This window comes from Streptomonospora sediminis (assembly GCF_054778995.1).
In genome coordinates, this window is record NZ_BAAGYZ010000095.1 from 1 (window position 1) to 56,002 (window position 56,002).

Here is a 56,002-nt window from a genome sequence, read left to right on the forward strand (position 1 = left end):
CCGCGCAGCGCCCGGCGCGGCCGGGACGGCCGCAGCGGCCCCTCCGCCACGTCGGCGCCGCAGGCCCGGCATGCGAGTGCGACCGCACCGGCCGCGCACACCAGCAGGTACAGCGCCGCGGCGGCGGTCGGCGCCGCACCCGGTGCCGCCTGCGGCACCAGGCCGGCGCGGATCAGGTCGGCTCCGCCGGTGGTCGGTACCGCATAGAGCACCGGGGCGAGCGGCGAGTGGTCGAACGCTCCGGAGACGTGCGCCACCGGCGCCAGCACCAGCGGCCCGACCAGCGGCGCCCGGACGAACAGCGCGGCCAGCCCCGCTGCGCCCGCGCTCGCCGCCAGCGCCAGACCCACCAGCAGCACCGACAGCAGCGCAACCCCCAGCAGAACCGGAACCAGCACCTGGGCCGGCGCCGCTGCCGGAGCGGCAACCGCCGCGGCGCCCGGCTCGGCGGCCGGGGCGGTTGCCGCAGCAGCGGCGCCGGCCAACCGCTCCCGGGAGGCCGCGAGCGCCATTGGGGCCGCGACCGCCGCCGCCAGGGCGGTGAGCACGGCCACCCGCGCGCCGATGTACTCGTGCGGGCGCTGCGGCGTGACTGCGAGGGCCGCCCGGCCGCCCTGGCCGCGCTCGTAAAGGACGAGCACCGCCGCGAACAGCACACCGAACCCGGCCGTGTCGACGACCAGCAGCACCACGGCCGCCGACGGCGCCCACGGGCCGGGGACCGCGGCCAGCACCGCGCTCCACAGCACCGCCAGTACCGCAGCGGCCGCCGGCACCCCGTGGCGCAGCTCGACCCGCCACTCCAACGCCAGCCCGGCCCTCCAGCGGGCCGCCACCGCCCGGCCGCTCACAACCGCTCCCGTGTCACGGCGGCGAACACGTCCTCCAACGACGCTTCGCGGGTGTGCACCGTCTCGACGGCGCCTTCGCCCAGCAGGGCGGACAGCCGCGGGTCGGCGGCCAATGCGTCGAGCGGGATATCGTGTGCGGCGAGCCGGCCGCCGGCGCGGTACTCCACCCGGACCCCGGGGCGCCCGTAGCGCAGCTTGAACGCGCGCGGCGAGTCGATCGCGGCGATGCGCCCGCCGACGACGAACGCGACCCGGTCGCACACCTGGTCGGCGGTTGCCATGTCGTGCGTGGTCAAAAACACCCCGGTGCCTTCGCGCGCCCGGTCGCGGATCAGCTCGCGCAGCGCGGCGGCGTGCACGGGGTCCTGGCCGCTGGTGGGCTCGTCCAAAAACAGCAGGTCCGGCCGGTTGAGCATGGCGCGGGCGAAGTTGAGCCGCATGCGCATGCCTTTGGAGAGCCCGTCGACGCGCTGGTCGGCGGCGCGGCCCAGGTCGACCAGCTCCAGCAGTTCGTCCACGGGCCGGGCCGGGCGCCGGTAGAGGCCGGCGAAGGCGGCGAGGTTCTCGGCGGCGGTGAGTTTGCTGAAGGCGGCCGGCAGTTCGAAACCGACGCCGATGCGCTCGTGGTAGTCGGCGCCCCAGTCCTGCAGCGGGCGGCCGAAGACCGCGGCGCGGCCGGTGTAGCGCCGCAGCAGGCGGGTGAGGACGCGCTGCACGCTGGATTTGCCGGCACCGCTGGGTCCGAGGAACCCGAACACCTCGCCCGGGGCGACGGCGAAGGTCATGCCCGCCACCGCGTCCTCGGTGCTGCCGCGGTATCGGACGCGCAGGTCGGACACGTCGATCAGGGGGTCGGTGGGCGGGGGTTCGCGCACGGCGTGCGGCGGCTCGCGGCGCATCAGCCCAGCTCCGTCCGCAGGTGGGTGAACGCCTCGTCGATGAGGGCGGGCAGGTCGCCGCGGCCGTCATCGCGCGCCCAGGTGATGATCGCGGTGGTCAGCACCGCCAGCGACGCCGCCGCTGCGACGCGGACCCGCATCGGTACCTCGGCCGGATCGCCGGTTGCCGACAGCGCGCGTTCCAGCAGGGCCTGGGTGTCCTGCATGTCCTCCCACATCCTGGCGCGCAGCGCGGGGGCGCTGAGGATGAGCCGCACCCGGGCGAGCAGCGCGTCGCGGCCTTCGGCGTACACCGCGGCCAGGCCCTCGGCGACCGCGTTTTGCACCCGCTCCACCAGCCCTTCCTCCGGCGGGCGCCGCCGCACGGCCGCTTCGATCAGGGGGTCGTACTCGTCGCCGAGCACAACGTCCTCCTTGGTCGGGAAGTAGCGGAAGAACGTGGTGTGCGAGACCCCCGCCGCCGCGGCGATCTCCGCCACGGTGGTGGCGTCGTAGCCCTGCTCCGAAAACAGCCGCAGCGCCGCCTCCTGGATACCGCCGCGAGTGCGCGCCTTCTTGCGCTCCCGCCAGTCCTCCGGCATGCCGCCTCCAAAATGTTAGTCGATAACATGTTAGCGAGTAACATATTGCGGCGCCAGAGGGGCGGCGGGGCGGGAACGGCGGGCCTGCGGGCCTCCCGGTGCCGGGCGAGCGGGCGGCCCCCTACCCGGCACCGCAGCGGCTACGACGCCAGGCGGCGCATCAGGCGGGTGCCCAGGAAGAGGGCGATCACGGCGACCGCGACGGCCACCCCGGCGCCGATCAGGACCGAGGGGTCGCCGAAGTCGCCGGCGAACAGCGCCCGCTCGGCGTCGACGACGTGGCTCAGCGGGTTGATGCGCGAGAGGACGTACAGCCAGGTCGGCGCCAGGTCCATGGGCAGCAGGATGCCGGACAGCAGGATCAGCGGCATGGTCGTCGTCTGCAGGATCGCCGGGAAGATGAACTCCTGCTTCACCGACATCGCCAGCATGTACGACAGCGTGCCCAGGCCGATGCCCATGATGAGCAGTAGCAGCAGCCCGACGACCGCGCCCAGCGGCGATACCCGCAGGCCGAACGGGATGACGATCAGCAGGATCACGGTCGCCTGGCAGCCCAGCACGGTGATGTCGCGCAGCACGCGCCCCAAGAGCAGGGCAACACGGTTGACGGGGGCGGCCAGCAGCCGTTCATAGGCGCCGCTGCGCAGCTCCGGCAGCAGGCCGAAACCCGCGAACAAGGTGCCGAACAACGCGAGCATCGCCAGCACGCCGGGGAGGAACCACTGCAGGGAGTTTTCGCCCATTGCGCCGGGCATCCCCGACAGCAGCGGAGCGAACAGCGCGAGGTAGAGCACCGGCTGCAGCATGCTGAACCCCATCCCCGTGATGGGGCTGTGCAGGGTCGGGCGCAGCTGCCGGAGCCAGATCAGCCAGGTGTCGCGCAGGAAGGACATCGTCGGCGTTTCCTTTCCGGCCTTCAGGCCGTTCGAGCGGTTCGGGGGGACGCTCACTCGGCGCTCTCGCGCAGGCTGCGCCCGGTCAGGGTGAGGAAGACGTCGTCCAGCGAGGGGCGGTGCACCTGCACGGTGAGCAACTCCAGGCCGCGGGCATCGACGGCGCGCAGTACCTCGGGCAGCACGGCGTCGCCGCGGTCGACACGCATCCGTACGGTGCTCGCCGCAATGTCCACCGAGTGCGCCGATGGCACCGACTCGACGGCGGCCGCCGCGGCGCGGGCGTCCTCCTCCGAACCGGTCTCCAGGCTCACCAGGTCGCCGGAAACCTTGCCCTTGAGCTCATCGGGGGTGCCGTCGGCGATGACCAGCCCGTGGTCGATGACGACCACGCGTTCGGCGACGCTGTCGGCCTCGTCCAGGTAGTGGGTGGTGAGCAGGATGGTGGTGCCGTACTTTTCGCGCAGCCGGGTGATGTGCGCCCAGAGGTTGGCGCGGCTGTGCGGGTCGAGCCCGGTCGAGGGCTCGTCCAGAAACAGCAGCGATGGCTGGTGGATCAGGCCCATGGCGATGTCCAGCCGCCGCTGCTGCCCGCCGGAGAGCTGGGTGGACTCGCGCTTGTCCAGTCCTTCCAGCTCCAGGTCGGCCATCAGCTCGGCCGCGCGCGAGCGCGCCTCGGCCTTGCCCAGCCCGTAGAGCCGGCCCTGGCCGACCAGTTCCTCGGTGACGTACTGGCCGGCGCCCAAGGCGTGGCCTTGGCCGACGTAGCCGATGCGTTCGCGCACGCCGTGCGGGTCGGCGATCACGTCGCGCCCGGCGACGGTGGCGCTGCCCGAGGTGGGCAGCAGCAGGGTTGTCAGCATGCGCAGGCTGGTGGATTTGCCCGCACCGTTGGGGCCCAGGAACGCGACCAGTTCCCCGGACTCGACGTCGAGGTCCAGGCCGCGCACAGCCTCAACGGTGCCGCCCTTGGCTTTGAAGCTCCGTGTCAGTTCACGGGTATGGATCACAGCTCCCCCAGATTGTCCGTCCAACAGTGGTAGTCAAGTTTGAGCACTCGACAAGCATGGAACACCGCAGCCCGGTAGTCAAAATTGATTAGCTGGTCGGCCGAACACTCCGCCCGGCGAACCGGACACCCGGCCGACGCTACCCGCGGTGATCGGTCGGCGCGACATCGGCGGGCTCGCCGAAAACCCGGTCCTGCTCGCCGGCCATGGTGTAGGCACCGCCCTCCAGCCGCCCGATCAGCTCGCGGGTGAAGTCGGCCGCCGCCTCACCGGCCACGATCCACGAGCGGAACAGCTCCCACACGTGCGGTGGCTTGTCAGCGGCGGCACCGTCGTCGGCGAGCATCGTCTGCAGGCTCTGCAGGTCGCCTTCGAGCCGCGCCAGCCGGAACCGCAGCAGGCTGGTCACCCGGTCGCGCGGCTGGGCCGTCATGAACGTGATCCCGGCACCGAAGAACTCGGGCTTGACCGAGGAGTCCGAAAGCGCCTTGGACAGTATCCGGGTGAACTCGTCCTCACCGGCCGTGGTCAGCTCGAAGAGCGTGCGCTCCGGCCCCTCGCCGCTCTCCTCGACACCGGCGCTGCGCAGCATCCCGGCCTTCAGCAATTGCCGCAGGGCGTGGTAGATAGACCCGGGCTTGACGTTGGCCCATTGTTCGGCGCCCCACATCAGCAGTTCGCGCCGCACCTGGTAACCGTGTGCCCGCCCGGAGGCGCGCACCGCGCCCAGCACCAGCAACCGCGTGGCCGACATCGTCCTCCGCCTCCGACGTGCTCCTTCGATCCCCGAGAGTAAGCCCCTTCGCCTCCGCACGGGACCGGCCGGGGCCGCTTGCCGCGAAAGCACAAAAACAACCGCGACCACCCGCCACGTTGCGTGACGATAGCGCACCTACTGTGACATCGTGCGGGTATCCGACCTGCGGCAATGGGGAGACGACATGCGGTATCCGGTGACGGTCGGCCTTGTGGCGGGCGTGCTGGCCATAACCAGCGCCCCGGCGGCAACCGCCGCCTCGATCGAGATCGCTCCGGCCACGGCCGCCCCCGGCGACTCCATCACCCTGCGTTCATCCTGCGAAGGCCCTGCCGAGCGGCTGGAGTTCACCTCGAAGGCGTTCTCCGGCACTCCGTCGGCCGAACTGTCCAACACCTCGGGAAGCGTTCCGGTCGTGGTGGCGCCGGGGACTCCCCCGGGCGACTACGAGGTCAGGGGCGAATGCGTCGGCGGCGGCTCCGGCGAGACGGTCGCGGGCGAACTGACCGTGGTCAGCGGCCCGCTCACCCCAACACCGCTGGGTGCGCCGCAGGCGGGCGGCGGCGCCGATCCGGGCTTGCGCCCGTCGCTGCTGCTCGCCGTCGCCGGTGCCGGAGTCCTGGCGGTTCTGGGCGGCGCAGCGGCAGCGCGCCACCGGCTCGCCCGTGCGCGGTGACACCGCCGCACGCCGGCCTGCCGCCGCCCTGGCGGCGGCGGTACTGCTGGCAGCGGGGCTGGGCGGCGGCGCGGCCCCGCCACCGGACGCACCCGCGCTCGGGGCGTTACGCAACGCCGTACCCGAGCGGGCACTGAACGTGCAGGCGCCGGACGGCGGCGGCGCTGCGGCGGGACCGGCACCGGAACCGGCTCCAGCGCCGGAACCGCAGGCGGAGCCGCAACCGCGCCCCGAGCACCTCGCAATCGATGCGATCGGTCTGTCGGCGCCCGTGGTCCCGATGGGGCTGGACGACGACGGCACCCTGGACGAGCCGCCGCTGGAGCAGACCGGCGTGGCCGCCTGGTACCGGCTCGGCGCGGCGCCCGGCGAGACCGGACCCGCCGTGATCATCGGGCACCGCGACTCCCGCACCGGCCCGTCCGTCTTCGTCCGGCTGCACGAACTGTCCGAGGGCGACACCGTGCGCATCGGCCGCGCCGACGGTTCGACCGCCCTCTTCCGCATCCGCCGCAGCGAGCGTGTCGACAAGGACCGCTTCCCCGCTGCGCGGGTCTACGGCCCGGTGGACCACGCCGCGCTCCGGCTGATCACCTGCGCCGGCCGTTTCGACCGCGCCACCGGCCACTACGAGCAGAACCTGATCGTCTACGGGCGCGAGATTCCCGTTTGAGGCCCGGGCGGGCGGCGGGGACGGGCGCGGTCAGGAGAGCCGGTACTCGCGCGTGTCAACCAAGGCGCAGCGCCCGCCGACCTCGACCGTGCCTGCGGGGCCGGGGCGCACATCGATGCGCGACCCCGTTCCCTGGCGGATGGTCAGCTCGCGGCCGAGCAGCTGGCCCAGCCGCAGCGCCGCGGCGCCGGTGGCCTCGTCCTCGGCGATGCCCATCCCATCCGGGAACACTCGGACGCGCACCCGGCCGGCCGCTTCGTCCTCCCACGCCCATACGTGCAGGTCGACGCCTTTTTCGCCGCCCTCCAGGGCATCGACGGCCGCCGGTGACTCCAGGTGGCGGGTGTCGAAGACCGGCGCGAGCTCGGGATCGGCGCGGATCCACACGCGCTCGCCGTCCGCCCACGTGGGGATCGGGCCGGCCGGCGGGTTGAGGGTGTCCAGGGCGTTGCCCTCGGCCGCCAGCAGCCACGACGTGCCGACGAGGGGGTGCCCGGCCAGCGGCAGCTCCACTGCGGGCGTGTGGATGTGCAGGCGCCCGGTGGCGGGGTCCTCGACAAAGACGGTCTCGGCGAACCCGAGGTCGGCGGCGATGCGCTGCCTGTCGCCGCCGGGCAGTCCGGGCGCGCCCAGGAACACGCCGAGTTCGTTGCCGCCGGTATCGCCGTCACCGAGGAACACGGTGGCCACGTGCAGTGTGGTGCTTGCGCTCATGGCAGCCACTCTGCCACGGCGCGGATGGGTCGACCAGCGCGGCTTCGCACCTGCGGGCGCTCTGGGCTCCGCGCCCGCGCCGACCCGGTCCCGGCCGAGCAACTCCCGGCGGACCTGGCGATACCGGAGACTCCGGACGGTAGGATTTCCGGTACCGGGGGTCATCGGCCGGACCCCGGCAGGATCCGCTCTTGACGCCGTCTTGATGTGCGAGCGCTCACAGGAAGGCCGCCGGGCCCCGGTCGCCGGTCCGCGATCCCTGCTGCAGCGGCCTTCCGTGTGCCGCGCCCGGCGCGGTCGGCAGCCGGTGCCCGATCCGTCCCGTTAAGCATCTATTAACAAGTCCTTGCGGACCCCGCTGACCCGCGTATTCTCGAGAATTGTGCTAACGCTGTTCCCGCCCCGCAGACGGCCACTGGACCGCCGGAAAGAAGGTTCCGTGCCTCGAGTGACCGGAGTCGCGCACATCACCCTTTCGGTGCGCGACCGCGACGCCAGTATCGAGTTCTACCGTTCCGTCCTCGGGTTCAAGGAGTTCAAGACCCGCGACGGAAAGCAGTGGCTGCACACGGAGTGTCGCCATCCGTGCGGCGTTGTGCTGGGCTTCATCCAGCACAAGGACCAGTTCAAGGCCACCTTCGACCACCGGCACACCGGTATGGACCACGTGGCCTTCCAGGTCGGCAGCCTCGGCGAACTCGGCTACTGGGAGGACCGGCTCACCGACCTCGACATCGACCACTCCCCCGTCGTGCACTCCGACACCGGTTCCATGCTGTCGTTCAGCGATCCCGACGGCATCCAGCTTGAGCTCTTCTGCCCGGCCGAACTGGGCGACGACGACTGACGACAACCGCCGCCATCCCCTGACCCCGCCTCAGGTGCGGGCATAACCCCGTGCCCGGATCCGGGCACGGGCGGACCCGGCGCCCGGCCGAGTACACCGCCGGCCCCGCAGCAGGTGCGTCCGGCGCACGGACCCGCGGAGCCGCCCGCCGTTGTCGGCGCACCGGCTCACTCCGGCGACACCAGCTCCAACCGCACCTCTTGGGCCCGGATCTCGTCGGCCGCCGACTGGGGCAGCCGGCTGTCCGTGATGATCAGGTCGAACTCGTCCAGGCGCGCCACCCGGAACGTACCGAACTTGCCGTATTTGGTGCTGTCAACGGTGAGCACGCTCTTGGACGCCACGCGCAGCAGCTGCTGCTTGGCCACCACTTTTCCCTCCGAGGGCGTGGTCGATCCCCGCTCGACGTCCCAGGAGCTGCTGGCGATGAAGGCGATGTCGACGTTGACCTTGCTCAGGAAGTCCGCCGTGAACTGGCCGACCGAGGAATGGTCGGCGTGGGAGACCACACCGCCGGTGTGGATCAGCTCGATGTTGGGGTACTCCATGAGGTGGCCGATCACGTTGAAGTCGTTGGTGACCACCGTCAGGCCCACCTTCTCGGTGAGCATCGGCACCATCTGCAGCGATGTGGTGCCGGCGTCGAGGAAGATCGTGAAGTTCTCCCGTACCAACTGGGCCGCCGCACGGGTGATGGCGCGCTTGGCCGGCACCTCCAGTTGGGCCTTGGCCAGGTAGGACGGCTCGCTCTTGAGCCGGGCGGCCAGCCGCACGCCGCCGGTGACCGAGAGCACCTTGCCGTCGTTCTCCAGCGCCTGGATGTCGCGACGCACCGTCATATGCGAAACGGACAGCATCGAGGTGAGCTCGTTGATGCTCAGCACGTGCCGCTCCTGCAGGAGCTTGAGGATGTGCTCGCGGCGCTGGTCGGGGATCATCATTCGCCTTCGGACTCGTAGCTGGTTCTGCGTCGGCCACTCTGGCTGACGCGGGCTTACCACAGAAGTCTCCCAGTCCGCCAGGGCGTGGCGCCGACCACCCCGGAGTGTCGCGCGGCACGCCCGGGCGCGGCGGGCACGCTGCCGGGTCCGGGCGCCCCGATCGCACTGGCGGCGCAGCGGATTGCAGTGGATTCGCCGAGTCGGCCCCCGGCGGCGCGCCCCGTTTGGCACTGTGGTCTACATACGCGGCGGCTGTCGATCGCCGCCATCCACGGGGCCTGGAGACTGATCCATGACGCTGGCGATCGCCCTGAGAGGCGACACCTCCCGTTTCCGCGAGAACACACTGCCCGCGATCCGCTCCGCCATCGCGGCGGGGGCCGACGGCCTCGCGGTGGACCTGCGCACCACCGCCGACGGCCACGTCGTCGCAGTGCGCGACCGCAGTCCGGAGCCCGACCGGGGGCTGGAACGCGCCGCGGCGGCCACCGGCCTGGCCGAGCTCGCCGCGCTGGACACCGACGTCGAGCAGCGCGTTCCCACTCTGATGGAGGTGCTGGCCGAAGCCGGCAGGGCGCCGGAACCGCGCGCGCTGATGTTCGAGGTCGACAGCGTCGAGACCGCGCTGGCGGCCGAGGCGGTGGTCGGCGAGAACGGCATGGGCGAGCACGTCTCCTACACCGGGACGGTCGAGACCCTGCGCGCGCTGCGCACCCACCGGCCGAACGTGCCGATCGTGCTGTCCTGGGACCGGCCGGCGCTGCCCGCACCCGATGTGTGGCAGGCGTTGCGGCCCGGTGTCTACAGCACCGACCACCGCGGGCTGACCCGCGAACTGGTGCTGGAGGTCCAGCGCCACGGATACCGCGTCGCCGCGTGGACGGTCGACGACTTCTCCGAAATGGTGCGTATTGCGGGAATGGGGGTGGATGCGATCATCTCTGCCAACATCGGGGAACTGGTGAAGGTTGCCGGCCGCCGCGATCCCACCACCGAATCCGGTCCGCAGGCGGCCGTGAACCGCATCCCGGGGAACGGCGGCGAGGCGCAGTGACTTAGAAATGAATTCAGTTCATCTATCGGATTCGGAAAACCGGAACCCATTTCCACCGAATCCGCCGGTCGGCCTGCCCAATTTTCCCTGAAAGGGCATGAGGGCGGCGCTATCCTCGAATGGGTCGGTGGCCAATTCATCGACACGCGCCCCCTCGACTACGCCCCGCCCCGGGGCCGGCCCCCTGCAGAGATGATCATGACGGCGGACCTTTCCCATCAGGACGCGCACACCCTCGACTGCACGTTGAACACCGCCGCGGGCCTGTTCGCCCGCCGCGGGCTGCACGGTTTGGACATGGCCGAAGTCGCGCGCGAGGTCGCCGCCAGATCGGGCCTCGACCCTGTCGCGTTCCGCAGAGCGTTTCCCACCCGGTTGGACCTCGCCTACGCAGTCGCGCTCAACCGCGCGCGCACCCTCGTACGCAAGCAGCTCGCCGACCGCGATCCGGGCACGCCCCCGCAGCGCATGGAACGCATCGTGCGGCGCCACATCCGGCACTGCCGCCACCACCGCGCCGCCGAGGAACTCCGCCGCACCGTGCTGCCCACCCTGCGCGCGGTCCACCCCGGCCGCCACCGCGAACTCGCCGGCCTGCGCCAGACCTACCACGACCATCTGTGCACGGTCATCGCCGAGGGCAGCACCGACGGCAGTTTCCGGGTGTCCCGGCCCGCCGCAGCGGCGTCAGCGGTACTGGAGACCCTGGAGGCGGTGGTGAACTGGTACGACCCGGAGGAAGACCTCTCGGAGGCCGAACTCGGCGGCGTCTACGCCGACATGATCGTCCATCACCAGTTGGGCAGTCCGCGCGACTGAGCCGGCCCCTCCGCAGCCGGCGCGAGCAGCGGGCCCGCCGCCTCAGCTCCGGCGGCCGCCCGCGGCCGGGCGCGAGGGCACCGGCAGCACGACGGGCTTGCCGGTGAGCGACCCCGCGATATAGCGGTCGACACCGGGAATCCGCGCCAGGCGCAGCGCGATGCGCCGCGCCCACAGCACCCACGCTGTGTCGGGCAGGAAGATGCGCGCGCCGCGGCGCCCGACGCGCTGCTTCTCCGTGGCCACCGGCCGCCATTCGCGCTCGTAGCTGCGCAGCGCCGCGTCGACGGAATCGGCGGCGGCCAGGTGCTCGGCGAGCACATGGGCTCCCGCCACCGACAGCGAGGCGCCCATCCCCGCCAGCAGCGAGACCGCCTGGCAGGAGTCGCCGAGCAGTGTGACACGGCCGCGGCTCCACTCGGACATGCGGATCTGGGCGACCTGGTCGTAGTAGATCTCGGACGAGGGCGGGCAGGCGTCCAACGCGCGCGGGACCACCCAGCCCAGCGAACCGTAGTTCTCGCGCAGTGCGGCCCGTTCGTCGGCGGGGCGGGCGGGGTCGGGGGTGCGGTGCACGGCGAAGGCGGCCACCCGGTCATCGCTCAGCGCGTAGAAGCCCATCAGCCGCCCGATGCTTTCGGTCAGGCAGAAACCGGCGCCGAGCTCGGAGTGCAGGCCTGCGTCGGTGAAGATGTAGGCGGCGGTGTGGAATCCCAGGTAGTGGATGAAACGGTCCTCAGCGCCGAAGACCATCGACCGCACACTGGAGTGGATGCCATCGGCGCCCACGAGCAGGTCGGCCTCCAGATCGGTGCCGTCGGTCAGGCTCAACCCGACCCCGTCCGATCGGTTGTCGATCGCGCTGATGCTGGTGGAGTAGCGCAGGTCAACGCGCTCGGAAAGGTGCTCGCGCAGCCCTTGCTCCAGGTCGGGCCGCATGATGCTGAGCAAGCGGCCGTCGACCGAGCGGGCGAACTGCTCGTAGTCCAGACCGGCACGGCGCCGGCCCTTGGCATCGATGTAGCGGGCCTCGTCGACCGGGTGGCTCAGCTCGCGCAGCCGCGGCAGCACGCCCATGGCCTGCGCCGCGTCGTAGCCCGGCCCGAAAAAGTCGATCATGTAGCCCTGCGGCCGGGGCCCGGGCGCCTTTTCCAGCACCACGACCTCGAACCCGAGGCTGTCCAGGCGCTGGGCGAGGGCGAGCCCCGCGATTCCGGCGCCGCAGATGGCGATCCTCATCACTGCCTCACCTGTGCTTTCCACATTGTGCGCGTTTTCCCGGATTTCCGTACTTTCCGGGCTTACGGGGTTAAAGAGCTTCTTTTCCGCGGTCCGGACCGTCCGGGCTGACAGGACTATCCGGTCTTACGGGGGGCGTCCGGGTTTTCGGGACTTTTCCCGCCTACCGCGTTTGCTGCGCCGTCCGGAGTACGCGCTTCGTCGCGGTCGCGGCCGTCGGCGGTGGCAGCGGCCGGCACGAGAATGCGGCCGAGCACCGGCGCCACTTCAGGGCCGCTCAGTCCGGGGCTCAGTGCCCGGTGCAGCAGCACCCCGTCGATGGCGGCGGCCAGCACCGCCGCGGTGCGGTCGGGGTCGGCCATCCCGTGGCGCTGCAGCCATCCGGCCGCCTGCGTGCGGAAGTCCTCCAGGACAACGGAGATCTCGCGGCGCAGCGAGTCGTCGCGCGTGGCGGCGAGGTAGGCCTCGACGAACAGCAGTGACGTCGAGTCCAGGCCCGTGTGGGCCTCCAGTTCGCCGAACATCGTCGCCAGCGCCTGTTGGGGGTCGCCCACCTCTTCGAGCAGTTCGGGCACCTTGGCGAGGTAGTCGCGCATGGCGGTGGCGGCGGCTTCGACGAGCAGTGCCTGCAGCGACGAGAAGTGGTAGTGCACCAGCCCGGGGGCGACTTCGGCCCGTTCGGCCAGCATGCGGGTGCTGACCGCGGTCCAGCCGTGCTCGGCGATGAGCTCGCAGGCGGCGCCGAGCAGCCTGCGGCGTACCTCGCGGCCGCGCTGGGCTGTGGTGGGTCGGGGCATGGTGCGGTGCCTTCCTCTGGCGGGGCGGCGGGGTCCGGAGATACGGGGAACCCCGGGCGCAGTTATTGGTCGGACGCCTTGGACGAACCACTTGGTCGATCGCATTGGGCGCATGACCAATTTAGCGCGCACACCGGTCCCCCGCAAGGGCGGCGGTGTGCCCCGGGCCGGCGCGGGCGACGCACCGGCCCTGCAGAAATGCCCAAATATCAACGCTGAGGTGGGTTTTTCTGCATGATCGTCGCCGGAAACCCGGGCGGCACGGGCCATCACGCCATCAAGCGGAGAGGCGGTAGCCCATCCCGCGGACGGTCTCGATGCGCTCGGCACCGACCTTCTTGCGCAGGGCGCGGATATAGACGTCGACGACGTTGGATCCGGGGTCGTAGTCGTAACCCCACACGTGCGAGAGGATCTGCTGGCGCGACAGCACCTGGTCGCGGTGGCGCAGCAGCAGCTCCAGCAGGGCGAACTCGCGGGCGGTGAGGTCGACCGTCCGGCCGCCGGTGGCGGCCCGGCGGGTGCGCAGGTCCAGGGTGAGCCCGCCGGCGCTGAGCGAGGTGGATTCGGGGCCGCGCTCGGTACGGATGCGCAGCCGGATCCGCGCGAGCAGCTCCTCGAAGCGGAACGGCTTGGTCATGTAGTCGTCGGCGCCGTTCTCCAGCCCGGTGACGGTGTCGTCGACCCCGTCGCGCGCGGTCAAGAAGATGACCGGCAGGTGCGACCCGCCGGCGCGCACCCGCTGCAGCACGGTGAACCCGTCCAGGTCGGGCAGGCCGATGTCGAGCACCATGAGGTCGAAACCACCCGCGAGGGCATAGCCCGCCGCTTCCGCTCCGGTGCCCACCACAGTGACGGTGTACCCGTTGGCGGTGAGCCCCTTGCGGACGAAGGCGGCGATGCGCTCCTCGTCTTCGGCGATCAGGATCCGGCTCACGTGCGCTCTCCCTCCCTTCACCGGCGCGCGGCGCCGGCCCGGCGCACGGCCGCCGCGCTGCGGTGTCCCATGGCACCGAGGGTGCCCGATGCGGTCAACCGCGGCATGAAAACCGGATGAGAATCCGTTCATCTGCGCCGGTGGCCCGGCACGCGGGGGGCGCGGCGGGGCGGGCCGCAGGGGGGAGAAAAAAGGGCGCCGCCGCCGTTGCCGGCAGCGGCGCCCTATCCGGAAGGGCGAGGGTATCGGTGGTGCCCCTCAGGGCGCGTCGGGAATGGAGAACGCCGCCCAGACCACCTTTCCCTGCCCGTCGAGGATGTTCCAGCCCCAGTTGGAGCTGTAAGAGTCGATGAGGCGCAGTCCGCGCCCGCCTTCGCCGAAGCCGTCGGTCTCGTTCATCTGCGGCGAGACCCGGCTGGGGTCGAAGACCATGCAGGTGAGTTCGCCGTCGCTGCGCACCAGGCCGAACTGGATCGACCACTCCGAGATCATTCCGGAGGCAACGGGCGCGGCGTGCCGGCAGGCGTTGGTGACCAGTTCCGAGACGACCAGCCGGAGATCGCAGGAGAGGTCGGTCAGGCTCCAGTCGTCGAGCACGCCGCCGGCGAAGTCGCGCGCCTGTTTGACCGAGGCGGGGTGGAAGCCCAGGCCGCACACCGCGGTGAAGGGGCGGATGAAGTGCTCCCCCACCGGTAGCGGCGCCAGAGACAGCCCTTGCCAGCCTCCCGGGACGTCGCCCACACGCGCCGAGGGGACTCGGCCGCTGCTGGACTCCAGGAACAGGCCACCGGCTCTGAAGTGGGCAGAGTGCGCAGTCATCGCGCTCCTTGCGCTGTCGGGCTACTCGCACCGTACGGGTTCACTTGCACCCTTTCGCTCGTCACTTACAGACGTAAGCACGAATGCATGTGCAAAACGCAGTCTAGTGAGAAGAGCGCCGCGTGTCCTCCTCAGCGCCGTTCGTTATGAAAACTTAAGCGAACCGGCCGATCACCCATCCGTCCCACCCAAGGCACCCACCACATCATCGCAGCTCACCGTTCCAGGTCACGCCGAGCGTCCAGGAAAACCCGCCCCGCAGGGGCAAACCATCACCGAACAACGTTCGGAAACAGGGACCAAGGTCCCAATACCCACCAAACTTCGCAAGTTGTCACGTTCTGCACTCTTTGTCAGTTATCTCCGCAGTTAACATGGTTTACTGACGCAAGCACCTCTGCAAGCACATATGCACGTGCATCAGGTAGTCTCCCCGCGAGCCGTAAATGATCTTGGTGCCGCGGCCGGACCCGAAAGAGAGAGCACAGATGCAGCAGCCCTACAACGGCATCCCTGCCAGCAGCATCAGGGACGCCGTGTGGCGCAAGTCCGAGCTCAGCAATCCCAGTGGCAACTGCGTGGAAGTGGCCCGCCTGCCCGACGGCGCGATCGCAATGCGCAACTCGCGCCACCCGCACGGTCCCGCGCTGATCTACACCCCGGCCGAGATGAAGGCCTTCGTGCACGGGGCCAAGCGCGGCGAGTTCGACAACCTGACCGACTGACACGCCCGGAGCAAGGCGGCCCGGCGCGGGAGGCCTACAGCGCGACCCATCCCATAACGGGATGGCCGGCGCTACACGATCCGCCCCCGCCCCACATTGACCCCCGCCCTCCCCCTCCGGGGACGGCCGGGCCGACCTGACACCCGTGGACCGCGGCAGTGCGCGACGGCACCCAGCCCCCTGCTGCAGGAGTCCGCACGGCACCGGCGGCTCCACCGGCTCCGCTCACTCTTGTATGACTTCCGCGCGCACGCGCGCAGGATGCGCCCCGCACCGATACGTTCACAGCGCGATCAGCGACCGCCGCGCAAAACTCGGCGGAAATCCGTGGTTGTGTTCGGCATTGCCCACGAAATTCAATCGCCGCTTCTACATACTCCGCATGCGCGTACCCGACCGCGCCCCCGCGGTCTGCACCGGGGCCATTCCGGACCATGATCCACATGCGTCCTCAGCTGGTCACAGCGCGTATACCAACCGGTCGGCCGACCGCACATCCGGTCCTGTGCACCGCCCACGGCAATTGCCGTTACCGCCGGTATTCTGATTCACTGACCCGGTCAGCTCTTGGAGGGGCAAAATGGAGATAGCGCGGCCGGAAGAGGACGGTCCTCCGGCGAACGTACTCGCCCAGTCACGGGGCGGTCCCACAGTGTTGCGCATTCTACTCGGCACCCAGCTGCGGCGGCTGCGCACGGAAAAGGGCATCACACGGGAGGACGCCGGCTACGAGATCCGCGCCTCGCATGCCAAGATCAGCCGGCTGGAGCTCGGCCAGGTCAGTTTCAAGGAACGCGACGTCGCCGACCTGCTCACGCTCTACGGTGTCGAGGACACCGAGGAGCGCGGCACGCTGCTCTCCCTCGCCCGCCAGGCCAACAACCCCGGTTGGTGGCACAAGTACAGCGACGTGCTGCCGAACTGGTTCGAGGTCTACATCGGCCTGGAAGAGGCCGCCTCGATCATCCGCACTTATGAGCTCCAGTTCGTGCCCGGGCTGCTGCAGTCCGAAGAGTACGCGCGGGCGGTGATCATGCTCGGCCACGGCAATGCCCCTGTTGACGAGATCGACCGCCGGCTGAACCTGCGGCTCACCCGGCAGCAACGCATAACCGGCCCGAATGCGCCGCGGCTGTGGGCCGTCGTCGACGAAGCCGCGCTGCGCCGGCCGCTGGGCGGCACCCACGCCATGCGGGGCCAGTTGGAGCACCTCATCGAAATGGCCACGCTGCCCAACGTCACGCTGCAGATCGTGCCGTTCTCCCGGGGCGGGCACGCCGCTGCGGGCGGCCCCTTCAGCATCCTCCGGTTCACCGGTGCCGATCTTCCCGACGTGGTCTACCTGGAGCAGCTGACCAGCTCGGTCTACTTCGACAAGCCCGAAGAGACCGACCACTACATGGCCGTGATGGACCGGCTGTGCCTTGAGGCCGCACCGGCCTCGGAAACCCCTCGCTACCTCCGGCGCATCCTCGACGACCTCGGCTGAGCCGGCTGCGTTCCGCCTGCTGCGGCGGGGCGGGTGACCCGGTCACCTGCCCCGCCGCAGCAGTGTCTGCGCGCGGGCGCGCGCCCGCGCGCGTAGGCGGCTCCAAGGCCGGCCCCGCGACTCCGCCATCCCGCGCCTGCGCTGGGCCTCCGGCGAGCATCGCTCCAGGCGCGGCGCCGCGGCCGGTCACCAGCGCTTTTTCTGCTCCGGCGGGATTGACTTCCAGTTAGTCCGGAGTCCAAACTAATCCCAGCGCGGTCCAGCGGTGCACCCGGTCCGAACCCGGCGCGGACCCCGTACTCTGATCCCCCGATCACCGCAGTTTCGACGCGCTTGGAGGTCCGACGATGCTGGTCGCAGGTGTGGATTCGTCCACCCAGGGCACCAAGATCGTGGTACGCCGTGCGGACACCGGCGCGCTGGTGCGGCGCGCGCAGGCTCCCCACCCCGACGGAACCGAGATCGACCCGCAGATCTGGTGGCAGGCCCTGCTCGACGCCTGCGGCGGCGGCCTCCTCGACGATGTCGCCGCGATCGGCGTCGGCGCCCAGCAGCACGGCATGGTCACCGTCGACGGCGCCGGCAAGGTCGTACGCCCGGCGCTGCTGTGGAACGACACCCGCTCGGCCGGCGCCGCCCAGGACCTCATCGCCGAACTCGGCGGCCCCGCCGAGTGGGCCAAGGCGGTGGGCAGCGTCCCCGTTGCGAGCCTGACCGTCACCAAGCTGAGGTGGCTGGCCGAGCACGAACCCGCCAACGCCGCCCGCGCCGAGCAGGTCATGCTCCCCCACGACTGGCTCACCTGGCGGCTGCGCGGCGGCACCGACCCCGTCACCGACCGCGGCGACGCCTCGGGCACCGGCTACTTCGCCACCGGCGAGGGCACCTACCGCCCCGACCTGCTGCGCAGGGCCTTCGGCCGCGACCTGGGTGTGCCGCGGGTGGCCCGGCCCGCGGAGAACGCGGGCGCCGTGCAGGTACCCGGCCTGCCGGCGATCGGCGCCGTGGCCGCGGGAACCGGCGACAACATGGCCGCCGCCCTGGGCTTGGAGGCCCAGCCGGGCGACGTGGTGGTGTCCCTGGGCACCTCGGGCACCGCGTTCGCCGTGGCCGAGAACCCGGTCTCCGACGCGTCGGGCCTGGTCACCGGATTCGCTGATGCGACCGGCCGGTTCCTGCCGCTGGTCGCCACGCTCAACGCCGCCCGCGTCCTCGACGCCGGGGCGCGGATGCTCGGCACGGACCTGGAGGAGTTCGGCCGCCTCGCGCTGTCGGCCGAGCCCGGCGCCGAAGGCCTGACCCTGCTGCCTTACCTCGACGGCGAGCGCACCCCCAACCTGCCCGAGGCCGCCGGGCGGCTCGACGGCATGACCCGCGCCAACCTGCACCCCGCGGCCATCGCCCGCGCGTTCGTCGAGGGCATGCTCTGCGGCCTGGCCGACGCCGTGGACGCGCTGACCGCGCAGGGGGTACCGGTGCACCGGGTACTGCTGATCGGCGGCGCCGCGCGCTCGGCGGCGGTGCGGGCGGTCGCCCCCCAGGTGCTGGGCCGGCCGGTGGTCGTGCCCGAACCCGGCGAGTACGTCGCCGACGGCGCCGCGCGCCAGGCCGCCTGGGTGCTGGCCGGCACCGCCGAACCGCCGCAGTGGGCCGGCCCGGGCGATGCCGAGGTCTACGAAGCCGACCCCGCTCCCCTGGTCCGCGAACGCTATGCCCAGGCGCGCAGCGCCCTTGTCTGACGAACCCGCCACGGGGACCGGAGCGGTCCCCCGTCGATAGTTGAGCGAGGACCCACGATGAACGATTACCAGCCCGTCCCCGAGGACAAGTTCGCCTTCGGCCTGTGGACGGTGGGTTGGCGCGGCGTCAACACCTTCGGTGAGCCGGTGCGCCCGGTGCTGGACCCCGTCGAGGCCGTCCGCCGCCTTGCCGACCTGGGCGCCTACGGCGTCACCTTCCACGACGACGACCTCATCCCGCCCGGCAGCGACGCCGCCACCCGCGCCCAGGTGATCAAGCGCTTCCGCGGTGCGCTGGACGACACCGGCCTGGCGGTGCCGACGCTCACCACCAACCTGTTCAGCGACCCGGTCTTCCGCGACGGCGGGTTCACCTCCAACAGCCGCGACGTGCGGCGCTACGCCATCCGCAAGGTCATCCGCAACATCGACCTGGCCGCGGAGATGGGCGCGCAGACCTATGTGTGCTGGGGCGGCCAGGACGGCGCCGAGACCGAGGCCGGCAAGGACGACCGCGCGGCGCTGGAGCGCCTGCGCGAGACGTTCAACATCCTCTGCGAGTACGTGTCCGAGCAGGGCTACGGGCTGCGGTTCGCGCTGGAGCCCAAGCCCAACGAGCCGCGCGGCGACGTGCTGCTGCCCACCGTGGGGCACGCGCTGGCGTTCATCAACGAGCTGGACCGCCCGGAGATGGTGGGGGTCAACCCCGAGGTCGGCCACGAGCAGATGGCCGGGCTCAACTTCGTGCACGGCATCGCCCAGGCGCTGTGGCACGACAAGCTCTACCACATCGACCTCAACGGCCAGCGCGGTGTGAAGTACGACCAGGACCTGCGCTTCGGCGCCGGCGACCTGAAGGAGGCCTTCTTCCTGGTCGACCTGCTGGAGAACGGCGGCTACACCGGGCCGCGGCACTTCGACTTCAAGCCGCCGCGGACCGAGGACATGGACGGTGTGTGGGCCTCGGCCGCGGGCTGCATGCGCAACTACCTGATCCTGCGCGAGCGGGCGAAGTCCTTCCGCGCCGACCCCGAGGTGGCCGCGGCGCTGGAGGCCTCGCGTGTGGCCGAGCTGGCGGTGCCCACCCTCGGCGAGGGCGAGTCGGTCGCCGACCTGCTCACCGAAGAGCTGGACCTGGCCGCGGCCGGCGAGCGCGGCTACGCCTTCGAGCACCTGGACCAGCTGGCGCTGGACCACCTGATGGGCGTGCGCTAACCGGCACGGTTCACCGGCGGCGCCGGCCGGAGGGGCTACCGCTCCCCCGGGCCGGCGCCGCCGCTGTGTTTCAGGCCGGGACCGCTGACCGGCCGATACCGCGGCGCAGGCGGGTGAACGGGCGGGGGCGGTTCATGGCCGCGGCCGCGACCGCCGCGCCGCCGCGCTCGTAGACCGCGGCGAACGAGCGCTCGCCGAACGAACCCTCGACGATGCGCACGGTGTCGCCCGGCCGGGTCCGGCCCGCGAACTGCAGCCGCACCCCGTACTGGTCGGACCAGAAGTAGGGGGTGCGGCGGTACTCCTGGACGGTGCCGCCCGCCAGCAGGTTGGCGACCGCCACCGGGGGCTGGTCGGTGGCCGCGGTCCAGTGCTCGGCGCGGGTGCCCCCGCCGCCGGGGCCGCGCAGCCGCGCAACGTCGCCGACCGCGGCCACGCCCCCGGCCGCGGTGAGCAGACCCGGGCCGCAGACGATCCCGTCGTCGAGTTCGAGGCCGGATCCAGCCAGCCATCCGGTGTTGGGCCGGGCGCCGATGCCCATGACCACCACGTCGGCGGGCACCAGCGTGCCGTCGGCGAGTTCGACCCCGTCGACCCGGCCCTCGCCGCGGAGCCCGCTGACCGGCGTGCCGCACAGCAGCCGCACCCCGTTGTCGGCGTGCAGAGCCGCGCAGGTGCCCGCCACCTCGGCGCCCAGCACCGGCTCCAGCGGAACACCCACGGCCTCGATGACCGTGGTGTCCAGGCCCAGCGCCGAGCACGAGGACGCGATCTCGGCCCCGATGAACGAACCGCCGATGACCGCCACGCGCGGCGATCCGGTGGTGAGCCGGCCGCGCAGCGCGGTGGCGTCGGCGAGGGTCCGCAGCACGTGCACACCCTCCAGGCCGGCCGTTCGGGGCAACCGGTTGGGCACCGAGCCGGTGGCGGCGACCACGGCGTCGGCGGTGACCTCGGTGCCGTCGTCCAGGGCGATGGCGCGCCGGGCGGTGTCGAGTCCGGTGGCGCGCACTCCCAGGAGCCAGTCGATGTCCAGGTCGGCTTCGTCGTCGCTGTCGAGGAGGGCGATGTCGTCGGCCTCGACCTTGCCCAGCAGGAAGTCCTTGGACAACGGCGGGCGGTCGTAGGGCGGGGCGGCTTCCTCGCCGATCACGGTCAGCCGGCCGTCGAACCCCTGCTCGCGCAGCGCGCGGGCGGCCGACAGGCCGGCGAGGGACGCGCCGACGACGGCCACCGCCCTCATGCGGCGCCCCCTGCGAAGGCCTCGGCCGGCACCGATGCGTGCACGTATACGCAGCCGTCCTCGACGCTGACCGGGTAGGTGCGCACCGGCCGCTTGGCGGGCAGGCACGTGGGCGCGCCGGTCCGCAGGTCGAACGCTGCTTCGTGCAGCGGGCACTCGATGAAGCAGCCCTCCAGGTAGCCGTCGGAGAGGGACGCGTTCTGGTGGGTGCAGGTGTCGTCGACCGCATAGATCTCGCCGTCGGCGTTGAACACTGCGATGGGCACATGGGCCATCACCCGCAGCGATTCCCCCTGGGGCAGATCTTCCAGGTGGCAGGCGTAGATCATTACATCTCCTCTTGGTTCGCCGGAAATGCTGGTTGTGCTCAGATGCGCCCCGGGCACCCGCCACCCGGGACGGGGCACTGCCGAGCCCCCACCGCCCGCGCGCGGTACCAGGGAGTCCGGAAAGCGGGCGGGATGTAGGAGCCTCGGCGGAAACGCCACAACGGAAGAGGTTTGAACGGGGAAGATCATCGTCCCCTAATGCGCAACTGGACGCCTATCACGCAACAGTCTCGGCTGCACTCCCAGGCCGCGTCAAGCCCCGCAAAGCCCTACTGCTCAGCAACTTCCACGAAATATTCGTTAACAGTCAGGGGCTTGACGCAGCCCCGCCGCGACTTCAATCTGTTGATAATCACGCAGTGCTGTGCATGATGTGCAACCACTCTCGGGTTGCCAGCTGCCGTTGCGAAGGGGATTGCCGCAGATGAGTACCGTCGCCGCTGCCGGACCGCCGCCCCACACCCGCCCCACCCCGCATCCGCGCGTCGTCGTCATCGGCGCCGGGATCGTCGGCTGCGCACTGGCCGACGAACTGACCAGCCGGGGCTGGAGCGACGTCACCGTCCTCGAACAGGGACCGCTCTTCGCCACCGGCGGGTCCAGCTCCCACGCGCCCGGCCTGGTGTTCCGGACGAACGCGTCCAAGACGATGACCGCCTTCGCCTCCTACACCGTCGAGAAGTTCTCCCGCCTCAGCCTCGACGGGCAGTGGTGCTTCCGCCCAGTGGGCGGCCTGGAGATCGCCACTACCCCGCAGCGCTGGGACGATCTCCACCGCAAGCTCGGCCTGGCCCGGTCCTGGGGGCTGCGCGCCGAACTGGTCGGGCCCCGCGAGTGCGCGCGCATGTGGCCCATGCTCGACCCGGCCCAGGTCCTGGGCGGGCTGTACACCCCCGACGACGGCCTGGCCAAGAGCGTGCGCGCCGGCGAGGCTCAAGCGCGGGCGGCCATGGCGCGCGGTGCGGACTTCCGGGAGCACCACACGGTCGTCGGCATCGAAAGCGCCGGCGGCCGGGTGACCGGTGTCGTCACCGACCAGGGCACTTTCCCCGCCGACATCGCGGTATCGGCCGCCGGGTTCTGGGGTCCGGCGATCGGCCGGATGGCGGGGGTGCCGGTGCCGCTGCTGCCGATGGCCCACCAGTACGCCTACACCGCGCCCGTCGACGGGGTCGACAACCCGCCCGAGCTGGAGGCCGCCCGCCCGCTGCTGCGCCACCAGGACCGCGACCTCTACTTCCGCGAGCACGGCGACCGCATCGGCATCGGCTCCTACGCCCACCGCCCGCTCCCGGTGCGCCTGGACGACATCGCCGAACCGGGCCGGGCCGCGGTCATGCCCTCGATGCTGGAGTTCACCGCCGCCGACTTCGAGGCGAGCTGGCAGGACAGTGTGCAGCTGCTGCCGGCGCTGGCCGACTCCAAGGTCGAAGAGGGATTCAACGGAGTCTTCTCCTTCACCCCCGACGGCATGCCGCTGCTGGGCGAGTCGCGGCGGCTGCGCGGCTTCTGGCTGGCCGAGGCGGTATGGGTCACCCACTCGGCGGGCGCGGCCAAGGCCGTCGCCGAATGGATCACCGAGGGCCGCACGGAAACCGACGTGCACGAGTGCGATGTGCACCGGTTCGAGGACGCCCAGCTCGCGCCCGCCTATGTCGCCGACCGCGGCAAGCAGAGTTTCGTCGAGGTCTACGACATCGTCCACCCGCTGCAGCCGATGGAGCACCCGCGGCCGCTGCGCACCAGCCCCTTTTACCCGCGCCAGCGCGAGCTGGGCGCGTTCTTCCTGGAGGGCGGCGGCTGGGAGCGGCCGCACTGGTACGAGGCCAACGCGCACCTGCCCCAACCCGCGGGCGGGCCGGCCGAGCGGGACTCCTGGTCGGCCCGCTACTGGTCGCCCATTGCCGATGCCGAGGCCCGCGCCACCCGCGAGGGTGTCGCGCTGTACGACATGACCCCGCTGAAGCGGCTGGAGGTCAGCGGACCCGGTTCGCTGGCGTTCCTGCAGCGCATGACGACCAACCAGATCGACCGCAAACCCGGCGCGGTGGCCTACACTCTGCTGCTCGACCCCGGCGGCGGGGTGCGCAGCGACCTGACCGTGGCCCGGTTGGGCGAGGACTCCTTCCAGGTCGGGGTCAGCAGCAACCTCGACGTCGACTGGCTCACCACCAACCTGCCCGGCGACGGGTCGGTGGTGCTGCGCGAGATCACCGCGGGCACCTGCTGCATCGGGGTGTGGGGGCCGCTGGCCCGCGACCTGGTGCAGCCGCTCAGCGGCGATGACCTCTCCCACAAGGGCTTCGGGTTCTTCAAGGCCCGCAACATCCACATCGGGCACGTGCCGGTGCTCGCGATGCGCGTGTCCTATGTCGGCGAACTCGGCTGGGAGCTTTACGCCGGCGCCGATGTGGGGCTGCGGCTGTGGGACACGCTGTGGGAGGCCGGCCGCGGCCTGGGGGCCGTCGCCGCGGGGCGCAGCGCCTTCAACAGCCTGCGTTTGGAGAAGGGCTACCGGCTGGCGGGCACCGACATGACCACCGAGCACGACCCTTACGAGGCCGGGCTGGGCTTCGCAGTGCGGCTGGACAAGGGCGACTTCGTCGGCCGGGACGCCGCCGCGGCCGCCGCCGAACGCGAACCGCGGCGCAGGTTGGGCTGCCTGACCCTGGACGACCCGGCACGCGTGGTCATGGGCCGCGAACCCGTGCTGGTCGGCGGGAACCCGGCCGGCTACGTCACCAGCGCCGCCTACAGCACCACTCTCGGCCGCACCATCGCTTATGCCTGGCTGCCCGCCGAGGCCGCCGCCCCCGGCACCGCCGTGCAGGTGGAGTACTTCGGCGAACCGCTGGGAGCCACCGTCGCCGCAGAACCCCTGGTCGACCCGGACATGGCACGCATCCGCCGCTGACCGCCCCTTCCCGCCGCGCAGGAGGCATCACCATGGACAGCTCCTATGACGTCGCCGTAATCGGCCTGGGCGCCATGGGCAGCGCCGCCGCCTACCACCTGGCAGCGCGCGGTCAGCGCGTGCTGGGTCTGGAACGCCACGGCCCCGCCCACGACCGCGGATCCAGCCACGGCGGATCGCGCATCATCCGCCAGGCCTACTTCGAACACCCCGACTACGTCCCGCTGCTGCTGCGCGCCTACGAGCTGTGGGAGGCGCTGGAGCAGGACACCGCCGCCGACCTGATGCGCCAGACCGGCGCGCTCATGGTGGGCCGGCCCGACAGCCGCACGGTTTCCGGCAGCCGCGAATCCGCCCGCCGGTGGGGGCTGCCGCACGAGATGCTGGAGGCCGCCGAGATCCGCCGCCGGTTCCCCACCATGGCGCCGCGCCCCGACGAGGTGGGGCTGTACGAGGGGCGCGGCGGGTTCGTCCGGCCCGAGGCGACCGTGCGGGCCCACCTCTCGCTGGCCGACCAGGCAGGCGCCGACCTGCATTTCACCGAACCCGCCGAGTCCTGGACCGCCCTGCCCGGCGGCGAGGGGGTGCGCATCACCACCGGCCAAGGGGTCTACACCGCCGACCGGTTGGTGGTGTGCCCCGGCGCGTGGGCGCCGCGCGTGCTCGCCGATTTGGGCGTGGAGTTCACGGTCGAGCGCCAGGTGCAGTACTGGTTCGCCCCGCGCGGTGGCACCGCGGCCTTCTCGCCGCAGCGCCACCCGGTCTACGTGTGGGAGGACCCGCTGGGCGTGCAGGTCTACGGTTTCCCCGCCTACGAGGGCGCCCAGGGCGGGGTCAAGACCGCTTTCTTCCGCCGCGGGAGCCCGTGCACGCCCGAGGACCTCGACCGCGAGATCCATCCGCAGGAGGTCGCCGCGATCTCCGACCACCTGGCCCAGCGGCTACCCGACCTGCCCGGCCGCTTCCTGTACGGGGCCGCCTGCATGTACACCACCACCGCCGACGAGCACTTCGTGGTCGCGAACCACCCCGAGCACCCCCAGGTCACCGTGGCCTGCGGGTTCTCCGGGCACGGGTTCAAGTTCACCCCGGTGATCGGCGAGATCGCCGCCGACCTGGCCACGACCGGGACCACCGCCCACCCCATCGACCTGTTCGATCCCCGGACCCGCCGCGCCGCAGCGACACAGCACGAGGTGACCCGATGACAGCAGTCCAGCAACCGGCGGCCGGTCCGGCCGCCGAATCGGCCGCGAGCCTGGTGCCCACTCTGCCCGGGCACTACTACACCGATCCCGCGGTGTTCGCGCGCGAGCAGGAGCACATCTTCGAGGCCCGGTGGTTCTGCGCGGTCCGCAGCGCCGACCTGCACCGGCCCGGCGCGTTCCGCACCGCAACGGTCGGCCGCGAGAGCGTCCTGTTCACCCGCAACCGGTCGGGGACCGTGCGGGCGTTCCTCAACGTGTGCCGCCACCGCGGGGCACAGGTGTGCACCGCCGAGTCCGGCGAGGTCCGGCGCTCCCTGCAGTGCCCCTACCACGCCTGGACCTACGACCTGGACGGGCGCCTGGTGGCCGCGCCCAACATGTCCCACATGCCCGATATCAGCCGCGAGGAGCGCGGCCTCATCGGGGTGCACGTGCGGGAGTGGCTGGGCTATGTGTGGGTGTGCCTGGCCGACGAGCCGCCGTCCTTCGCCGCCACCGTGCAGGACGTGGTGGCGGGGCGGCTCGGCGACAGCGCGGCCATCGACAGCTACGGCGTCGACGGCCTGGCCCTGGGCCGGCGGATCCGCTACGACGTGGCGGCCAACTGGAAGCTCGTCATTGAGAACTTCATGGAGTGCTACCACTGCGGCACCATCCACCCCGAACTGACCGACGTGCTGCCCGAGTTCGCCGAGGGCTACGCATCGCAGTACTACGTCGGGCACGGGGCGGAGTTCGGTGCCGAGGTCGCCGGGTTCACCGTCGACGGCAGCGCGGGCTTCGGCCGGCTCGACGGGGTCGGCGACGAACAGGACCGCCGCTACTACGCGATGACCGTACCGCCGCAGGTGTTCCTCAACCTGGTCCCCGACCACGTCATCATGCACCGGATGTTCCCGATGGCGGCCGACCGCACGGTCATCGAGTGCGACTGGCTCTACAGCCCGGAGGTGGTGGAGTCCGGCGCCGACCTGTCCCGCTCGGTGGAACTGTTCGACCGGGTGAACCGGCAGGACTTCGACGCCTGCGAGCGGTGCCAGCCGGCGATGGGCTCGCGTGCCTACCGCAGCGGCGGCGTGCTGGTGCCGGTGGAGCACCACATCGCCGGATTCCACTCCTGGGTCGCCGGATTGCTGGGCGAACCCGGAGCCGAACCCGGCCGCTGAACCCGCGCCCGGCCCCGGGGCCCGGTTCCGGCCCGCCCCGGGGCCGGGACCCGGGGCCGGGGCGGGCGGCTCCGCGCCCGCGGCCACAAGCGCCCCAACCCCGGGGAACGCCCGCCCCGCACGGCTTTCGTCGCTTCTGAGACACCTGCCCGAAACCTGTGCGACCGGTTCCCGCCGCCCTCCGGCGCGACAATCCAGGCCGGATGTTCGACAGCGCCGCGCCCCGCTCACGCGCGACGGGCAGGGAAAAGCCGGGGAAGCGGATGAAGCGCATCGGTGCACTGGTGGTGCCCGCGCTGGTCATGGCGGCGGTGGTCCTCAGCGCCGCCGCGCCCCGCTCCCCGGCGACGAGCAGGGAGAGGCCGGGAAAGCGGATGAGACGCGTCGGTGCACTGGTGGTGTCCGCGCTGCTCGTGGCGGGGGTGATCGTCGCGGTGGTGTGGAACTGGCGCAGCGGGATCGCCACCACCACGGTCACCGGGGTGATCGGTTCGGAGAAAGCCGCCTACTTCGCCGACCCCGATGTGGTCGCCCGCCTGGAGGAACTCGGCTACACAACCGATATCCGCACCGGCGGCTCGCGCGAGATCGCAACGACCGACCTCGACGGGGTCGACTTCGCCTTCCCCAGCAGCGACCCCTCGGCCGAGGTACTGCAGCGCAACAACAAGGTCGAACGCCAGTACCGGCCGTTCTACTCGCCGATGGTCGTACTGAGCTACCGCCCGGTCGTCACCGCGCTGGAGGAGGCCGGAGTGGCCGCCAAGGCCGACGACGGCACCTGGCAGCTGGACATGTCGGCCTACCTCGACCTCACCGCCGAACGCACCCGCTGGCGCGACCTGCCCGGCGACCCCATCGGCTCCGGGCGCGGCGAAGTGCTGATCCGCACCACCGACCCGCGCACCTCCAACTCGGCGGCGATGTACCTGGTCGTCACCAGCTACCTGCTCAACGGCGAAGAGGTCGTGCAGAACACCGATCCCGAACCGGACCTGGCCGACGAGGCCGCCCGGCTCTTCGTGGCCCAGGGCAGCCCGCCGGAAAGCTCCCAGCAGCCCTTTGACGAATTCGTGGCGCTGGGCGCCGGCCACACCCCTCTGCTGTGGGCCTATGAGTCGCAGTACATCACCGCGCGCACCGGCAGCGGGCTGCCCGACGACGTCGTGCTGCTCTACCCCGGCCCCACCACCGTCGCCACCCACACCCTGCTGCCCCTGACCGAGGACGGCGGCCGGCTCGGCAAGCTGCTGACCGAGGACCCGCGGTTGCAGCGGCTCGCGGTCGAGCACGGCTTCCGCACCACCGACACCAAGCAGTTCACCGACCTGGTGCAGCAGCAGGACCTGCCGGTGCGCGACCAGGTCGCCGACGTCATCAGCGCGCCCACCTACGAGGTGGTGGAAGGGCTCATCTCCGCGGTCGAGGAGCGCTACAGCGCCGGCGGGCTGCCCGGTCCCAGCAAGGACGACGGCGCCGGTGCCGGCCCCGGTACGGCCGGTGGCACGGAAGCCGAAGCGGACACAAGCACAGTCACAGACACAAACACAGACGAGGACGCAGACGCGGACGCGGCGTCGGACGCCGGAAGCGGCGACCGCGGACAGAACGGGGACGCATGACCGCCGAACCACCGCTGACACCCCCCGACGACGACCTCGTGCTCACCCCGCCCGAACCGGTCGAACCGGTGCGCCCCGAACGCGCCAAGACGCTGGTGCCCATCGACGACGGCAAGCGCGCCGAACTGGCCGAACGCGCCGAGGGCTACGTGGCGTCGCTGGCCGGTGTGGACCCCCGATCACCGGAGTTCCTCACCAAGATCGGCGACATCACCGGGCTGGGCGAATCCGAGATGCGGGCCGCGGCCCAGTCGTCCAACCGGATGCTGCAGCGCTCGGTCGCCGCACTGTCGGGGGCCCGCGGCGAGGGCGCCGACGCCCAGCAGCGGGTCGGCGAAGGCCTGGTGGAGCTGCGCCGGACCGTCGAAGACCTCGACCCCAAGGACACCGGCCGGTCGCCGGGGCGCAAACTGCTGTCGCTGCTGCCCTTCGGCAACTCGGTGCGCGACCTGGTCAGCCGCTACCAATCGGCCGAAACCAGCCTGAACCGGATCGTCGCCGCCCTGCGCTCGGGCCAGGACGAACTGCGCCGCGACAACGCCGCCCTGCACAACGAGCGCGCCCGGCTCTGGGAGACCATGAACCGGCTGCAGGAGTACGCCGTGCTGGCCGAGGCCCTCGACGCGGCCGTGCGGGAGCGGGTGGACGCCGCCGAGGCCACCGACCCAGACACCGCCGCGCGGCTCAAATCCGACGTGCTGTTCCCCGTCCGCCAGCGCAACCAGGACCTGCTCACCCAGCTCGCGGTGTGCGTACAGGGCTACCTCGCGCTGGACACGGTCCGCCGCGGCAACGACGAACTGATCAAAGGCGTCGACCGCGCCGCCACCACGACCGTCTCGGCGCTGCGGGTGGCCGTCACCCTCGCCCAGGCGCTGGCCAACCAGAAGCGGGTCACCCAGCAGGTCGACGCGCTGCGCAGCACCACCGAGGACATCATCGCCGCCAACTCCGAGATGATCGGCGCCCAGAGCGAGGACATCCAGCGCATCGCCGCCGACCCCGCCGTGGGCGTGGAGACGCTGCGCGCCTCCTTCCGGCGCATCTACGCCGCAATCGACAAGATCGACCACTTCAAGGAGCAGGCCGTGGAGAACATGGCCATCACCACCGAGGCGCTGCGCAGCGAACTGGAGACCGCCACGGCCTATGTCGAGCGCAGCCGGCGCCCCAGCGAGCTGGACGGATGAGCGCCGTGGGCGGTTCCCGGGCACGCCGGCAGCGGCGCGCGGCGGGTGCGGCACCGCTGGCGGCTGCGGCGGCGCTGGTCGCGGCCGCGGCCGGGTGCACCTGGGGCGAGGACGACCCCTTCACCGGCCCGGGCGAAGCGGGCGAACTGCGGGTGCTGGCGGGCAGCGAGATCAAGGACCTGCAGCCGCTGCTGAAGCGTGCGGAAGAGGAGACCGGTGTCACCGTGCACCTGGAGTACACCGGCACCCTGGAGGGGGTCGACCAGGTCGTCTCGGGTGCGGCCGCCGAGCGCTACGACGCCGTGTGGTTCTCCTCCAACCGCTACCTCAACCTGCTTCCCGAGGGCGACAGTGCGCTGCGCAGCGAAACCCCGGTCATGGCCTCGCCGGTGGTGATGGCCGTGACCGAATCCAGCGCCGAGGAGCTGGGCTGGTCCGGCGGCGCCAAGGTCACCTGGGCCGACATCGCCGACGCCGCCGCGAAGGGCGATCTGCGGTTCGGGATGACCAACCCGGCGGCGTCCAACTCCGGGTTCAGCGCGCTGATCGGGGTGGCTTCGGCGCTGTCCGATACCGGGACGGCGCTGCGCAGCTCCGACATCGCCGAGGTCACGCCCCAGCTCAAGGAGTTCTTCTCCGGCCAGCAGCTCACCTCGGGCTCTTCGGGCTGGCTGGCCGACGCCTACGTGCGCGGCGCGGGCGGCGGCGGTTCGCAGGCGCGACTGGACGGGCTGGTCAACTACGAGTCGGTGCTGCTGTCGCTGAACGAGTCGGGCGACCTGCCCGAACCGCTCACGCTGATCTACCCCGAGGACGGCGCGGTGACAGCCGACTACCCGTTGTCGCTGCTGGACTCCGCCGGCGATGACGTCGCCGACGGCTACGACAGGCTGGTGGAGCACCTGATGTCGCCGCAGGTGCAGCAGGAGATCAGCGAGACCACGCACCGCCGGCCCCTCGCGCCCGGGGCGGCCGGTACCGGCTCCGGAACCCGGTACCCCACGGTGACCGAACTGCCGTTCCCGGCCCGAGAGCAGGTCGCCACGGACCTGATCGAGGCCTACTTCGACGAGATCCGCCGGCCCGCGCGCACGCTGTACGTGCTCGACGTCTCCGGCTCCATGCGGGGCGGCCGCATCGAGGACATGCGGGCGGCGATGGACACCCTGACCGGTGGCGACAGCGACTCGGTGAGCGGGCGGTTCCAGCGCTTCTACGCCCGCGAACGCGTCACGCTGCTGCCGTTCGAGAGCACCGTGGGCGAGGGGCGGACGTTCACGGTGCCCCCGGAGCAGCCCGGTCCGGTGCTGGCCGACATCCGCGAGACCGTCGCCGGGTTGGACGCCGACGGCGGCACCGCCGGCTACGACGCGCTGGATGCCGCCTTCGACCGGCTCGCCGACGAGTCCGGCGGCGGGGACCGGTTCACCTCGATCGTGCTGATGACCGACGGCGAGGTGAACGCGGGCATGTCGCTGGAGGAGTTCACGACCGCGCACAAGGGGTACCCGGCCGAGCTGCGCAGCGTTCCGGTGTTCCCGGTGGTGTTCGGCGAGTCCGACCCCGCCGAGATGGAGGAGCTGGCCGGCCTCACCGGCGGACGCGCCTTCGACGCCCGCGACGACTCCCTCGACCAGGCGTTCCGGGAGATCCGTGGCTACCAGTGACGGCGGCCGCGGCAGGCGGGCGGCGCGGGCGGCCGGCCGCTACCTCACGTCGACGCGCAACCTGGTCGGTGCCCTGGGCGGGCTCGCCGGGCTGGCGCTGGCCTTCACCGGCCTGCTGGACGCCTGGTGGCCGCTGGGGGTGGCCGCGCTGTACACGGCCGGGGCGCTGGTGGCGCCGGGGGAGAAGGTGCTGCTGACGGAGTCGGCAGGTGTCGAGCTGCGCAACAGCCTGGGCGAGCTGAGCGGTCGGCTGGCCGCCCGGCAGCAGCGGCTGCCGGCGGAGGCGGTCGAGCGCTTCGCGCGCATGCGGGGCAAGCTCGGTGACCTGCTCGACCGCGAGGCGGCGCTGGCGGCCGACCCCGAGGCGGGCTACGAGCTGGACCGCATCATCCGCCGCGACCTGCCCGAAGCGTTCGAGGCGTACCTGAACGTGCCGTGGCGGTTCCAGTCCTCGCTGCGGTTGCCGGGGGTCACATCGGCCGCCGACCAGCTGCGCGAGCAGCTCGAACTGCTGGAGCAGGGGGTCGACGACACTGCGGCCCGGCTGCTGGAGGCAGATGCCCGGCGCCAGCAGGACCACACCACCTATCTCCGCCAGCGCAGCCGCCGCAGCGGGCTCGCCCCGGACGGGGGCGGAGACGGCGCTGCGGGCGGGGACGGTGCGGCGGAGCACGCTGCAGGCGGCGAGCAAAGCGAGGGCGTCGGGGACGGTGCGGACGGCCCCGGCGGCGCAGACCGCCAGGACCGCCAGGGCCGGTAAGTCCGCCGCGGGGTTCAGCCGCCGTGGTCCGGGCGCGTTTCCCGCTGCCCCGGCCGGGTGCGGGACTCCACCAGCCAGTCCAGTGCCTGCCGGCCGCGCACAACGGGGGTGCTCAGCGTGCCGACGCCGGTTATCTCGATGTCCACGACGTCGCCGGGTTCGAGGGTGAAGTCCATGCCGGGCACGATGCCGGTCCCGGTGGCGAGCACGGCACCGTCGGGGAACGGGTTGCCGGCGAAGAGGTAGGAGACCAGCTCCTCGGAGGAGCGGCGCAGCGCCGAAAGGGCGACCTCGCCGGAGAACGCCTCGTGCCCGCCGCGGGTGATGCCCATCCGCACTTGGCCGGAGCGCACATCGGGGACCTCCCAGGCCGGCACGATGTAGCGGCCCAGTGCGCAGGCGCCCGCATAGACCTTGGCCTGCGGCAGGTAGAGGGCGTTCTCGCCTTCGATCGAGCGGGAGCTGACGTCGTCGCAGACCCCGTATCCGACGACCTCGCCGTAGGCGTTGATGTAGAGCGCGAGTTCGGGTTCGGGGACGTTGAGCTCGGAGTCGGCGCGGATCCCGATCGGCTCGCCGTCGGTGACCACCCGCCAGGCCACCGACTTGAAGAACAGCTCGGGGCGTTGTGCGTCGTAGACCCGGTCGTAGAGGTCGGCGCTGTCGCTCTCCTCGCCGCGGGCCTGGCGGGAGCGCTCGTAGGTGACGCCGCTCGCCCACACCTCGGTGCCGCCGTCGGGGGGAGGCAGCGGTACCGCCTCGCCGAGCCGCCCGGTGGGCTGTTCGGCGGATGCGGCGTCCACCAGCTCCCGGATTTCGGCCAACGGCCTGCGCAGTAGGTCGGCCATGCTGTCCACGCCGGAGAGGGGGCGCAGCAGGCCATCGTCATCGTCGCCGAGGCCGACGCGCACGCGCCCCTCGGTGTCGGCGAACCGGATAATCCCGCGCACTGTTCGCATCCTTCCTTGACTTACGTTCAAGATATAGAACAATGGACGACATGTTGAACGTAGCATCGGCGGGGTGCCCCCGTACATCGGTCGGGGAAAGGGATTCGGCCCGCGCCGCAACTGCCGAGGAGGACCAGCGATGACCAGCGACGACGACAGCGGACCCGCCGAAAAGGACCGCCGCAGCACGCACTGGTTCGGCGCCAAGGGCCGATCCGGCATGCTCTACCGCTCCTGGATGCGCAACCAGGGCCACAGCGACGAGGTCTTCGACGGCCGCCCCGTCATCGGGATCGCCGTCTCCGGTTCGGAACTGGCCCCCTGCAACGCCCACCTCTCCCGCGTCGCCGAATCGGTCAAGCGGGGCGTGTGGCAGGCCGGCGGATTCCCGCTGGAGTTCCCGGTGATGGCCCTCGGCGAGACCGTGCTGCGGCCCACCGCCATGCTCTACCGCAACCTCCTGGCCATGGAGGCCGAGGAACTGATGCGGGCCAACCCCCTCGACGGGGTGGTGCTGCTGTCGGGCTGCGACAAGACCACACCGGGCCTGCTGATGGCCGCGGCCAGCACCGACCTGCCCTCGCTCATGATCACCGGCGGGCCGATGCTCAACGGCAAGTTCCGCGGCGAGGACATCGGCTCGGGCACCCACGTGTGGAAGTTCGAAGCGGAGGTGCGCGCCGGGCGGATGTCCGAGGCCGACTGCGCCTTCGCCGAGTCGTGCATGTCCCGCTCCAACGGGCACTGCATGACCATGGGCACGGCCTCGACCATGGCCTGCATGGCCGAGGCGCTGGGCATGCAGCCGCCCTACGCGGCCACCTGGCCGGCGGTCGACGCCCGCCGCTACGCCGCCGCGCAGACCTCCGGGCGGCGCATCGTGGAAATGGTGGAGCAGGATGTGCGGCCCTCGTCCATCATGACCCGCGAAGCCTTCGAGAACGCCATCCGGGTCAACGCCGCGATCGGCGGGTCCACCAACGCGGTGATCCACCTGCTGGCCATCGCCGGGCGGCTCGGGGTGGAGCTCGAACTGGACGACTTCGACGTGCTGGCGCGCGAAGTGCCCACCCTGCTGGACCTGATGCCCAGCGGCCGGTTCCTGATGGAGGACTTCTGCTACGCGGGCGGGCTGCCCGCCGTCATCGCCGAACTGGGCGACCTGCTGCACACCGGCGCGCCCACGGTCACCGGCGAACCCATCGGGGAGGCCGCGCGCACCGCCGAATGCCACAACCGCGAGGTCATCCGGCCCCGCACCGACCCCATGCAACCCGCGGGCACCGGCACAGCGGTGCTGCGCGGCAACCTCGCCCCTGACGGCGCGGTGGTCAAGCAGTCCGCGGCCAGTCCGCATCTGCTCGAACACCGCGGCCGGGCGCTCGTCTTCGACTCGCCCGAGCAGTACCACGCGGTGGCCGAGGACCCCGACCTGGACGTCGACGCCGACACCGTCCTGGTGCTGCGCAATTGCGGCCCGGCCGGTTATCCGGGCATGCCCGAGGTCAGCAACGTCCCGCTGCCGTCCAAGGTGCTGGCCCAGGGCGTGGAGGACATGGTGCGCATCTGCGACGGGCGGATGTCGGGCACCGCCTACGGGACCGTGGTGCTGCACACCGCGCCCGAAGCGGCGGTGGGCGGGCCGCTGGCGCTGGTGCGCGACGGCGACGAGATCAGCCTGGACGTGCCGGCGCGCTCGCTGACCCTGCACGTCGACGACGCCGAACTCCAGCGCCGCCGCGACGAGTGGACCCCGCCCCGGCCGCACTCCGACCGCGGCTGGACCAGGCTCTACACCGAACGCGTACTCCAGGCCGACCGCGGCGCCGACCTGGACTTCCTGGTGGGCTCCAGCGGCCACGGCATCCCGCGCGAGTCGCACTAGCAGCGGCGCAGGAGAAAGGGGGCGGCGACCCCGGAAGCCGGGAGGGGGCCGGGCGACGCAGCGCGGCGCGGGCGCCGAAATATCGAAGGATGTTCTATACTTCGGTTAGCGTCGCGGTGTATCCGCGGCTGCGGCGCCCGTGCCGCCCACCCTAGCTGCGGCGGGCGCGATCCGCCGTTCCCCGGGAAGGACAGCACACCCATGGCCCGCCGCACCCCCGCACTGCTGCGCGCGTTGGACATTCTGGAGCTGTTCACCGACGGACGGGAATCGGTCAGCGCGCCCGAGGTCGTGGACGAACTCGACCTGCCCCGCACGACCGTGCACGAGCTGCTGCACACCCTGGTCGACCGCGACTACCTGGGCCCCGATCCCGAGGTCCCGGGCCGCTACCAGCTCGGCCTGCAGGTGTTCCGGCTGGGCAGCGCCTACGCCGAACGGCTCGACACCGCCCGCACCGGCCGCCGGATCGCCCGCGAGCTGGTCGCCGCCTGCAACGAAACCTCGCACGTGGCGGTGCTGGACGCCACCCACATCGTCTACATCGCCAAGGTCGACAGCTCCCACGCCGTACGGATGGTCTCGACGCTGGGCGGCCGTATCCCGGCGCACTGCACTGCGTTGGGCAAGGTGCTGCTTGCGGCACTTCCAGAGCACGACCTGCACGAACGGTTCGCCGAAGTTCCGCTGCGGGCCATGACTCCCAACAGCATCACCGACCTGGCCACCTTGGGCACCGAACTCGACCGGGTCCGCCAGGCCGGGACCGCGGTGGAGATCTGCGAGTCCAACCCCGACGTCTGCTGTGTCGCGGCGCCCGTGCGCGACCGCACCGACCAGGTCGTGGCGGCGGTGAGCGTCTCGGTGCCGCTGCACCGCTGGTCCGACGAACGGCGCACCGAACTGGAGGCCCTGGTGGCCGAGGGTGCGCAACGCTTCTCGGCGGCCCTGGGCGGGCGCGCCACCGCCTGACGCGCCTGCACGGGAAGGGCCGCCGGGCAGCGGTTCAGCGGTTAGAAGCCGCCGCCGAAACCGCCGCCGCTGGAAAAGCCGCCGCCGGAGAACCCGCCGCTGCCGGACGACCCGCCGCCGTAGTCGCCGCCTCCGTAGTCGCCGCTGTACCCGCCGATGGCCCCGCGCCGGCCGCGCGGGCGCCGGGGCTCGGGATTCTCCCGCCGGAACCGGTCGGCGGGATCCGGTCGCGCGTTCATGCGGGCGGTGCGGGAAATGCTCTCGTGCAGGTTGCGGGTGCTGGGATCGCCGGAGGCGCGCGCTTCGCAGTAGGCGGCGTAGAGCAGGGCGCCGTCGGGATCGACCGCGTCGTAGCGCTCCCACTGCTCGGTCAGGTAGAAGAACACCGCACGGTCCTGGCGCCGCTTGGGCGCGTACCCCGCGTCGACAACGGCCGCTCGGGCTTCGTGGGCCTCGCTGGTCCGGGAGACGGCGATTTCGCGCAGGCGCCTGCGCCCATCGCCCGGAGGCAGCGCACGCAGCACGCGCCGGTACTTGGCGGCAAGGTCCGCCCTGGGCAGCCCGGTACCGCGGAGCACGGACTCGGCTGTTTCCGCCCGGGTGAAATCGACGAGGTCCGGGCGGTCCTTTGCCACCGCCAGCAGCACATTACCGCCCGAGTCCGGCGGGACGAGGTGCGGATTCGCCACTGATACATCGACCAGGTTCCGGGTCGGCGGAAACGTGCCGTCCCACTGCTCCGCCAATGCGGCCAGGATCAGCGGCTGATCCGTAGTGGACAGAAACCGTTCCAGGTCAGGGCGGCGGGGCACGTTCCCGGATATGCACATCAGCAACTCATGGACGATGTCCTCCGGCCGGCTCCACCACGTTTCACCACCCGGCGCGGAATCGAGGAACCGGATGATCCGGGGCGGCGAACCCCCTAATACCAGGGGGGCGGCGACCGATGACCATTTCATGCCGACTCCGCCGTCTCTGCCGCTCGCCTGCAGCAAGCACGCGTGGAACACCGTTCCCACCAGCCGCGGGTCTTCACAGGCCTTTTCCAACGCGCTGAAAGCCCGGTCGGCGCCCGGTCGGTACATGCTCGCCGCGATCCAGGCAAGCCCGTCCACGGCCCGATAGGGCTCCTCCCGGTACAGCTTCTTGGCCAGCCGTGAGACGGCGAACAAGGCCAACGGCCGTTTGAGTACCATGGCCCTGCCCGCGCCCCAGATCTCCCAGAGGCTCCTCGTCGTCACCACCATTCGGCCATTGTCCGCCGTTCGTCCTGCCAATACCAGGCCCGGAATCCGTACCTGTTTCCGGGCCGAACCGGCCGGTCCGCCCCGCCACCAGCGAAAAGGCGGCAGGGCGGACCGGCCGGTTCAACGGGATTCCGGTATTCCGGGCCCCGGAACGTCCGTTCGTTTTTCCATTAACAACACCAATGGCAGCAGCAACACCAATGGCACCGTTTCCCGGCCGCGCGCATGACCGGTTCGCATTCCGGGTTATAAGGCGCGGCAGGGTTCGCAGCAGGGCGCACAGCACGGCTCATAGCAAGGCCGTCGACAGCGCGTAGAGCACGCACACCAATGCGAAGGCCAGCACACCCACCGCGGTCGCCTGCACGGTCCAGGTGCGCAGCGTGGTCTTGGTGTCCATCTCCAAGAAGCCGCGCACCAGCCAGAAGCCGGAGTCGTTGACGTGGGAGAGGACGATTCCGCCCGCCGCTGTCGACAGCACGATCAGCGCCAACTCGAACTGGGAGTGCCCGCCGGCGGCGGCCACGGCGGGAGCCAGTAGGCCGGCCGCCGTGGTCGTGGCCACGGTCGCCGAGCCCTGGGCGACACGCATCGCCATCGCGATCAGGAACCCGGCGACCACCAGAGGCAGCCCCAGGGTGTCCAGGCCGTTGGCCAGGGCGTCGCCGATCTGGCTCTCCGCCATCACCGTGCCGAACATGCCGCCGGCCCCGGTGAGCAGGATGATCGTGCAGACGGGGGCGAGCGCCCGGTCGATGATGCGCTCCAAGGCGGCGCCGTCGTTGCGGCGGCGCCAGCCCAGCAGGTACAGCGCCGCCAGGACGGTGATCAGCAGCGCGGCCGGCGTCTCCCCGACCGCCTGCAGGCACTGCACCCACAGCGCGTCCTTGGACACGGTGCCGACCGCGGCCAGGGTCTCCAGGCCGGTGTTGACGAAGATCAGCACGAGCGGGAGCAGCAGCAGGAACAGCAGTTGCCCCATGCGCGGCGGGGCGATCGGGGCGGTGGCGGTTTCGGTCGCCGCCGGGCCGGCGGCACCGCCGGAGCCGGGCGCGGGGTCGGGGCGGGAGTCGGACTTGGCGGTGGTGCCGATCTTGGTGCCGGCCGGGGTGCCCGCTGCGGTGGTGTCGGCTTCGGGACCGCCGAGGATCGCCGGGATCGGCAGGTCGACGCGCAGCCCCATCCACCGGCCGAGCAGGTAGCCGCCGACGTACCAGCTCGGCAGTGCAACCAGCAGCCCGGTGAGGACTACGACGCCCATGTCGGCCTGGATCTGCTGGGTGGCGGCGACCGGACCGGGGTGCGGCGGCAGCAGGGCGTGCATGGCAAGGAACGCGCCGGTGGCCGGCAGCGCGTAGAGCAGCACCGATCCGCCCATGCGCCGGGCGACGGAGAAGATGATCGGCAGCATGACCACGAAGGCGGCGTCGAGGAAGATCGGGAAGCCGAACAGCAGCGAGGCGACGCTCAGCGCGAACGGCGCGCGCCGTTCGCCGAACAGGCCAATGAGCCCGTCGCAGAGCACCTGCGCGCCGCCGGACACCTCGATGAGGCGGCCGAGCATCGCGCCGAAGCCGATGAGCAGCACTACCTCGCCGAGGGTGGTTCCCAGGCCGCCGATGAGCAGGGGGACCACCTCGCCCGGCGGGACGCCGGTCGCCAGCGCGGTCACGGCGCTGACGATGATGAGCGCAAGGATGGCGTGCAGGCGCACTTTGATGATGAGGAAGAGCAGGGCGGCGATCGAGAGTACTGCGATGGCGATCAGCCATCCCATGGGGAGGTTCGCGGTATCTGCCATGGATGGGGACCTGTTCGGGGGCTGGTGACGGGGGGGGTGCGGCGGCGCGCGGATAACGGGGGCGCGGCCGCGGGGTGCAGGGCCGGGGGCCGGCGGGCTGCGGACGGCGGGTGGCGGGCTGCCGGCGACTCCTGGTCGGGGTCGATGGCTGATGGCGGTCAACGCAGTGCGCCGGTTGTGCGCCGTTCCTGCTGCCCGCGCTGGTTTCGGTGTTCGTTGTGTTCTATATGTGTTCTATATTTCGCACAGTGTCTGTTATTTCGTCACCTTAGAGTCGCAATGTGGGCCAGGTCAACCCGGCGGGTGGCGCGGATCACCGGACGACCCCGGCAGGGCCACCGTTGACCGGACCTCCCCTCCCCCGTAAAGTTCGCTGACGAAATAGGGAACAACGTTCGAAATATAGAATGACACGCACCCAAGGTGCCCAGTACCCCGTGAGGACCGCCATGACAGACTCCGCTCCGCCGGCGCCGACCGGGCGCGCAGCGCTCGAAGCACTCGGTCTGCCCTCCGCCGCCGTCGACCCGCCCGCCTCCGCGCTGGCCTTCCCCGACGGCGGAAGCTGGCGCCTGGAGATTCCCAGCGTCGAAGGGCCGCGCGCGCTGGAGACCGTCCTGACCGCCGCCGGCGAGTGGGACGTGCCCATCCACCGCGTCTCCCAGGGCTCGGGCGTGGGCATGCTGACCGACGGCGAGATCAGCGGGATGGTGCGGACGTGCGCGGCGGCCGGCGTCGAACTGTGCCTGTTCGCCCGCCCCGGCGCCAACTGGGACATCGGCGGCGCCCACGCCAGCGCGGCCGGCTCGGTATCCGCACGCAGCCGTGGCACCGCGCAGCTCGCAGCGGGGGTGGCCGAGGCCGAACGGGCGGCCGGCCTGGGTGTGCGCAGCCTGCTGGTGGCCGACGAAGGGCTGCTGTGGGTACTGCACACCATGCGCGAACGCGGCGACCTGCCCGCCGACCTGCAGCTGAAGGTCTCGGTAATGGCCGCACCTGCCAACCCGGCCGCGCTGGCCGTACAGGAGCGCTTGGGCGCCGACACCGTCAACGTCCCCTCCGACCTCACGCTGCACCAGCTGGCGGAGCTGCGCTCGGCCAGCCCGGCAACGCTGGACTTCTACGTCGAGGCGCCCGACAACATCGGAGGGTTCGTCCGTCTCCACGAGATCGCGGGGATCGTCCGCGCCGCGGCCCCGGTCTACGTCAAGTTCGGGCTGCGCAACGCACCGGACGTCTACCCCTCGGGCGAGCAGCTCAGCGCCACCGTCACCACCTCGGCGCGCGAGCGCGTGCGCCGCGCGCGGCTGGGCCTGGACGCGCTCGCCCGCACGCCGGACGCTCCGCCCATGTCCGCACTCGGCAACCGCGACCAGCCGCAGGGCATGCGCTTCACCCCGCCACCCGCGGTTGCCGGGGGCTGACGGCGGGACCGGCGGCGACCGGACGGCGGCGGGTGGCGGCCGGAGGGAAGACGCCCGCATGGCCGCCGCCCGGCGGGGGAAGGGGACCGGCGCGGGAGCAGCTGCCAGGGTGCGGGCTCGGCCGGGCGTAGGTTCGGCAGCCGCCCGGCGGTCAGCCCGGTGGCCGGCACCGCCCGAACACCGTCCGGGCAACCGGTAGGACGGCCGGCAGCACGACCGGCGGGACAGTCGGCCCATCCCGCAGCACAACCGGGACGAACAGCAGCACAGAAACAGGAACGCGCATGCCCACCGACCCCACGCCAACACGAGGAAGCAGACGATGACCCAGACCGGTATCCGTGACACCACCGACGCGGAACTGGACCGCACCTTGGAATCGGCCGCGCAGGCTGCCGAGGCCTTCGGTGCCCTGGCACCGCGCGAACGCGCCGCGATGCTGCGTGCCGTCGGCGACGCCGTCGACGCCGCGGCGGGCGAGTTGGTACCCGTCGCCCAGCGCGAGAGCCACCTGCCCGAGGCCCGCCTCAAGGGCGAACTCGCCCGAACGACCTTCCAGCTCCGGCTGTTCGCCGAGGTGCTGGAGGACGGCGCTTACCTTGAGGCCACCGTCGACCACCCCGACCCCGAATGGCCCATGGGCGCGCGGCCCGACCTGCGCCGCGTCCTGGAACCGATCGGTCCGGTCGTGGTCTTCGGCGCGAGCAACTTCCCCTTCGCCTTCAGCGTCATCGGCGGCGACAGCGCCTCGGCGCTGGCCGCGGGCAACCCCGTCGTCGTCAAAGCCCATCCCGGGCACCCGGAGCTCTCGGTGCGCACCGGCGAGGTCGTCGCCGCCGCGCTGCACGACGCGGGCGCACCCGAGGGCACGTTCGCCGTGGTCCTGGGCGAGGAGACCGGGCGGCGCGCGGTGCTGCACCAGCACACCCGCGCGGTCGGGTTCACCGGATCCATCCCGGGTGGCCGCGCGCTGCACGACCTCGCGGCCGGGCGGCCCGAACCGATCCCCTTCTACGGCGAACTCGGCAGCGTCAACCCCGTCTTCGTCACCCGCGCCGCCGCGGTGGCCCGCGGCGAGTCCGTCCTCAGCGCGTTCTCCGACTCCTTCACCCTGGGCACCGGGCAGTTCTGCACAAAGCCCGGCATCCTGCTGCTGCCGGAGAGCACGCCCGTCGAGCCCTTGATCGAGGCCGTGCGCGAGCGTTCGGCGGCGCCGATGCTCAACGAGCGGATCGAGCGCGGGTTCGCCGAAGGGTACCGGTCGCTGGCCGACCACGCCGCGACCGAAGTCCTGGTCGAAGGCGGTCCGGGCGACGGCGCCGACGGGAACACCGTGTGGACCCCGTCCCTGGTGCGCACCACCGCCAAGCGGTTCCTGGAGCACGCCGACGACCTGCTGGAAGAGCGCTTCGGGCCGGTCTCGCTGGTGGTGACCTACTCCGACCCGGCCGAGGCCCTGCGCATCGCCGACATCCTGCCCGGCCAGCTCACCGCCACCGTGCACGGCGAGGACGCCGACGAGGAAGCCGGCCCCCTGCTGGCCCGCCTCCGCCGCCGCGCCGGCCGGGTGCTGTGGAACGGCTGGCCCACCGGGGTTTCGGTCACCCACGCCATGCACCACGGCGGACCGTATCCCGCCACCACCTCGGTCCTGCACACATCGGTCGGCAGCACCGCCATCCGCCGCTTCCTGCGCCCGGTCTGCTACCAACAGGTCCCCCAGCACCTGCTACCCGACGCCCTCCGCGACGGCAACCCGCTGGCAATTCCCCGCCGCGTCGACGGAGAACTCCGCCTGCCGTAACCCCGCACCGCGCCCGCGTCCCGCCGGTCACCCCCGACCCGCCCCGACGCGGGCGCGGGGTGTGTGGGCGTGCGGGTGCGAGTGTGGGGCGGGTGGAGCCGGCGCCGGGTGGTCCGGGTTGATGACCACCGGTCCCCCGGCCCGATGGCTCAGCACCCGACGGAGCACCGACCACAGCGGGCGGTGCCGACCACTTACACCGGCACTGCCAGCCCCCGGCCCAAACGAGGCAGCGGCGGCGGATGGTCCAGGTCGGCGATCACCGGCCCCCAGCCCGACGACTCGGCACCCAACGAAGCACCGAAGGCGGCGGGGGCGCCGGCTCCTCATATCGGTGCCGACGGCGAGTGGTCACTGCCGTAGCGGGGCGGCGACGGCGGCGGATGGTCTCGGCTCGGGATCATCGGTCCTGCGCATGGATGGCAGCGCGCCCAGCGAGAGGAAGAGGCGGATGGCGCGGCGTCCCTTATGTCCGATCGCACCGAGATAGGCCGCGACGAGACCGAGCCCGGTGAACAGCAAGCGCCGACTGCACTCGGATTCCACGCCCATCCGCCCACACAATCCATCCCCCGAGGCATTACGCCCGCTTTCGCCCGGATTCCGCAAGCCGTCACTGCACTTCGGCAGGGCCGCAGCGACACCAGACCCACCAAAACAACCGCTAAAGCACCTCAGCATGAACACAGCTCCGGCTCGTCACACCACAGCCCCACCAAGCCATTCTCGTTCCGACAAAACGGATACATCACCCCGAGTTCATCTCGAATCGCGAGACGCCACCATATGAGCCGCACGTGATCCAACACTGAGCCCGGGTCGCGCCTCACTCCGAACATCACCCCGCAGACTGATCAACACAATGTCCGAAATGTCGGCCACCCCACCGCCCCCAGAGCGGAACACCCCGCAACCCGGCCGACTACCGCGGGCACCTATACAAGCGGCCGCCACCCCACACCGCCAGCACCGACGCAAGCAACCCCCGCCCCGCACCGCCGTCGCCGCCTCGCCGGGCGCCAAGCCACCGCACCAGAGAACCGGTGATCGCCCGCCCCAACCACCCGCCGCCCTCACCGCCCCGCTACGGCCGCAACCACCCCACCACCTTGACGGCGACTGGAGCCCCCGGGTGAAGCTGGTCGGTGTGCACGCTAAGCACGGTCCGTATGGAAAGGACGCCATGGACGCCACGGACGGCTTCGACAACTCCGACGGCATGGCCGGCGCCCGCAGCAGCAGGCGGATGGATTGGGACGGGTTCTTCAATGCGCGGGATCTCGGTGGGCTGCCTACGCGGGATGGCCGCACCACTCGGTACGGTGCTCTCTTCCGCTCGGCCGCTCCCAGGTTCGCCACTGCCGAAGGCTGGCGCCAGGCTCGTGCGGCCGGCGTGGACACTGTGGTGGACCTGCGCAACGGCGATGAGATCCAGCGAGCGGCCAAGTCGGCCGTCTCCGGACCGCCGCGCGGGCTGGAGGTTGTGGAAGTACCGCTCGACGGCGCCGACGACACCGCGTTCTGGGACCGGATCGAGCGTGCGGGGCTGACGCCAAGCAGCCCTCTCTACTACCGGACCTTCTTGGACCATAAGGCCGACCGCTGCGCCGCGGCGGTTAACGCGCTGGCCCGGTCCGGCCCCGGAGGCGTGCTGTTCCACTGTGCGGCCGGACGCGACCGGACCGGGCTGGTCGCGCTGCTGCTGCTGGAACTGGCCCAAGTCGAGGCCGAAGCGATCGCGGAGGACTACGAACTGTCCACGGCAGCGCTGCGGCCGCTGTTCGCCGCGCTGGGGCGCGAGGACGAAGGCCCTGCGATCCAGGCCGCGCTGGCGCAGCGGGGCACGAACCTGCGGGACGCGTGCCTTGATGTCCTTGCCGGGCTGGACGCGCGGGCCTATCTCCAGGACGCCGGTGTGACCGCCGCCGACTTGGATGTGCTGCGCTCCCGGTTGATCCGCTGATGGCGGATTGATGCTAAGCCGGTGCCGGACTGGATCTGGCTCGATCCCCGACCTGGCTGCCCGCTCCGTACCCCGCCCGGCACCGCGACCGACGCTGTCGGCGCCCTCGCTATGACCGCAACCATCCACCGCCAGGACCGGTGCAAGCGGCCGCCACCCCGCACCGCCCTCGCCTCTCCGCAACAACCGCCACCACCCGCCGCCCGCACCGCCCCACCGGGCGCCGCGCCACCCCTCGCTCTCCTCCTCACCCGTTCCAGCCGAGTTCGCCGCTGATGGCGGCTGCCGTCCGGGTGAGGTCGGGGACGAGGGCGAGCAGTTGCGGGCGGTCGATGATCATGCCCGGGGCCGAGACCGAGACCGCCGCCGATACCGCGCCCGATGCGTCGCGGATGGGGGCGGCTATGCAGTGGATGAACTCCTCGTGCTCGAAGTCGTCGAGCGCCCACCCGCGCTCGGCGACCTCGGTGAGGTCGGCCGCGAGGGTATCGCGGGTGGTGCGGGTGTTGGGGGTGTAGCGGTCGTACGGGGGGTCGCCCAGGAGCTTGTCGCGTTCGGCTGGGGGCAGGTCGGCCAGGACCGTCTTGCCGACACCTGTGGCGTGCATCGGCGCAGGCGCGCCGATACGTGAGTACATGCGCACGGCGTGGCGCGATTCGACCTTGTCGAGGTAGACCATGCTGCCGCCCTCGGGCGCCGCCAGGTGCACCGTGTGCCCGCTGGTGCCGCCGAGGTCGCGCAGGTGGCCGGCAGCCGCGGCGCGGACGTCGAGCCCTTCGAGCGCCGCCTGGGCCAGGCTGGTCATGCGCGGGCCGATCCGGTAGCGGCCGTCGTCGGTGCGCCGCACGAAGCGTTCCTCCTCCAGTGTGCGGAGCAGGCGCAGCGAAGTGGTGCGGTGCACGTCGAGGGCCCGTCCCAACTCGCTGATGGTCGCCGGGCCGGAAGCGAGTTCGACCAGGATGTGCAGGGCGCGTTCGACGCTGCTGGACATCGGGCGCCCTCCTCAGTCGCGGGGTTGCGGGTTGGTCGCGCCGGAAGCGCCGGTGTGCCGACCCGCCGGCGGATCGGCGGCAATGTCTGCGGCCGATCCCCTGCGGGATGCCGGTTCGACCCCGGCGACCTGCGCATCGGGCGCCGCGCCGCCCCAGGGGGAGGTGTCGGCGGTGTGCGGCCGGGGCGGGATGTCGCCGGGCACGCCCAGCGCGGATCCGGCGAGCCGCGCGCCTTCAGCCAGGCACTCTTGCACGTCGGCGCCGGTGAGCAGCCCTTGCAGCACGCCCGCCGCGAATGCGTCGCCGGCGCCGGTCGGCTCGACGACGTTGACCGGGGGCGCGGGCTCGTACCAGCGCTCGGTGCCGCGGAAAGCGGTGGCGCCGTCGGATCCCTGCTTGATGACGACCAGCGCCGGGCCGTTGGGGTCCGGGCGCCCGTCGGCGGCCGGGCGTTGCGCACCCCCGCCCTCGAGCAGGGCGCGGGCTTCGTCGGGATCGGCCGCGCCCCACAGCGCGGCGGCTTCGTCCAGGCCGCAGAAGACGATGTCGGCGCGGCGGGCCGTGTGCAGCAGTTGTTCGGCTTCGGCGGGACCGTGCAGGGCGGGCCGGTAGTTGACGTCGAAGCTGCGCAGAGTGCCCGGCGCCGCACCGTCGAGCAGGCCGTCGACGAGTTCGCGGCAGCTCGCCGAGAGCACCGCGGTGATACCGGTGGTGTGCACGATCCGGGGCCGCGCCGAGCGGATGCGGGCGGCGTCGCGCCCGCCCAGGGCCGAGGCCGCCGAGCCGGTGCGGTAGTAGCGCACCTGCGTGCCGCCGGAGGGCGCGGGCTCTTTGAAGTAGAGGCCGGTGCGGCGATCGGGGTCGGTGCGCGCCGCGCAGTGCACACCTTCGGCGCTGAGCCGCAGCCGCACGTGGCGGCCGAAGGCGTCGTCGCCCAGCGCGCTGTACCAGGCGACCCGGTGACCGGCCCGCGCCAGGTAGACGGCGACGTTGGATTCGGCGCCGCCGACCTCGAGCCGGAAGGCGGGCGGGTCGGCGCCGGGGGCGGTGTCGGTTCCGGGGGCGGGCGCACCGGGATCGGGGACCAGCAGCGCCATGGTCTCGCCCGCGCACACGACCTCGGCACCGGCGCCGAGCGCGTTTTCGGGGCCCGGGCCGGGCTCGCTGATCAAGCTCAAGCGGGATCTCCGTTCGCTGCGCTCCGCGCCGGGAGCGTTGGACGTATTGACCGGCGTCTTCGCGAAATGCTAAGCACTTGCTGACCCATGCGCAACAGTGCTGCACACAGCGCAGCACATGCCTTCAGTGACCCGAGGAGCCCGGTATGTGGGACCTGCTGATCCGCGGCGGCCGCGTCGTCGACCCTGCCTCCGGGCTGGACGAGGTCGCCGATGTGGCCGTACGCGGCGGCCGCATCGCCGATGTGCTGCCGCACCGCACCCGCGGCGGCGCCGATCCGGCCGACCCGGCGGGCCCGCCCGCCGCCGAATCCGCCGCCGAGGTCGTCGACGCGCACGGCAGCCTGGTCACCCCCGGCCTGGTCGACATGCACACCCACCTCTGGCACGGCGCCAGCTACTGGGGGCTGGCCCCCGACCCGATCGCCTGGCGCACCGGGGTGACCACCTGGGTCGACGCCGGATCGGCGGGCGCCTACAGCATGGACGGGCTGCGCCGGTTCGCGGCCGACCCCGCGGCGGTACGTGTGCACGCGCTGATCAACGTGTCCGGGCTGGGTCTGGTGGCCGAGACCGGCGAACACCACGTACTGGAAAACCTGGACGTCGGTGCCGCCGCCGCGGTCGCCGCTCGCCACGGCGGCTTCGTGCGCGGCGTCAAGGCGCGGATCGACGCCCGCACCGTTGGCCCGCACGGGTTGGAGCCGCTGCGCCGCGCGGCCGATCTCGCGGGGCGGCTGGCGCGCCCGCTAATGGTGCACGTGGGCTACGGCCCGCCCACGATCGCCGACATCGTCCCGTTCCTCGGCGTGGGCGACATCCTGACCCACTGCGCTTCGGGTTGCCCCGCCGACCTGGTCTCCGGCGGGCGCCTCACCGATGCCGCGCGCCGGGCGCTGGACTCCGGCGTCGTCTTCGACCTCGGCCACGGTTCGGGGGCCATGGCCTTCGACGTGCTTGAGACGGAACTCGCCGCCGGGGTGCGCCCGATCGCCTCCTCCGACCTGCACGCGCGCTCGGTGCACGGCCCCGCCTTCGACCTGCCGACCGTCATGGCCAAGCTGGTCGCCGCGGGAATGAGCCTGGCCGAAACCGTCGAGGCCGCCACCGTGCGCCCGGCGCGGACGCTCGGTCTCGACGCCGGGACTCTGGCGCCGGGCGCGCCGGCCGATATCGCGGTGTTCGACGTGGAGCAGGGCGCCTTCCCGATGGTCGACGTGCACGGCGGGGTGCGCGAGTCACCGGTCCGGCTCGCCAACACGGCCACCTACGTCGCCGGGCGCCTGCTGCCGCCGAGCGCGGCCGAACCGCCGCCGCCGTGGATCCCGCTCAGCCCCGCCCAGCAGCGCGCCGAGGACGACCGCGTCGGCCGCACCCGTTCGGCGGTGCGCACCCTCACCCGCCCGGAGGACTTTGACGAGCCCTACCCGCGGACACAGTCGTGACCAGCGCGAACACCGTGCGCACCGGGCGTGCGCGCCGCCGCGGCCCGCTGGGAGTCCGCCCGCCCGCTCCGGCGGCGCGCCGCCGGCCGCCGGCCCGCACGTGCGGTGCATCCTCGAATCGGGCGGCACCGCCGCCCGGCTCCGGCCCCTGTCCCGGGCCACCGGGGCGACGCCGCCGCCCGTCCCGCACCGCCGGTGCCGCCGACCCCTGCGGGCAACCGCCCAGCGGCCCTGCCGGCAAGAACCGTTCGTACTGATCCGCTGTGAAGGGAGGGAAGCGGCGCACAGATCCCGGCCCGATGGGCGGGGCCCGGCGCCGCGTACCCGATGACCCATTCCGTGTCCCACCCCGCTTCTCCGGCCCCGCCGCTCGCCGGCTCGGGGCTGGACGCCGAGGCGCTGGCCGCGCTCGACGCCGAACCGGTCGAGGCCCGCTCGGTGCCCGACAGCCCGATCAGCGCCGCCGAGGTCCGCTCTGCCGGCCTGCACCTCAGCGACCTGTGGCTGCCCGCTGTGGTGCTGCGCGACGAGGCGGTGCGGCACAACCTGGACCGCTTCGCGCGCTGGTGCGCCGAGCACGGCGCCGAACTGGCGGCGCACGGCAAGACGACCATGAGCCCGCACCTGTGGTCGGCCCAGCTCGACCGCGGCGCCTGGGGGCTCACCGCCTCCACCGTCGCCCAGGTCCGGGTGATGCGCCGGTTCGGTCTCCGCCGGGTGCTCATCGCCAACGAGGTCGTCGAGCCGGCCCAGCTCGCCTGGCTCGCCGCGGAACTGGCCGACCCCGCGTTTTCCCCGGTGTGCCTGGTCGACTCGGCCGAAGGCGCGGCGGCGATGGAGGTTGGGCTTGCCGCGGCTCCGCGGCCGCTGCCGGTCCTGGTGGAGCTGGGGGTCGCCGGACGCCGCACCGGGGTGCGCGATCCCGGCGACGCGCTGGCGCTGGCGCGGCGCGTGGCGGCGAGCCCGCAGCTCGAGCTCGTCGGCGTCGAAGGTTACGAGGGCGTCTTCCCGCAGCGCCGCGACGGCGACTCCCCCGAGCGCGCGCGGGCGTGGCTGGAGGGCTTGGTGGAGTTCGCCGCCCGCGCCGACGGCGAAGGGCTGTTCGCCGCCGCCGACGAGGTGGTCGTCACCGCGGGCGGCAGCTCCTACCCGGACCTGGCGGCCGAGGCGCTCGGGTCGCTGTCCGGGCTGTCGCGCCCGCTGCGGCCGCTCATCCGTTCGGGCTGCTACGTCGCCCACGACGACCTGTTCATGGAACGCGCCTCGCCGCTGCGCAGCGGCGCCGATCCCGATCCGCTGCGCCCTGCGCTGACCTGCTACGCCCGGGTGCTGTCGTGCCCCGAGCCGGGGCGGACGCTGGTGGGGGTCGGCAAGCGCGACGTGTCCTTCGACATCGACCTGCCCGTGGTCCGCGCGGTGCTGCGCGACGGCCGGCGCATACCCGTGGAGGAGGGCGGGGTGCGCGTGGTGGAGCTCAACGACCACCACGGCTTCCTCGACATCGGCGACACGGCGGGCGCCGCCGCGCCGCAGGTCGGCGATGCGGTGGAGCTGGGTCTGTCGCACCCGTGCACCGTTTTCGACAAGTGGCCGCTGATCCCGGTCCTCGACGCGCAGGACCGGGTCGTCGACGCGGTGCGCACCCTGTTCTGACCCGGGGCGCCGCGCGGCGCCCCGGGCCGGAGCACCGCCCGGGAGCCGCGAGCACCCCGGATGCCGGAAGGCACCCACCAGACCCCGTTAGACCCGACCGATCGATACTCCCGACAGAAAGGCTGGTTGTGACCATGGCCAAACGAGTGATCCACGCACCGGAGGCGGCCCCGCCCGGCGGCCCGTACTCGCAGGCGGTGGCCGCCGGCGACTTCGTCTACCTGTCCGGTGCGACCCCGCACCGCAAGGACCGGTCGCTGGTCGAAGGGCCGTTCGGCGACCAGGCCCGCGCGACGTTCGACAACCTTGCCGTGGTCGCCGAAGCGGCCGGGGCGAGCCTGGCCGACGCGGTGCGGGTGGGTGTCTACCTGCGCGACCTCGGCGACTTCGCGGCCATGAACGAGCTGTTCGCGGAGTACTTCGGCGCCGAGCCGCCGGCGCGCACGACCGTGCAGGCCGACCTGCCCGGTTTCGCGATCGAGGTCGACGCGGTGCTGTACCGGCCCGGCCTGCAGGGCTGATCGGACCGCCGCAGTAGCCGGGGCCGGCCCGGGCCCCTCTGCCGGGCCGACCCATCCGACCGCCCGCCGCCTGCGCCCCTATCCCCCGGGAGGGCTCGGGCGGCGGCAGCGGTCCCCGCAGCAGCCGCAGCGCGGCCATGCCCGCGCCAAGCGCCTTCTTCCCTCCCCGACCCCCTGTTCCCGGCCGCTGCGGCCGGGCTTCCGGCACCGGAGGCACCATTGAACAACGGCAGTCCCCTTTATCTCGCAGCCTTCCTGGGCGCACTGGTCATCATGCTCGGCATCGGTGTCTGGGTCGCCCGGCGCACCCGCAGCGGCGAGGATTTCCTGCTGGCCGGGCGCAGGCTCGGCACGCCCCTGCTGATGGGCACGACGCTGGCCACTCTGGTCGGCACCGGATCCAGCCTCGGTGCCGTGGGTTACGCCTACGAGAACGGCTGGGCGGGCGCCCTCTACGGGATCGGCGGCGCAGCCGGGGTCCTCGGCCTGGTCTGGCTGTTCTCCGACGTCCGCCGCCACGGTTTCATGACCTTTGCCGAGGAGCTGAGCTACTACTTCGGTGCCAGCCGGCTGATCAAGGCCGTGGTGTCGGTCATCATGCTGCTGGCGTCGGTGGGCTGGCTGGGCGCGCACATCATGGGCGGCGCGCTGTACCTGTCCTTCCTTACCGGCATGGAGCCGGCCATGGCCAAGGTTGTCGTCGCGCTGGGATTCGGCCTTTACACGATCATCGGCGGCTACCTCGCAGTGGTGGTCACCGATGCGCTCCAGGGCACGATCCTGTTCGTCGGCTTCACCGTCCTGGCGCTGGTCGCCCTGGTGCAGACCGGCGGCTTCAGCGGAATCCAGGAGGGCGCGCCCGAGGCGGCGACCTCGATGCTGGGTGTGGAAGCCCTTGGTGCGGTCCCGGCGGTGTCGCTCGCGCTGGTCATCGCGGTCGGGGTGCTCGCCACTCCGTCCTACCGGCAGCGCATCTACTCGGCGTCCAATGTGCGCACCGTGCGGCGGAGTTTCGGGCTGGCGGCGCTGCTGTTCGCCGCGTTCGCGATCCTGCCGGCCGTGGCCGGGCTGGCGGCCCGCACGATCGAACCCGGGTTGGAGAACCCCGATGCCGCCTTCCCCATGCTGGCGACCACGATGTTCCCGGTGTGGCTGGGCGCGTTGCTGCTGATCGCGGGGTTGTCGGCGACCATGTCCTCCGGCGACTCCGATGCCATGGCCGCGGTGACGATCCTGCTGCGCGACGTGGTGCAGCTGGTCACCGGGAAACTGCCGCGGGCCGAGCAGATGGTGCTGTACTCGCGGTTCGCGCTGGCGGGTGTGCTCGGTCTGGCGCTGGCCGGGGCGTTGGTCGCCGACACCATCATCGATTTCATCACCACGATGATCTCCACCGTGCTCACCGGCCTGCTGGTGGCGTCGCTGCTGGGCAAGTTCTGGCCGCGGGCCAACTGGCAGGGCGGGTTGGCCGCAATGGTCGGCGGTTCGGCGGCTGCGCTGGCCGTGCAGAACATTGCGGCGTGGACGGAGTTCTGGGGCAACCCGGTCATTCCGTCGCTGGCCGTGGCGCTCGCCTGCGGCGTGCTGGTGAGCCTGGTGACACCGCGCGCGAACGTCACCCGGGAAGAGGCGCTGCGCATCCTGGCCGAGGAGCGCGCCACGCTCGATGTCGGCACCCGCCTGCGCGGCGCAAAGGCGGACGGCGCGGAGCCGGCCGGCGGGGCGGAAGAAGCCGGCGGGGCGGGTGGAGCCGGCGAGGCCGAGCCGAAAACCTGACCCGCGATACGTAAAACGGCGGCCGGCGCCCCTGCATTCAGGGGGCCGGCCGCCGGGGTAAAGCGCATGACCGGGGCTGTCCAGGGTGTGTGTTACCCGGCAAGGGTTTGTGAGACCCTTTTCAAGTGGTTGTTGCCGTTTACCGGAAACCGGTGACCCACTGCCTTTTACTGACGGCGTATCGGCCGTTCTGGTTACCTGTATGCAACGAACACACCTGCTCAGTGCGTGGTAGGCACGGATACTGATAGACGGATTACGCCGCTACCTGTTACGAACCACACTTCGGTGCCCCGGCCATGCGGGTCTGCGGGCTGCCACCGGGTCAGTCTGCCTCGGCCAGCTCCGTTTTGTTGGCGCGGTTGATCGCCTGCTTGACGCGTTGGGCGAACTCGCCGATCCGGTCGATCTCGTCCCACTGGGCGCGGCGCGGCACGCCGTAGTCGGTGACCTCGACGACGTCGTGGCCGAGCAGGGTGAGCTCCTCGATTTTCAGCCCTTTTTCACTGAAGGACTCGTTCTTGCGCTCGACCCGTTTCACGGTCCGGTAGCGGATCCAGTCGTCGCCCTGCTCGTAGACGCCGACGTCGTCGGCGCGCACCGGCACCGCGCGGGCCGCCTGCTCGAGCTTGGGGATGATGTCGGACTTGAGCACGAGCAACTCGGGGATGGACAGCTCGCGGACGTTGCCGTCGAGGTCCTCGATCTCGGCCCGCGCCTGCTGGTTGGTGCGGGAGATGCGCAGCGCAAGCTGCTCGTCCTCGGCGAGGATCTCGCGGATCCGCTCGCGGCACTCGTCAACCGTGTAGCTGCGGGAGGTGGTCTTTTCCGTTCCGGGTTCGGCGCGGTAGGCGTGCTCGCCGTCGAGGGCCGCGGTCCGGTAAGTACGCCGCTCGGCCCCGGCGAGACCGAGCCGGTTCACCCAGCTCTGCAGATCCGCCGCGAGTTTCTTGCGCCTGTTGAAGGCGTCGCCAAGGGTCATATTCACGGGACGGAAATTAGCATCCCCGGCGCGGTTCCGCGAATCCTTATCCGGAAAACGAACGAGAAACCGCTGTTTTCGCGTTCACCTTTCATGTTTCATGTTCCGCATTCCGCAGGCCACACGTCCGGGCGCCGCCGCATGTTCCTCGGGGACGGCCGGCCTGGCGCTGCTATGCCGCTATCGCGATTACCACTGCGCCCATCCCGAGCACCGCCGCAATACGGTACCCCCATAGCACGGCCGTTCTCAGCCGCGGTTTGGCCTCCAAGGCCCGGCGGTGCTGGCTGGGCAGTGAAAACTCCGGGTTCACCACGGTCGCGGCCAGCACGACAAGAAACACCAACTGGATCAGCTTGTACGGATTGGTCAGCACGCTCAGTACGGCGTCCATGGCGGGGGTACTCCGTCGGTCCTCGGGGGTGTGGCCAAGGGCGGCGCGCTACGCAGCCCACCAGGCATTGACGCGCCGATGGCACCGCGGGTTCCCTGCACCGCCGATACCGGCCGGCCGTTTAGGACTGCGCTTCGCCGGGTGCCCGGGCCAGGACCGCTGCGACCGGGTGACCGGGCAGGGCGGGTCGGCGCACCGCGGCGAAACCCGCTTCGCGCAGGCGCTGGGCCACCTGGCCGGCGCTCCACGCGGTGATGCCGGCGCGGGCCATGCGCCAGCGCGCGAGCGCCTGGGCCGGCGGCAGGGCCGTCGCCGGGCCGCCGTTGTCCTGCAGCACCGTGGCGGCGATGAGCGTGCCGCCGGGGCGCAACGCCGCTCGCAACCGCGGCAGCGCGCTGAGCGCGGCCTCCGGCGCGAGCACGCCCAGCGGCAACCAGACCAGGTCGAATGCGCGGGTATCGGTGATCTCGGCGGCGTCCTGGCAGCGCAGCCGCACCCGGTCGCCGAGGCCGCGCTGGGCGACGCGTTCGCCCGCCAGCCGGAGCACGCCGGCGTCGGTGTCCACGCCCAGCGCGCAGGCGTCCGGGGCGCGCTCGGCGACCGCGGCGGCTATCGCGGCGGTGCCGGTGCCGATGTCCAAGAAGTGCAGCCCGGGCCGATCGACAAGGTCCGCCACGGCCGGGTCCGCCGTTGCCAGCGCCTCCAGCAGCGCGGCAAAGGCCCGGCCGGATTCCTCGCCCTCGGCCCGGAGCTCGCCATCGTTGTGGGCGCGGGCAGGAGCGGGGCGGTCCTCGGCGGCGTCGGCCGCCCAGCGCAGCATGCGGCCGATGCGCGCCGACAGCCCGGCCTTGCCGCTGCGCTGGGCGGCCAGCCTCCGGTACTCCGGCAGCAGCCGCCACCCCCCGGGAACCTGTTCGGCCATTCCGGCGGCGCCCAGCGCGCCGCCCAGTTCGGGATCGAGCGGGTCGCCGGACTCGGCGGCACGGGCCAGCGCCGCCAGCAGCCACGCGCCGCTGAGCAGGTCGTCGATGCGGCGGGCGGGATCCGTGTCTGGGGGCGCCATGCGGCGAGTCTGCCATGGCGCCGCCGCCCGCCGGGCGGCGGCCGCACCGCGCAGCCGCCCCTTGCGCTGATCACCGATATCGGCCAAGGGGGTGACAGATCGCGGTCGACTGAGCTACAAACATTTGACCAACGGGGACCGAACGGCCCTCGGCGCCGAACACACTGTGGAGTGGACCATGGCCTGCGTTGCTTATGAGTGGAACGTGACCCTCGACCACGCCGACGACATCGACGACGCCGTGCAGGAACTCGACGAGGCTGCGGAGCAGTAAGCCGTTGCAGCGGTCCGAATGGATCGCCGCCGCCGTCCGGCCCGGCCGCGACCGGCCGGACGGCGGTTCCGACCAGGTACTTCCGACGTGGTCGGGCGCAGGCGAACGCGAACTCTCCCTGCCCGAAGCCGCCGACCAGGTCCACCGCGACATCGGGCACCTGGGGTGGCGGTCCCGCCACCGCGTCCTCGATGTCCCCGATGGTTCGGCGGCCGATGACCGGCCCACCGCCGTCCAGTGCGAGCTCCGCTCCGCCGGCGGCGCCGAAATCCCCTACGGTTTGGGCAGCGGCAAGGGGCCGCTCGCCGCGGCGCGGGTGGGGGCGCACTTCGAGGCCCTGGAACACGCGTTGAGCGGCCCGGTGGCTCTCGACGGCCTCGCCGCGGAGTGCCGCACCGCGGCCGAACTCTGCGCCGGCCCGTTCGCAGCGGACCGGGCGGTGAGCGGGCTGGCCGGCCAGCCCGACTCCCGGGTCGCCTGCCTGGACTACGAACCGCTCGACGGCGGCGCGCCGTTCCCGGGCCCGCTGTACCTGTGGGCGCCCTGGTACCCGGTGGCAACGGCGGCGATGGCGCGGCGGCGCACGGCACTGGGCGACACCGCCGCCTACCGCCCGCTGGTCGCCTACACGGTCAACACCGGCTGCGCGATCGGCGCCACCGCTGACGAGGCGCTGCTGCACGCGCTCAACGAGTGGGCCGAGCGCGACGCGTTCTCGCTGTTCCTGCTCTGCTCGGTCTACGATCGCGGCCCGATGCCCGCCCGCATCGACCCGGCGTCGCTTCCCGGCCCGCTGGCCGGTCTGCTGGCACGCGCCCGCGACTTGGTCGGCGCCGACGTGGCGCTGCTGGACGTGACCACCGATCTGGGCATCCCCGTGGTGCTGGCCTACTCACCGGAGCTGGGCGGCGTATCCGCCCGCTACTACGCCATGGGAGCCTCGCTTTCGGGCCGGACCGCCGTTGAGCGCGCGCTCACCGAATTCGTGCAGGGCGAACTGCTGGCCCGGGTGGTCGCCGAGCACACGGCCGGCGCGACCGGCGGGCGCGGGCAGCAGCAGGGCGAACATCCCTCGTTCGACGAAGTGGTGGCCGAGCACGACACAGCGGCGGCGATCGGGGTGCGGCTGAGCGGGCACCCGCGGCTGCTGGCCTGCGCGCGGCTCGACTTCGCCGAACGCGTCGGCGAATGCGCGGCGGCCGGCCCACCGCCCGATGCGGTGCCCGCGGGCACCGGCGTGGCCGCTCAGCGCGCGGCCGCAGTGGAGCGCATCGCGGCTGCGGGCCACCGGGTCGGTTTCCACACGCTGCGCCGCCTGCCGGAAGGTACGACCCTGGTGCAGGTGCAGTGCCCCGGGCTGGAGCGGTTCCATCAGGTCACCAACGGGCATGTGGCACTGCCGGGCGCGCGCGGCCGCGCCCGGCGGCACAGCGCACAGGCCTCCGGTGCTTAGGGCGTGTTTGGTGGGTCGCTGCCCTACTGCGCGGCGCCCCAGCACCACTCTCGCGGCGTTCTCGTCAGTCGACAGGGGACCCGCCCTGACTCCCTCCTCGGCCTTGCGAGAGCGGCACTGGTTCCTAACTCAGTGCCCCGCGCCGCAACGGCGCTTCGCGCATCGGGCGCGCGGCACACGCGAGTGCGCCGCTCGCTACGGACGGACCCACCAAACCCGCCCTAGCCCGGCACGCCCGGAGCACCGCACCGCTGCTGATACCGGTAGGCCGGTGCGGTCGGGGGCAGCGGTGGTAGCGTCGCATCCGCCTTCGCGGTGCGCTGGTGCGGTCCCCGGGCGCGGCCGCGGCAACGGTGCGCAGACCAGCACAGACGAGCACAGGAGGCCACGATGAGCGTTCCCCGTATCCGGCCCGACGATCACGCGGTGGTTTTCGGCGCGGCCG

50 protein-coding genes and 1 pseudogene (1 of these 51 cut by a window edge) are annotated in these 56,002 nt (G+C 72.0%); 28 read left to right on the forward strand and 23 right to left on the reverse strand.

Annotated features, from left to right (window positions below):
* The 6 genes and pseudogenes from ACYVD5_RS18160 to ACYVD5_RS18185 all read right to left on the reverse strand — a co-directional run.
* Positions 1-851 (reverse strand): annotated as a pseudogene (locus ACYVD5_RS18160) (hypothetical protein); the annotation flags it as partial.
* Entirely contained in the window at positions 848-1,750 is a 903-nt protein-coding gene (locus ACYVD5_RS18165; RefSeq protein ID WP_461002261.1) for an ABC transporter ATP-binding protein, read from the reverse strand. The gene ACYVD5_RS18165 and the pseudogene ACYVD5_RS18160, both read right to left, overlap by 4 nt.
* Positions 1,750-2,331, reverse strand: a complete 582-nt coding sequence (locus ACYVD5_RS18170) for a TetR family transcriptional regulator (RefSeq protein WP_461002262.1) — start codon at positions 2,329-2,331, stop codon at positions 1,750-1,752. Before ACYVD5_RS18170 ends, ACYVD5_RS18165 begins: the two co-directional genes overlap by 1 nt.
* 140 nt (positions 2,332-2,471) lie before the next feature.
* Positions 2,472-3,227 carry an ABC transporter permease gene (locus ACYVD5_RS18175; RefSeq protein ID WP_461002263.1) on the reverse strand — a complete coding sequence of 252 codons (756 nt, stop codon included), beginning with the start codon at positions 3,225-3,227 and terminating at the stop codon, positions 2,472-2,474.
* Positions 3,228-3,280: 53 nt separating this feature from the next.
* The gene (locus ACYVD5_RS18180; protein ID WP_461002264.1) at positions 3,281-4,237 is read right to left on the reverse strand and encodes an ATP-binding cassette domain-containing protein; all 957 of its coding nucleotides are present in this window, start codon (positions 4,235-4,237) and stop codon (positions 3,281-3,283) included.
* A 139-nt stretch (positions 4,238-4,376) separates the two neighbouring features.
* Positions 4,377-4,991 (reverse strand): PadR family transcriptional regulator, encoded by a 615-nt coding sequence (locus tag ACYVD5_RS18185; protein ID WP_461002265.1) that lies wholly within the window; start codon positions 4,989-4,991, stop codon positions 4,377-4,379.
* Positions 4,992-5,142: 151 nt separating this feature from the next.
* Here ACYVD5_RS18185 and ACYVD5_RS18190 point away from each other — a divergent pair, with 151 nt between their 5' ends.
* Positions 5,143-5,670 (forward strand): hypothetical protein, encoded by a 528-nt coding sequence (locus tag ACYVD5_RS18190; RefSeq protein ID WP_461002266.1) that lies wholly within the window; start codon positions 5,143-5,145, stop codon positions 5,668-5,670.
* Positions 5,660-6,343: a class F sortase gene (locus ACYVD5_RS18195; RefSeq protein WP_461002267.1), complete on the forward strand. Its 684-nt coding sequence runs from the start codon at positions 5,660-5,662 to the stop codon at positions 6,341-6,343. The genes ACYVD5_RS18190 and ACYVD5_RS18195 overlap by 11 nt, the downstream gene beginning before the upstream one ends.
* Positions 6,344-6,373: 30 nt before the next feature.
* Here ACYVD5_RS18195 and ACYVD5_RS18200 read toward each other — a convergent pair whose 3' ends face one another.
* Complete coding sequence (locus tag ACYVD5_RS18200; protein ID WP_461002268.1) at positions 6,374-7,057, reverse strand: PhzF family phenazine biosynthesis protein; 684 nt, start codon at positions 7,055-7,057, stop codon at positions 6,374-6,376.
* 439 nt (positions 7,058-7,496) lie between these two features.
* On the opposite strand from ACYVD5_RS18200, the gene ACYVD5_RS18205 reads away from it, so the two are divergent.
* Entirely contained in the window at positions 7,497-7,904 is a 408-nt protein-coding gene (locus ACYVD5_RS18205) for a VOC family protein (RefSeq protein ID WP_461002269.1), read from the forward strand.
* 167 nt (positions 7,905-8,071) lie between these two features.
* On the opposite strand, the gene ACYVD5_RS18210 is transcribed toward ACYVD5_RS18205, so the two are convergent.
* On the reverse strand, positions 8,072-8,842 hold the full coding sequence (locus tag ACYVD5_RS18210) for a DeoR/GlpR family DNA-binding transcription regulator (RefSeq protein WP_461002308.1): 771 nt from the start codon (positions 8,840-8,842) through the stop codon (positions 8,072-8,074).
* Between the two features lie 295 nt (positions 8,843-9,137).
* On the opposite strand from ACYVD5_RS18210, the gene ACYVD5_RS18215 reads away from it, so the two are divergent.
* Complete coding sequence (locus tag ACYVD5_RS18215; protein ID WP_461002270.1) at positions 9,138-9,899, forward strand: glycerophosphodiester phosphodiesterase; 762 nt, start codon at positions 9,138-9,140, stop codon at positions 9,897-9,899.
* A gap of 198 nt (positions 9,900-10,097) precedes the next feature.
* The gene (locus ACYVD5_RS18220) at positions 10,098-10,718 is read left to right on the forward strand and encodes a TetR/AcrR family transcriptional regulator (protein ID WP_461002271.1); all 621 of its coding nucleotides are present in this window, start codon (positions 10,098-10,100) and stop codon (positions 10,716-10,718) included.
* A 42-nt stretch (positions 10,719-10,760) separates the two neighbouring features.
* Here the strand turns inward: ACYVD5_RS18220 and ACYVD5_RS18225 are convergent, their stop codons facing one another.
* From ACYVD5_RS18225 to ACYVD5_RS18240, 4 genes are all read right to left on the reverse strand, one after another.
* Positions 10,761-11,957 (reverse strand): FAD-dependent monooxygenase, encoded by a 1,197-nt coding sequence (locus ACYVD5_RS18225; protein WP_461002272.1) that lies wholly within the window; start codon positions 11,955-11,957, stop codon positions 10,761-10,763.
* A gap of 116 nt (positions 11,958-12,073) precedes the next feature.
* On the reverse strand, positions 12,074-12,754 hold the full coding sequence (locus ACYVD5_RS18230; RefSeq protein ID WP_461002273.1) for a TetR/AcrR family transcriptional regulator: 681 nt from the start codon (positions 12,752-12,754) through the stop codon (positions 12,074-12,076).
* Positions 12,755-13,031: 277 nt separating this feature from the next.
* On the reverse strand, positions 13,032-13,691 hold the full coding sequence (locus tag ACYVD5_RS18235) for a response regulator transcription factor (protein WP_461002274.1): 660 nt from the start codon (positions 13,689-13,691) through the stop codon (positions 13,032-13,034).
* Between the two features lie 258 nt (positions 13,692-13,949).
* Positions 13,950-14,510 (reverse strand): ATP-binding protein, encoded by a 561-nt coding sequence (locus tag ACYVD5_RS18240; protein ID WP_461002275.1) that lies wholly within the window; start codon positions 14,508-14,510, stop codon positions 13,950-13,952.
* Positions 14,511-14,998: 488 nt separating this feature from the next.
* Between ACYVD5_RS18240 and ACYVD5_RS18245 the strand changes: the two genes are divergently transcribed.
* The 4 genes from ACYVD5_RS18245 to xylA all read left to right on the forward strand — a co-directional run bounded on the left by ACYVD5_RS18245 (position 14,999) and on the right by xylA (position 19,678).
* Positions 14,999-15,235 carry a DUF397 domain-containing protein gene (locus ACYVD5_RS18245; RefSeq protein ID WP_461002276.1) on the forward strand — a complete coding sequence of 79 codons (237 nt, stop codon included), beginning with the start codon at positions 14,999-15,001 and terminating at the stop codon, positions 15,233-15,235.
* 580 nt (positions 15,236-15,815) lie between these two features.
* On the forward strand, positions 15,816-16,724 hold the full coding sequence (locus ACYVD5_RS18250) for a helix-turn-helix domain-containing protein (RefSeq protein ID WP_461002277.1): 909 nt from the start codon (positions 15,816-15,818) through the stop codon (positions 16,722-16,724).
* A gap of 347 nt (positions 16,725-17,071) precedes the next feature.
* Positions 17,072-18,463: a xylulokinase gene (gene xylB / locus ACYVD5_RS18255; RefSeq protein WP_461002278.1), complete on the forward strand. Its 1,392-nt coding sequence runs from the start codon at positions 17,072-17,074 to the stop codon at positions 18,461-18,463.
* Between the two features lie 57 nt (positions 18,464-18,520).
* Positions 18,521-19,678 carry a xylose isomerase gene (xylA, locus tag ACYVD5_RS18260; protein ID WP_461002279.1) on the forward strand — a complete coding sequence of 386 codons (1,158 nt, stop codon included), beginning with the start codon at positions 18,521-18,523 and terminating at the stop codon, positions 19,676-19,678.
* 70 nt (positions 19,679-19,748) lie between these two features.
* On the opposite strand, the gene ACYVD5_RS18265 is transcribed toward xylA, so the two are convergent.
* A complete protein-coding gene (locus ACYVD5_RS18265) occupies positions 19,749-20,921 on the reverse strand; it encodes an NAD(P)/FAD-dependent oxidoreductase (RefSeq protein WP_461002280.1) in 1,173 nt (390 codons plus the stop codon).
* Positions 20,918-21,250, reverse strand: coding sequence for a bifunctional 3-phenylpropionate/cinnamic acid dioxygenase ferredoxin subunit (locus tag ACYVD5_RS18270; RefSeq protein WP_461002281.1), 333 nt, complete (start codon positions 21,248-21,250; stop codon positions 20,918-20,920). The genes ACYVD5_RS18265 and ACYVD5_RS18270 overlap by 4 nt, the downstream gene beginning before the upstream one ends.
* Positions 21,251-21,674: 424 nt before the next feature.
* Here ACYVD5_RS18270 and ACYVD5_RS18275 point away from each other — a divergent pair, with 424 nt between their 5' ends.
* The 7 genes from ACYVD5_RS18275 to ACYVD5_RS18305 all read left to right on the forward strand — a co-directional run bounded on the left by ACYVD5_RS18275 (position 21,675) and on the right by ACYVD5_RS18305 (position 31,777).
* Positions 21,675-24,164, forward strand: coding sequence for a GcvT family protein (locus ACYVD5_RS18275; protein WP_461002282.1), 2,490 nt, complete (start codon positions 21,675-21,677; stop codon positions 24,162-24,164).
* Between the two features lie 32 nt (positions 24,165-24,196).
* Positions 24,197-25,372 (forward strand): N-methyl-L-tryptophan oxidase, encoded by a 1,176-nt coding sequence (solA, locus tag ACYVD5_RS18280; RefSeq protein WP_461002283.1) that lies wholly within the window; start codon positions 24,197-24,199, stop codon positions 25,370-25,372.
* Positions 25,369-26,538, forward strand: coding sequence for an aromatic ring-hydroxylating oxygenase subunit alpha (locus ACYVD5_RS18285; protein WP_461002284.1), 1,170 nt, complete (start codon positions 25,369-25,371; stop codon positions 26,536-26,538). Before solA ends, ACYVD5_RS18285 begins: the two co-directional genes overlap by 4 nt.
* A 263-nt stretch (positions 26,539-26,801) precedes the next feature.
* A complete protein-coding gene (locus ACYVD5_RS18290; RefSeq protein WP_461002285.1) occupies positions 26,802-28,160 on the forward strand; it encodes a hypothetical protein in 1,359 nt (452 codons plus the stop codon).
* Positions 28,157-29,350, forward strand: coding sequence for a toxic anion resistance protein (locus tag ACYVD5_RS18295; RefSeq protein WP_461002286.1), 1,194 nt, complete (start codon positions 28,157-28,159; stop codon positions 29,348-29,350). The genes ACYVD5_RS18290 and ACYVD5_RS18295 overlap by 4 nt, the downstream gene beginning before the upstream one ends.
* Positions 29,347-31,017 carry a substrate-binding domain-containing protein gene (locus ACYVD5_RS18300; RefSeq protein WP_461002287.1) on the forward strand — a complete coding sequence of 557 codons (1,671 nt, stop codon included), beginning with the start codon at positions 29,347-29,349 and terminating at the stop codon, positions 31,015-31,017. The genes ACYVD5_RS18295 and ACYVD5_RS18300 overlap by 4 nt, the downstream gene beginning before the upstream one ends.
* Positions 31,004-31,777, forward strand: coding sequence for a hypothetical protein (locus ACYVD5_RS18305; RefSeq protein WP_461002288.1), 774 nt, complete (start codon positions 31,004-31,006; stop codon positions 31,775-31,777). The genes ACYVD5_RS18300 and ACYVD5_RS18305 overlap by 14 nt, the downstream gene beginning before the upstream one ends.
* Positions 31,778-31,791: 14 nt before the next feature.
* On the opposite strand, the gene ACYVD5_RS18310 is transcribed toward ACYVD5_RS18305, so the two are convergent.
* On the reverse strand, positions 31,792-32,727 hold the full coding sequence (locus ACYVD5_RS18310) for a fumarylacetoacetate hydrolase family protein (protein WP_461002289.1): 936 nt from the start codon (positions 32,725-32,727) through the stop codon (positions 31,792-31,794).
* A gap of 139 nt (positions 32,728-32,866) precedes the next feature.
* Here ACYVD5_RS18310 and ACYVD5_RS18315 point away from each other — a divergent pair, with 139 nt between their 5' ends.
* Positions 32,867-34,612: an IlvD/Edd family dehydratase gene (locus ACYVD5_RS18315; protein ID WP_461002290.1), complete on the forward strand. Its 1,746-nt coding sequence runs from the start codon at positions 32,867-32,869 to the stop codon at positions 34,610-34,612.
* Between the two features lie 201 nt (positions 34,613-34,813).
* Positions 34,814-35,584 (forward strand): IclR family transcriptional regulator, encoded by a 771-nt coding sequence (locus ACYVD5_RS18320; RefSeq protein WP_461002291.1) that lies wholly within the window; start codon positions 34,814-34,816, stop codon positions 35,582-35,584.
* Positions 35,585-35,625: 41 nt separating this feature from the next.
* Here the strand turns inward: ACYVD5_RS18320 and ACYVD5_RS18325 are convergent, their stop codons facing one another.
* Both ACYVD5_RS18325 and ACYVD5_RS18330 read right to left on the reverse strand, forming a co-directional pair.
* Positions 35,626-36,834: a hypothetical protein gene (locus ACYVD5_RS18325; RefSeq protein WP_461002292.1), complete on the reverse strand. Its 1,209-nt coding sequence runs from the start codon at positions 36,832-36,834 to the stop codon at positions 35,626-35,628.
* Positions 36,835-37,123: 289 nt separating this feature from the next.
* Positions 37,124-38,635: a GntP family permease gene (locus ACYVD5_RS18330; protein ID WP_461002293.1), complete on the reverse strand. Its 1,512-nt coding sequence runs from the start codon at positions 38,633-38,635 to the stop codon at positions 37,124-37,126.
* Between the two features lie 449 nt (positions 38,636-39,084).
* Between ACYVD5_RS18330 and ACYVD5_RS18335 the strand changes: the two genes are divergently transcribed.
* Both ACYVD5_RS18335 and ACYVD5_RS18340 read left to right on the forward strand, forming a co-directional pair.
* A complete protein-coding gene (locus ACYVD5_RS18335; RefSeq protein WP_461002294.1) occupies positions 39,085-40,059 on the forward strand; it encodes a hypothetical protein in 975 nt (324 codons plus the stop codon).
* A 322-nt stretch (positions 40,060-40,381) separates the two neighbouring features.
* Complete coding sequence (locus ACYVD5_RS18340) at positions 40,382-41,863, forward strand: aldehyde dehydrogenase (NADP(+)) (RefSeq protein ID WP_461002295.1); 1,482 nt, start codon at positions 40,382-40,384, stop codon at positions 41,861-41,863.
* 351 nt (positions 41,864-42,214) lie between these two features.
* Here the strand turns inward: ACYVD5_RS18340 and ACYVD5_RS18345 are convergent, their stop codons facing one another.
* Complete coding sequence (locus tag ACYVD5_RS18345; RefSeq protein ID WP_461002296.1) at positions 42,215-42,415, reverse strand: hypothetical protein; 201 nt, start codon at positions 42,413-42,415, stop codon at positions 42,215-42,217.
* Positions 42,416-43,046: 631 nt separating this feature from the next.
* On the opposite strand from ACYVD5_RS18345, the gene ACYVD5_RS18350 reads away from it, so the two are divergent.
* A complete protein-coding gene (locus tag ACYVD5_RS18350; RefSeq protein WP_461002297.1) occupies positions 43,047-43,826 on the forward strand; it encodes a tyrosine-protein phosphatase in 780 nt (259 codons plus the stop codon).
* Positions 43,827-44,073: 247 nt separating this feature from the next.
* On the opposite strand, the gene ACYVD5_RS18355 is transcribed toward ACYVD5_RS18350, so the two are convergent.
* On the reverse strand, positions 44,074-44,817 hold the full coding sequence (locus ACYVD5_RS18355; protein WP_461002298.1) for an IclR family transcriptional regulator: 744 nt from the start codon (positions 44,815-44,817) through the stop codon (positions 44,074-44,076).
* A 12-nt stretch (positions 44,818-44,829) separates the two neighbouring features.
* Positions 44,830-45,987 carry a sugar kinase gene (locus ACYVD5_RS18360; RefSeq protein ID WP_461002309.1) on the reverse strand — a complete coding sequence of 386 codons (1,158 nt, stop codon included), beginning with the start codon at positions 45,985-45,987 and terminating at the stop codon, positions 44,830-44,832.
* 155 nt (positions 45,988-46,142) lie between these two features.
* Here ACYVD5_RS18360 and ACYVD5_RS18365 point away from each other — a divergent pair, with 155 nt between their 5' ends.
* The 4 genes from ACYVD5_RS18365 to ACYVD5_RS18380 all read left to right on the forward strand — a co-directional run bounded on the left by ACYVD5_RS18365 (position 46,143) and on the right by ACYVD5_RS18380 (position 51,391).
* Positions 46,143-47,441 (forward strand): amidohydrolase family protein, encoded by a 1,299-nt coding sequence (locus ACYVD5_RS18365; protein WP_461002299.1) that lies wholly within the window; start codon positions 46,143-46,145, stop codon positions 47,439-47,441.
* A 327-nt stretch (positions 47,442-47,768) separates the two neighbouring features.
* The gene (locus ACYVD5_RS18370) at positions 47,769-49,094 is read left to right on the forward strand and encodes an alanine racemase (protein WP_461002300.1); all 1,326 of its coding nucleotides are present in this window, start codon (positions 47,769-47,771) and stop codon (positions 49,092-49,094) included.
* 134 nt (positions 49,095-49,228) lie between these two features.
* A complete protein-coding gene (locus tag ACYVD5_RS18375; RefSeq protein ID WP_461002301.1) occupies positions 49,229-49,615 on the forward strand; it encodes a RidA family protein in 387 nt (128 codons plus the stop codon).
* A gap of 273 nt (positions 49,616-49,888) precedes the next feature.
* Positions 49,889-51,391, forward strand: a complete 1,503-nt coding sequence (locus ACYVD5_RS18380; RefSeq protein ID WP_461002310.1) for a sodium:solute symporter family protein — start codon at positions 49,889-49,891, stop codon at positions 51,389-51,391.
* Between the two features lie 325 nt (positions 51,392-51,716).
* Here ACYVD5_RS18380 and ACYVD5_RS18385 read toward each other — a convergent pair whose 3' ends face one another.
* The 3 genes from ACYVD5_RS18385 to ACYVD5_RS18395 all read right to left on the reverse strand — a co-directional run bounded on the left by ACYVD5_RS18385 (position 51,717) and on the right by ACYVD5_RS18395 (position 53,830).
* Positions 51,717-52,373 carry a hypothetical protein gene (locus ACYVD5_RS18385; RefSeq protein WP_461002311.1) on the reverse strand — a complete coding sequence of 219 codons (657 nt, stop codon included), beginning with the start codon at positions 52,371-52,373 and terminating at the stop codon, positions 51,717-51,719.
* Between the two features lie 172 nt (positions 52,374-52,545).
* Entirely contained in the window at positions 52,546-52,767 is a 222-nt protein-coding gene (locus tag ACYVD5_RS18390; protein ID WP_461002302.1) for a hypothetical protein, read from the reverse strand.
* Between the two features lie 121 nt (positions 52,768-52,888).
* On the reverse strand, positions 52,889-53,830 hold the full coding sequence (locus ACYVD5_RS18395) for an SAM-dependent methyltransferase (protein ID WP_461002303.1): 942 nt from the start codon (positions 53,828-53,830) through the stop codon (positions 52,889-52,891).
* A 124-nt stretch (positions 53,831-53,954) separates the two neighbouring features.
* Here ACYVD5_RS18395 and ACYVD5_RS18400 point away from each other — a divergent pair, with 124 nt between their 5' ends.
* The 3 genes from ACYVD5_RS18400 to ACYVD5_RS18410 all read left to right on the forward strand — a co-directional run.
* Positions 53,955-54,104 carry a hypothetical protein gene (locus ACYVD5_RS18400; RefSeq protein WP_461002304.1) on the forward strand — a complete coding sequence of 50 codons (150 nt, stop codon included), beginning with the start codon at positions 53,955-53,957 and terminating at the stop codon, positions 54,102-54,104.
* A 4-nt stretch (positions 54,105-54,108) separates the two neighbouring features.
* Positions 54,109-55,557 carry a YcaO-like family protein gene (locus ACYVD5_RS18405; protein ID WP_461002305.1) on the forward strand — a complete coding sequence of 483 codons (1,449 nt, stop codon included), beginning with the start codon at positions 54,109-54,111 and terminating at the stop codon, positions 55,555-55,557.
* Between the two features lie 390 nt (positions 55,558-55,947).
* On the forward strand, positions 55,948-56,002 hold the 5' portion of the coding sequence (locus tag ACYVD5_RS18410; RefSeq protein WP_461002306.1) for a maleylpyruvate isomerase family mycothiol-dependent enzyme. 713 nt of this gene lie beyond the right edge of the window; only the first 55 of its 768 coding nucleotides appear in the window; it begins with the start codon at positions 55,948-55,950; its stop codon lies beyond the right edge, outside the window.

Excerpts from the sequence above, each read along its gene's own strand:
- ACYVD5_RS18165 (WP_461002261.1), bottom strand. The coding sequence starts at position 1,750 with ATGCGCCGCGAGCCGCCGCACGCCGTGCGCGAACCCCCGCCCACCGAC.
- ACYVD5_RS18170 (WP_461002262.1), bottom strand. The coding sequence starts at position 2,331 with ATGCCGGAGGACTGGCGGGAGCGCAAGAAGGCGCGCACTCGCGGCGGT.
- ACYVD5_RS18175 (WP_461002263.1), bottom strand. The coding sequence starts at position 3,227 with ATGTCCTTCCTGCGCGACACCTGGCTGATCTGGCTCCGGCAGCTGCGC.
- ACYVD5_RS18185 (WP_461002265.1), bottom strand. The coding sequence starts at position 4,991 with ATGTCGGCCACGCGGTTGCTGGTGCTGGGCGCGGTGCGCGCCTCCGGG.
- ACYVD5_RS18200 (WP_461002268.1), bottom strand. The coding sequence starts at position 7,057 with ATGAGCGCAAGCACCACACTGCACGTGGCCACCGTGTTCCTCGGTGAC.
- ACYVD5_RS18210 (WP_461002308.1), bottom strand. The coding sequence starts at position 8,842 with ATGATCCCCGACCAGCGCCGCGAGCACATCCTCAAGCTCCTGCAGGAG.
- ACYVD5_RS18215 (WP_461002270.1), top strand. The coding sequence starts at position 9,138 with ATGACGCTGGCGATCGCCCTGAGAGGCGACACCTCCCGTTTCCGCGAG.
- ACYVD5_RS18220 (WP_461002271.1), top strand. The coding sequence starts at position 10,098 with ATGACGGCGGACCTTTCCCATCAGGACGCGCACACCCTCGACTGCACG.
- ACYVD5_RS18225 (WP_461002272.1), bottom strand. The coding sequence starts at position 11,957 with ATGAGGATCGCCATCTGCGGCGCCGGAATCGCGGGGCTCGCCCTCGCC.
- ACYVD5_RS18230 (WP_461002273.1), bottom strand. The coding sequence starts at position 12,754 with ATGCCCCGACCCACCACAGCCCAGCGCGGCCGCGAGGTACGCCGCAGG.
- ACYVD5_RS18240 (WP_461002275.1), bottom strand. The coding sequence starts at position 14,510 with ATGACTGCGCACTCTGCCCACTTCAGAGCCGGTGGCCTGTTCCTGGAG.
- ACYVD5_RS18245 (WP_461002276.1), top strand. The coding sequence starts at position 14,999 with ATGCAGCAGCCCTACAACGGCATCCCTGCCAGCAGCATCAGGGACGCC.
- ACYVD5_RS18250 (WP_461002277.1), top strand. The coding sequence starts at position 15,816 with ATGGAGATAGCGCGGCCGGAAGAGGACGGTCCTCCGGCGAACGTACTC.
- xylB (WP_461002278.1), top strand. The coding sequence starts at position 17,072 with ATGCTGGTCGCAGGTGTGGATTCGTCCACCCAGGGCACCAAGATCGTG.
- xylA (WP_461002279.1), top strand. The coding sequence starts at position 18,521 with ATGAACGATTACCAGCCCGTCCCCGAGGACAAGTTCGCCTTCGGCCTG.
- ACYVD5_RS18265 (WP_461002280.1), bottom strand. The coding sequence starts at position 20,921 with ATGAGGGCGGTGGCCGTCGTCGGCGCGTCCCTCGCCGGCCTGTCGGCC.
- ACYVD5_RS18270 (WP_461002281.1), bottom strand. The coding sequence starts at position 21,250 with ATGATCTACGCCTGCCACCTGGAAGATCTGCCCCAGGGGGAATCGCTG.
- ACYVD5_RS18275 (WP_461002282.1), top strand. The coding sequence starts at position 21,675 with ATGAGTACCGTCGCCGCTGCCGGACCGCCGCCCCACACCCGCCCCACC.
- solA (WP_461002283.1), top strand. The coding sequence starts at position 24,197 with ATGGACAGCTCCTATGACGTCGCCGTAATCGGCCTGGGCGCCATGGGC.
- ACYVD5_RS18285 (WP_461002284.1), top strand. The coding sequence starts at position 25,369 with ATGACAGCAGTCCAGCAACCGGCGGCCGGTCCGGCCGCCGAATCGGCC.
- ACYVD5_RS18290 (WP_461002285.1), top strand. The coding sequence starts at position 26,802 with ATGAAGCGCATCGGTGCACTGGTGGTGCCCGCGCTGGTCATGGCGGCG.
- ACYVD5_RS18295 (WP_461002286.1), top strand. The coding sequence starts at position 28,157 with ATGACCGCCGAACCACCGCTGACACCCCCCGACGACGACCTCGTGCTC.
- ACYVD5_RS18300 (WP_461002287.1), top strand. The coding sequence starts at position 29,347 with ATGAGCGCCGTGGGCGGTTCCCGGGCACGCCGGCAGCGGCGCGCGGCG.
- ACYVD5_RS18315 (WP_461002290.1), top strand. The coding sequence starts at position 32,867 with ATGACCAGCGACGACGACAGCGGACCCGCCGAAAAGGACCGCCGCAGC.
- ACYVD5_RS18320 (WP_461002291.1), top strand. The coding sequence starts at position 34,814 with ATGGCCCGCCGCACCCCCGCACTGCTGCGCGCGTTGGACATTCTGGAG.
- ACYVD5_RS18325 (WP_461002292.1), bottom strand. The coding sequence starts at position 36,834 with ATGGTGGTGACGACGAGGAGCCTCTGGGAGATCTGGGGCGCGGGCAGG.
- ACYVD5_RS18330 (WP_461002293.1), bottom strand. The coding sequence starts at position 38,635 with ATGGCAGATACCGCGAACCTCCCCATGGGATGGCTGATCGCCATCGCA.
- ACYVD5_RS18335 (WP_461002294.1), top strand. The coding sequence starts at position 39,085 with ATGACAGACTCCGCTCCGCCGGCGCCGACCGGGCGCGCAGCGCTCGAA.
- ACYVD5_RS18340 (WP_461002295.1), top strand. The coding sequence starts at position 40,382 with ATGACCCAGACCGGTATCCGTGACACCACCGACGCGGAACTGGACCGC.
- ACYVD5_RS18345 (WP_461002296.1), bottom strand. The coding sequence starts at position 42,415 with ATGGGCGTGGAATCCGAGTGCAGTCGGCGCTTGCTGTTCACCGGGCTC.
- ACYVD5_RS18350 (WP_461002297.1), top strand. The coding sequence starts at position 43,047 with ATGGACGCCACGGACGGCTTCGACAACTCCGACGGCATGGCCGGCGCC.
- ACYVD5_RS18355 (WP_461002298.1), bottom strand. The coding sequence starts at position 44,817 with ATGTCCAGCAGCGTCGAACGCGCCCTGCACATCCTGGTCGAACTCGCT.
- ACYVD5_RS18365 (WP_461002299.1), top strand. The coding sequence starts at position 46,143 with ATGTGGGACCTGCTGATCCGCGGCGGCCGCGTCGTCGACCCTGCCTCC.
- ACYVD5_RS18370 (WP_461002300.1), top strand. The coding sequence starts at position 47,769 with ATGACCCATTCCGTGTCCCACCCCGCTTCTCCGGCCCCGCCGCTCGCC.
- ACYVD5_RS18375 (WP_461002301.1), top strand. The coding sequence starts at position 49,229 with ATGGCCAAACGAGTGATCCACGCACCGGAGGCGGCCCCGCCCGGCGGC.
- ACYVD5_RS18380 (WP_461002310.1), top strand. The coding sequence starts at position 49,889 with ATGCTCGGCATCGGTGTCTGGGTCGCCCGGCGCACCCGCAGCGGCGAG.
- ACYVD5_RS18385 (WP_461002311.1), bottom strand. The coding sequence starts at position 52,373 with ATGACCCTTGGCGACGCCTTCAACAGGCGCAAGAAACTCGCGGCGGAT.
- ACYVD5_RS18390 (WP_461002302.1), bottom strand. The coding sequence starts at position 52,767 with ATGGACGCCGTACTGAGCGTGCTGACCAATCCGTACAAGCTGATCCAG.
- ACYVD5_RS18395 (WP_461002303.1), bottom strand. The coding sequence starts at position 53,830 with ATGGCGCCCCCAGACACGGATCCCGCCCGCCGCATCGACGACCTGCTC.